Source organism: Methylobacterium sp. 77, from assembly GCF_000372825.1.
Taxonomy (GTDB): Bacteria; Pseudomonadota; Alphaproteobacteria; order Rhizobiales; family Beijerinckiaceae; genus Methylobacterium.
Genome location: NZ_KB910516.1, coordinates 2,711,071 through 2,768,541, shown reverse-complemented (window position 1 = coordinate 2,768,541; position 57,471 = coordinate 2,711,071). Strand labels below are relative to the sequence as shown.

Sequence of the window (57,471 nt, the reverse complement as noted above, 5' to 3'; positions counted from 1 at the left end):
ACATGATCTGGGGATGGACAGGATAAGGTCCCGTCGGTGATCGAGCGGCTCGAATTCATCCTCGCCCTTGCGCGCGAGCGGCATTTCGGCCGCGCGGCGCAATTCTGCAACGTCTCTCAACAAACGCTCTCGGCCGGAGTGAAACAGCTCGAAGAGAGGCTGGGTGTCCTGCTCGTCGAGCGCGGATCCCGCTTCCAGGGGTTCACACCGGAAGGCGAGCGAGTGCTCGACTGGGCACGCCGGATCGTCGGTGATGCGCGCGCCATGCGTGAAGAGGTGGCGAATTTGCGCCGGGGGCTGTCGGGCACCCTGCGCATCGCCGCGGTTCCCACCGCGACACCGATCGTCGCTTCTCTGACCACACCGTTCCGCGCTCGCCATCCCGACGTGCGCTTTTCCGTCCAGTCGGCGACCTCGGGCGAGATCGGCCGTTGGATCGCCGACCACGAGATCGATGCCGGCATCACCTATCTCGAGAACGAACCGCTCGGGAAAGTCATCGCCGTGCCGCTCTATCGTGAGCGCTATCGTCTGTTGACCGCCATCGACGGTGTCTACGGCATGCGGGATTCGGTGAGTTGGGAGGAGGTCGGGCATCTGCCGCTCTGCCTTCTGACCCCCGACATGCAGAACCGTCGCATCATCGATGGGCATCTTCACAATGCGGGTCGGGACGCGGAGCCGTTGCTGCAGTCGAACTCGATGATCGTGCTTCTGACCCATGTCCGCACGGCGAAATGGGCGAGCGTGATGCCGGCGGTCCTCGCCGACAGCTTCCGCCTGAGCGAACGCGTCCGGTCTGTTCCCATCGGAGAACCCGATGTCAGCCACATGATCGGCCTCGTTGTGCCCGAGAGGGATCCGATGACGCCGCTTTGCGCAGCTCTGATCGTCGAGGCGCAAGCCATCGCTCCTACCGTCGCCGACGACATCGCCTCACTCTAAGCTTGGGCGTCACGCTGCGTTTTTGCAGCGCACAATGGAATTATAACAAAAAAGCATTGTCGAGTGACCGAACCGCGCGATTGATTCACGGTCGGAGATATACCACCTTGGAATGACAACAAGGTCATCTGGGTAGGAACAATGCTGCAGCACGAGCCCTGGAGCGCGCAGCGGGCGGCCGGCATCATCGCCGACCATACGCATCTCGAAGGCGCTACGCTCCCCATCCTCCATGCCTTGCAGGAGGCCTTCGGTTACGTCGACGAGGGCGCCGTTCCGTTGATCGCGGATGCGCTCAATCTGTCTCGGGCCGAGGTGCATGGCTGCATCACCTTCTACCATGACTTCCGCCGCGCTCCTTCCGGCAAGCACCAGGTCAAGCTGTGCCGGGCCGAGGCCTGTCAGGCCATGGGGTCGGATGCTCTTCACGCCGACATCCTCGCGCGCCTCGGCATCGATTGGCACGGGACGACCCCGGACGGTCAGATCACGGTGGAGCCGGTCTACTGCCTCGGCCTCTGTGCCAACGGTCCGGGCGCCCTGGTCGATGACGAGCCGCTCGCCCGTCTCACCGCCGATTCTCTGGAATCGGCTCTGACGGAGATGAAGTCGTGAGCATCACCATCTACGTTCCGCGCGACGCCGTCGCGCTCGGTCTTGGCGCCAACCGCGTCGCCCGCGCGATCTTCGCCGGCGCCGAACGCCGCGGCCTCGACGTCACCATCGTCCGCACGGGATCGCGCGGGATGCTGTGGCTCGAGCCGATGGTCGAAGTGGCGACTCCCGAAGGACGCATCGCCTACGGCCCGGTCACGCCCGGCGATGTGGACAGCCTTCTCGACGCCGGCCTGGTCAGCGGCGCCGACCATGCCCTTCGCCTCGGCAAACCCGAGGACATGCCCTATCTCGCCCGCCAGCAGCGTCTGACCTTCCACCGCTGCGGCGTGGTCGATCCGGTCTCGGTGGAGGATTACCGGGCGCACGGCGGCTATAATGGGCTGGACGCGGCGCTGAAGCTCGATGCCGCCGGCATCGTGGAGCAGGTGCGCGATTCGGGCCTTCGCGGTCGGGGCGGTGCCGGCTTCCCGGCCGGTATCAAGTGGAACACGGTGATGCTCGCCAAGAGCGAGCAGAAATACGTGGTCTGCAACGCCGACGAGGGTGATTCCGGCACCTTCGCCGACCGGATGATGATGGAGGGCGACCCCTTCAACCTCATCGAGGGCATGACCATCGCCGGCATCGCGACGGGCGCGACGCGCGGCTACATCTATCTGCGTTCCGAATACCCGCAGGCCTTCGCCACGTTGAAGGAAGCGATCGTCAATGCCGGAAAGGCAGGCTTCCTCGGGGCCGACGTGATGGGCTCGGGCAAGGCGTTCCATCTGGAAGTCCGGCTCGGCGCAGGGGCCTATATCTGCGGCGAGGAGACCTCGCTTCTGGAGAGCCTCGAAGGCCGTCGCGGTATCGTCCGCGCCAAGCCGCCGATCCCGGCGCTGAAGGGTTTTCTCGGCCAGCCGACCTTGGTCAACAACGTGATGACCTTCACGGCCGTGCCCTACATCCTCGAGCATGGCGCCAAGGCCTACGCCGATTACGGCATGGGCCGCTCGCTCGGTACGCTGGCGATCCAGCTTGCCGGAAACATCAAGCATGGCGGCCTCATCGAATTCGCCTTCGGCATCACGTTGCGCGAGATCATCGAGGATTTCGGCGGTGGCACGATGAGCGGCCGTCCGGTCCGCGCGGTGCAGGTCGGCGGCCCGCTCGGCGCTTACTTCCCCGATCACCTGCTCGACACACCGCTCGATTACGAGGCGATGGCGGCCAAGAAGGGCCTCGTCGGCCATGGCGGCATCGTCGTGTTCGACGACACCGTGGACATGGCCAAGCAGGCCCGCTTCGCCTTCGAGTTCTGCGCGGTCGAATCCTGCGGCAAGTGCACCCCCTGCCGCATCGGCGCGACGCGCGGCGTCGAGACGATGGACAAGGTCATTGCCGGCATCCGGCCGACCGAGAATCTCGCCGTCGTGGCCGACCTTTGCGACGTCATGACCGATGGGTCGCTCTGCGCCATGGGCGGGCTCACGCCGATGCCCGTCATGAGCGCGATCACCCATTTCCCCGAGGATTTCCAGAAGCGCGGACCGATGTCCGTCGCGGCTGAATAAGGAGGCGCGACCCATGGCCCTCATCAAAGAGATCGATTACGGCACCCCGATCCGGGTGAACGAGCAGACTGTGACGCTCACCATCGACGGCATGAGCGTGACCGTTCCCGCCGGTACCTCGGTGATGGCGGCGGCGATGCATGCCGGGACGCAGATCCCGAAGCTTTGCGCTACCGATTCGCTGGAGGCCTTCGGCTCCTGCCGGCTGTGTCTCGTGGAGATCGAGGGACGGCGCGGAACGCCGGCCTCCTGCACCACGCCGGCCGAGAACGGCATGGTCGTCTCGACCCAGACGGACAAGCTCGCCAAGCTGCGCAAGGGTGTGATGGAGCTCTACATCTCCGATCACCCGCTCGACTGCCTGACTTGCGCCGCCAACGGCGATTGCGAGTTGCAGGACATGGCCGGCGCGGTCGGCCTGCGCGACGTGCGCTACGGCTATGACGGCGCCAACCACGTGAAGCCGTCCTCGGACCAGTATCTCGCCAAGGATACGTCCAACCCGTACTTCACCTACGACCCGTCGAAATGCATCGTCTGCAACCGCTGCGTCCGCGCTTGTGAAGAGACGCAGGGTACCTTCGCCCTGACGATTTCCGGCCGCGGCTTCGACAGCCGCGTTGCCGCCGGGCCGACCGATTTCTTCAACTCGGAATGCGTGTCCTGCGGCGCCTGCGTTCAGGCCTGCCCGACGGCGACGCTCCAGGAGAAGTCGATCATCGATCACGGCCAGCCCGACCATTCCGAGATCACCACCTGCGCCTATTGCGGCGTCGGCTGCTCGTTCAAGGCCGAGATGCAGGGCACCCGCGTGGTGCGGATGGTCCCGTACAAGGGCGGCAAGGCCAATGAAGGCCATAGCTGCGTCAAGGGCCGCTTCGCCTACGGCTACGCCACCCACAAGGACCGCATTACCAAGCCGATGATCCGCGACAAGATCACGGACCCCTGGCAGGAAGTCTCTTGGGAGGTCGCGATCGATCGCGCAGCCTCCGAGTTCAAGCGCATCCAGGCCAAGTACGGCAAGGATTCGGTCGGCGGCATCACATCGTCCCGCTGCACCAACGAGGAGGCCTACCTCGTCCAGAAGCTGGTGCGCGCCGCTTTCGGCAACAACAACGTCGATACCTGCGCCCGCGTCTGCCACTCGCCCACCGGCTACGGCCTGATGTCGACGCTCGGCACCTCGGCCGGCACCCAGGATTTCGCCTCGGTCGCGCATTCCGACGTGATCCTCGTCATCGGTGCCAACCCGACCGATGGTCACCCCGTCTTCGGCTCGCGCATGAAGAAGCGTCTGCGTGAAGGCGCCAAGCTGATCGTCGCCGATCCGCGCAAGATCGACCTCGTGAAGTCGCCCCACATCCAGGCCGACTTCCACCTGCCCCTGAAGCCCGGATCGAACGTCGCCTTCATCAACGCGATGGCTCACGTCATCGTCACGGAAGGCCTCGTCGACGAGGCCTATGTCCGCGAGCGTTGCGATCTCGGCGATTTCGAACAATGGGCTCGATTCGTCGCCGACGAGCGTCATTCGCCGGAGGCCCAGGAGCGCTATACCGGGATCGATCCCGCTGAACTCCGTGGTGCTGCGCGCCTCTACGCCAAGGGTGGGGCCGCCGGCATCTATTACGGTCTCGGCGTCACCGAGCACAGCCAGGGCTCGACCATGGTCATGGGCATGGCCAACATCGCCATGGCCACCGGCAATATCGGCATGCTGGGTGCCGGCGTGAACCCGCTCCGCGGGCAGAACAACGTCCAGGGCTCGTGCGACATGGGCTCGTTCCCGCACGAGCTGCCGGGCTACCGCCACGTGTCGGACGATGCCACCCGCGAGATCTTCGAGACGCTCTGGGGCGTCTCGCTCGACAAGGATCCGGGCCTGCGCATCACCAACATGCTCGACGAGGCCGTCGATGGCGCCTTCAAGGGCATGTACATCCAGGGCGAGGACATCGCCCAGTCCGATCCCGACACGCACCACGTGACGGCTGGCCTGATGGCGATGGAGTGCATCGTCATCCAGGACATCTTCCTGAACGAGACCGCCAAATACGCCCACGTCTTCCTGCCGGGCGCCTCGTTCCTGGAAAAGGACGGCACCTTCACCAATGCCGAGCGCCGCATCTCCCGCGTGCGCAAGGTGATGCCGCCGCTGTCGGGCGTCGGCGATTGGGAGGGCACGATGCTGCTCTCGAATGCTCTGGGCTATCCCATGAACTACTCGCATCCGAGCGAGATCATGGACGAGATCGCCTCGCTCACTCCGAGCTTCAAGGGCGTGAGCTTCACCAAGATCGACGAACTGGGCTCGATCCAGTGGCCGTGCAACGACGACGCTCCCAACGGAACGCCGATGATGCACGTGGACCGGTTCGTGCGCGGTCTCGGCAAGTTCATGATCACCGAATACGTGGCGACCGAGGAGCGCACGGGTCCGCGCTTCCCGCTCATCCTCACTACCGGCCGTATCCTGTCGCAGTACAATGTCGGCGCTCAGACCCGCCGCACGGAGAATTCGCGCTGGCATGAGGAGGACGTGCTGGAGATCCACCCGTTCGACGCAGAGGTTCGCGGCATCCTCGACGGCGATCTCGTGGCCCTGGAAAGCCGCTCGGGCGATATCGCCTTGAAGGCGATCGTCTCCGAGCGCATGCAGCCGGGCGTGGTCTACACCACGTTCCACCATGCCAAGACCGGCGCCAACGTCATCACCACCGACTACTCCGACTGGGCCACCAACTGCCCCGAATACAAGGTGACGGCGGTGCAGGTGCGGCGGACCAACCGGCCGTCGGATTGGCAGGCGAAGTTCTACGAAGAGGACTTCTCCCTCACGAGAATCGCGACGCAATTGAATGCTGCCGAGTGAACGCGACGCTTTGAACGAGACTGACGCACCGGCTCCGACGAGCCGGCGCGTTCCGACGCTGGTCGTCGCCTACGAGGACCCGGCGCCCCGCGAGGGGCATCGCGATCTCGCCGTCGAGATGCCGGTCAACCTGATCTACGGCAGCGTACCCTACGCCGTCATGATGACGACGCCTTCGGACCTCGTTGATTTCGCCTACGGTTTCAGCCTCACCGAAGGAATCGTCGAGGCGGCCGAGGAGATCCGGTCGGTGCGGGTCGAGGACGGAGACGGCGGCCTGCGCCTCATCGTCGATCTCGCTCCCGGACGGCTGCGTGAACATCTGGCCCGGAAACGCGCCATCAGCGGGCGCACCGGGTGCGGTGTCTGCGGCATCGACGATCTCGCGGCCCTGCCCAAGGCCGAGCCGCGGGCCCATGCCGCTCAGCTCATCGAGATCGCGTCGATCCAGCGCGCTCTGCTCGGGATGGGCGAGGCGCAGGTTCTCAATCACACCACCCGCGCCGTCCACGCCGCGGCATGGGCGGACCGGCAGGGCAATCTTCTGGCGGTGCGCGAGGATGTCGGCCGCCATAATGGACTAGACAAGCTGATCGGAGCGCTGATGCGGGCCGGGACCGATGCGAGCGATGGCTTCGTCGTCATCACCAGCCGGTGTTCGTTCGAGATGGTGGAAAAGACCGCAACCTTCGGAGCGGCCGTCCTGGTCGCGATCTCCGCACCGACCTCGCTCGCCATCGACCGGGCGCGCCTGCACGACATGACGCTCTGCGCCATTGCCCGATCGGACACACTCACGGTCTTCTCGGGCCGCGATCGCCTCCTTCTCGCCGCCGACCGCTGACTGCGCGCGGCCGATCCTCCTCCCGTCGACAGAGCCAGTACCATGAGCGCCCTGACCACCAACGACAAGCTCGTCCGCATGGCGAACCAGATCGCCAGCTTCTTCAGGTCCTATCCGGATGACGAGGCCGTCGCCGGCATCCACAAGCACATCGTGGCGTTCTGGACGCCGAAGATGCGTCGTGCCCTGGAAGCCCATGGCCCCACCGAGGGAAGCGGTCTCGATCCGCTGGCGCTACAGGCGATTACGTCGACCCATCACGAGTGCAACAGCCCGATCCGCGCGTCCACCAGCGATCCGCACCTCCAGGGTGCCGGTGCCAGCGACGCCGGCTGATCACGGAGCAGCGTGTTCAAGCGCCGCTCGATCGAAACAATGAAAAAGGCGCCGGGCATTGTCCGCCCGACGCCTTTCATAGGTCCGATGACCGTCGCAGGGCGGCTATTCCGCCGAACGGTCGCCTGCCTGATCCTTGTCGGTCGCACCCGGTACGATTGTCGCGCCGCCGATGACCCGGACGGCCTTCTTCTCCGTCGGCGGATCGCTCCAGGCCTGCGCCTTGCCGGACGAGCCCTGGCCTGACGTGCCTTGCGGCGCCTGCGCGGTGTCGCTGCGCGGCTGGTTCGCGGCCGGAGTCGAGGGTTCACGCTTCGGCTGTTCGATCGCCGCGACGGGCGGCTCGTTTTTCTCGGGCGTGGAAGGTGCGGCCGCCGCTGCTGGACGCGTGGCTTCCTCGGGGCGAGGGGCTTCGGGGGCGAGCCTGGGCGCGGCGGCTTTTACTGGCGGGGTCAGCTTGGAGACCTTGCGGGCCGGAGGCGGTTCGGTCGGCCTTCTCGCATCGCTCCCGTTTCGGGTCGCCCCATTTTTGGTATCTGGGTTGAGACCTTGCGGATTGCGGTCCAACGCCTCGGAGCGAACGGACGCTTCCGGGCGGGTCGCGACGTCGAAGCGCGGTTGCCGGACGACGCCATCGCCGTTCGGGATCACGCCGGGAGGGACCAATCGTTCCGCCTCGCGGGCCGGCCGGCGAGGCTGTTCGTCCTCTTCCGTCCAGCCGTAGCCGGGTGCCGGACGGGCGACGCGAACCGGCGCAGTTTGGATCGGCGCACCGAGGCGCTGGCGGTCGAGGACGGCTCCGTCGCGGGCATCGACGAAGAGTCGCACCCTGTCGCCGTATGGGCCCGTCGCCTCGACCACATAGGACCGACCGTCGAATCGCGGTCGCGTCACCTCGGTGAATCCGCGATCGTTGAGGCGCCAGACGACGGCCCGAGGAGGAAGGAGCACATCCGGCTCGTAGCCGTACTGGGCTTGAGCGGAGGTCGTGCCGAGTGCCGACAGGGTGATGAACCCGGCCAGCATCGTCAGGCCGATCGTCGATGAGCGCACAGGCGCCCTGCGGCTCGATGTCATGATGCCTCGTCTTAAATGTTCGTTTTCCGTAGCCCACTGTTGGCGCAGGTCTACGGAAGTCTCCGTGCGGTCCATCACCCCGCATGCCGCTTGTGCTTGGCGAAGCCGGTTAGACCGCCTGATTGGGGCGGGATTGCGGGTGAAGCAGGGCAAGTCGCGGGCGACCGATAATGGTCAGGGCTTGCGTGGTCTCTATGATCCGCCGTCGGGATCTGGCTCAACGGTCAGCGTCTTCTCGCTCGCAGAGTCGCAATGCGCCTCAATCCTGTCCATCGCGCCTTCGTGCCTCTTGCTGGACCGTTTAAAATCTGTCAGGTTCCTTAATTAGGACAGTACGGCTGTCCCATTTTCGGCAGGGTGTTCCGGAGGCGAGTCGGCTCCGAGGACAAGGTGTTTTCGAGGAACGTGGAAGGTCTCGAACGGGTGTTGGATCTCACGAAGAAACGAGATTCCAAGCCGGTCGCCATCGCGGCGATCCGGGCCCGTACGGCTTGATCTCAAGCCGGCGACGAGCCCGCGGATAGCGGGCACTTCCTCACCGAAGACCCTGCCCGAATCCGACCGCGTCGAGGGAGGAGCCTGAGTGCCGATTGGCATTCGGGCATGAAACATGCTCGCATGCGGGCACGGGCGAACGAGGCTGAAGGGTTATGAACATGGCCGCATCTGTGGTTGCCGAGACCGTCCGGAACCCGATCCCCGCCACGCGGGACGGCGTCGCTCCGCTCGTCGTCCGTGATCAGGCGCTTCCGCACGCGCAGGGCCTCTACGATCCCGCCCGCGAGCGCGATGCCTGCGGCGTCGGCTTCGTCGCGGACATGCATGACCGGCGCACTCACGCCATCGTCGCGCAGGGCCTGCTCATCCTCGAGAATATCGACCATCGCGGCGCCGTCGGCGCCGATCCGAAGATGGGCGACGGCTGCGGCATCCTCACCCACATTCCGCATTTTCTCCTGAAGGAGGAGTGTGAGGGACTCGGCATCGCCCTTCCGGAGCCGGGCCATTACGGTGTCGGCCAGTTCTTCATGCCCAAGGACGCGGAAGGTCGCCGCATCGTCGAGGAGATCGTCGAGAAGGTCCTGCACGATGAGGGGCTTCCCTTCCTCGGCTGGCGCGACGTTCCCGTCGATCCGAGCGATCTCGGCGTGCGCGTCAAGGAGACGGAGCCGCATCACAAGCAGGTCTTCATCGGCCGCCCTGCCGCGATCCTGGACGAGGACGCGTTCGAGCGCCGTCTGTTCACCGCACGCAAGGTCATCTCGAACAAGGTCTATGGCCTCAACGACCCGCGGGTGAAGGCCTACTATCCCGTCTCGGTCTCGACCCGGACCATCGTCTACAAGGGCATGGTTCTGGTCACGCAGCTCGGCCATTACTTCAAGGACCTGCAGGACGAGCGCTACGTCTCCGGCCTCGCCCTCGTGCACCAGCGCTTCGCCACCAACACCTTCCCGACCTGGCAGCTGTCGCACCCCTACCGGATGGTCGCCCATAACGGGGAGATCAACACGCTGCGCGGCAACGTGAACTGGATGGCCGCGCGTCAGGCCAGCGTCGATTCCGACCTGTTCGGCAACGACATCTCGAAGCTCTGGCCGATCTCCTACGAGGGCCAGTCGGACACCGCCTGTTTTGACAACGCGCTCGAATTCCTCGTGCAGGGCGGGTACTCGCTCGCCCACGCCATGATGATGCTGATCCCCGAGGCCTGGGCCGGCAATCCGCTCATGAACGAGGAGCGCAAGGCGTTCTACGAGTACCATGCCGCGCTGATGGAGCCGTGGGACGGCCCTGCCGCCGTCTGTTTCACCGACGGTCGCCAGATCGGCGCGACCCTCGACCGCAACGGCCTGCGTCCAGCCCGCTACATCGTCACCGATGACGGCCTCGTCGTGCTCGCCTCCGAGATGGGCGTGCTCCCGATTCCCGATGAGAAGATCATCGAATCCTGGCGCCTGCAGCCGGGCCGCATGCTGCTCATCGACCTGGAGAAGGGCCGCATCATCTCCGACGAGGAGATCAAGAGCGAGCTCGCAGCGGCCAATCCCTACGCTCAATGGGTCAAGAACACCCAGATCGTGCTGGAGGACCTGAAGCCCGTCATCCCGCGCGCCTCGCGCTCCGACGTGTCGCTGCTCGATCGGCAGCAGGCATTCGGCTACAGCCAGGAAGACCTCAAGCTGCTGATGGCGCCCATGGCCGTGACCGGCCAGGAGGCGGTCGGCTCGATGGGAACCGACACGCCGCTCTCGGCCCTCTCCGACAAGCCGAAGCCGCTCTACACCTATTTCAAGCAGAACTTCGCGCAGGTCACCAATCCGGCGATCGACCCGATCCGCGAGGAGGCCGTGATGAGCCTCGTCTCGTTCATCGGGCCGCGGCCTAACATCCTCGATATGGAAGGCGCCTCGCGCAAGAAGCGCCTCGAAGTCCGTCAGCCGATCCTGACCAACGGCGACTTGGAGAAGATCCGTTCGATCTCCCATTTCGAGGACCGTTTCGACACCAAGACCCTCGACATGACCTTCCTGGCCGAGGCCGGAGCCGTGGCCATGGAGGGCGCGGTCGACCGGCTCTGCGACCGGGCCGAGGCGGCGGTGCGCGGCGGCTACAACATCATCATCCTGACCGACCGCGGCGTCGGCCCGGACCGCATCGCCATCCCGGCCCTATTGGCCACGGCAGCGGTGCATAACTACCTGATCCGCAAGGGGCTTCGCACCTCGGTCGGTCTCGTGGTCGAATCCGGCGAGCCGCGCGAAGTGCATCACTTCGCCTGCCTCGCAGGCTACGGCGCCGAGGCGATCAATCCCTATCTCGCCTTCGAGACCGTGATCGCGATGAAGGACGAGTTCCCGCCCGACCTCACCGACGACGAGATCGTCTATCGCTACATCAAGTCGATCGATAAAGGCCTGCTCAAGGTCATGTCCAAGATGGGCATCTCGACCTATCAATCCTATTGCGGCGCCCAGATCTTCGACGCGATCGGCCTCAACTCGAGCTTTGTCGCCCGCGATTTCTTCGGCACCAAGACGACCATCGAAGGCATCGGCATGGCCGAGGTGGCGGAAGAGACCGCTCGGCGTCACGCCGATGCATTCGGCGATGCGCCGGTCTATCGCCATGCCCTCGATGTCGGTGGCGAATATGCCTACCGCCTGCGCGGCGAGAGCCATACCTGGACGCCGGATTCGGTGGCCACTCTCCAGCACGCCGTGCGGCTCGGCCTCCCCGATCGCTACCGCGAGTTCGCCAAGCTAGTGAACGAGCAGGAAAACTACCTCAAGACCATCCGTGGCCTGTTCCGCATCAAGCAGGCGGCCGAGCTCGGCCGGGCTCCGGTGGACATTTCCGAGGTCGAGCCGGCGGTCGATATCGTCAAGCGTTTCGCCACGGGTGCGATGTCCTACGGCTCCATCTCGAAGGAGGCGCACGAGACGCTCGCCATCGCGGTGAACTCGTTCGGAGGCCGCTCGAATTCCGGTGAGGGCGGCGAAGAGGTCGAGCGGTTCAAGCCGATGGCCGACGGTCGTTCGCGCCGTTCGGCGATCAAGCAGGTGGCGTCCGGCCGCTTCGGCGTGACGACGGAATATCTCGTCAACGCCGACATGATGCAGATCAAGGTTTCGCAGGGCGCCAAGCCCGGCGAGGGCGGCCAGCTGCCGGGTCACAAGGTCGACGCCAAGATCGCCAAGGTCCGCTACGCCACCCCAGGCGTCGGCCTGATCTCGCCGCCGCCGCACCACGACATCTACTCGATCGAAGATCTCGCCCAGCTGATCTTCGACCTGAAGAACGTGAACCCGGCCGCCGACGTCTCGGTGAAGCTCGTCTCGGAAGTCGGTGTCGGCACGGTCGCCACCGGCGTCGCCAAGGCGCGCGCCGACCACATCACGATTTCAGGGTTCGACGGCGGCACCGGTGCCGCTCCGCTGACCTCGATCAAGCATGCGGGCGGGCCCTGGGAGACCGGTCTCGCCGAGACACAGCAGACCCTGGTGCTGAGCCACCTGCGCGGTCGTGTCGTGCTGCAGGCCGATGGTGGCATCCGCACCGGTCGCGACGTTCTCGTCGCGGCCCTCCTCGGCGCCGATCAGTATGGCTTCTCGACCGCGCCGCTCATCGCGGCCGGCTGTATCATGATGCGCAAGTGCCACCTCAACACCTGTCCGGTGGGCGTGGCGACGCAGGATCCCGTCCTGCGCAAGCGCTTCAAGGGCACGCCGGAACACGTGGTCAACTACTTCTTCTTCGTGGCGGAGGAGCTGCGCGAGCTGATGGCGACGATGGGCTTCACCAAGCTCGAGGACCTGATCGGCCGCTCCGACTTCCTCGACACGCTGGAGGTCATCAACCACTGGAAGGCGCGCGGGCTCGATTTCTCGAAGCTGTTCCACCGGCCCGACGTCGGTCCCGACGTGGCCATCCGTCATACCGAGAAGCAGAAGCATCCGATCGACAAGGTGCTCGACCGCCGCCTGATCGAGGGCGCCAAGTCGGCGATCGAAACCGCCGAACCGGTGGTGCTCAACGATGTCATCCGAAACTCGGACCGCACGGCGGGTGCGATGCTCTCGGGCGTCATCGCCAAGCGCTACGGCCACGAGGGTCTGCCCGACGACACCATCACGGTGAACCTCGCCGGCACGGCCGGACAGAGCTTCGGGGCGTGGTTGGCGGCCGGTGTCACGGTTGTCCTGACCGGCCATGCCAACGATTACGTCGGCAAGGGCCTGTCGGGCGGTAAGCTGATCATCCGCCCGAGCGATGCGTTGAGGTCGCCCGGTGGCCGGACGATCATGGCCGGCAATACGGTCCTGTACGGGGCGATCGCGGGCGAGTGCTATATCCGAGGCTCGGCCGGTGAGCGTTTCGCCGTGCGCAACTCGGGCGCCATCACCGTGGTCGAGGGCATGGGCGACCATGGCTGCGAGTACATGACCGGCGGCGTCGTGGTCTCCATCGGCGAAACCGGGCGCAACTTCGCGGCCGGTATGTCGGGCGGTATCGCCTATGTCCTCGACGCGGACGGATCGTTCGCCGCGCGCTGCAACCTCTCCATGGTCGATCTGGAACCCGTCGAGGAGGAGGACGACGTCATGCGCCGCTTCCACCAGGACGGTGACCTCGAGACCAAGGGGCGCGTCGACATCCTGGCCGACATGTCCGGCCATGACGAGGAGCGCTTGAGCCAGCTCATCACCAACCACCTGAAGTACACGGGTTCCCCGCGTGCCAAGGCGATTCTCGAAGATTGGGCCGGTTACCGGACCAAGTTCGTGAAGGTGATGCCGGTCGAGTACCGCCGTGCCCTGCGCGAGATGGAAATGGCGCGTATGCCGGTCGCTGCGGAGTAGGGGCGGCATGAGGGTCTACGGCGATCTCGTCTCCGGCAATTGCCTCAAGGTGAAGATCGTCGCCGATCATCTCGGCCTCGCCTATGATTGGGTGCCGGTCGATATCCTCAAGGGCGAGAGCCGGACACCGGATTACCTGACCCGCTTTCCGGCGGGGCAGGTGCCGGGGGTCGAGTTCAAGGACGGGCGGTGTCTCGCTCAATCGAACGCGATCATCCGCTATCTCGCCCGTGACAGCGTACTGATCCCCGAGGATGCGTTCCTCGCGGCGAAAATGGACGCGTGGCTGTTCTGGGAACAGTACAGCCACGAGCCGGCCATCGCGGTCTGCAGGTTCGAGATGCGCTATCTCGGCAAGCCGAAGGATGCGCGCGATCCGGCCCGGGTCACGCGCGGCGAGGCGGCCCTCGACCTGATGGAGCGGCACCTCGGCGGGGCGGCGTGGCTGGTAGGCGGGGGGATCAGCGTCGCCGACGTGGCGTTGTTCGCTTATACGCAATGGGCGGACGAGGGCGGATTCGACCTGGCACCGCGGCCGGCGATCCGGGCTTGGCTCACCCGTTGCGCGGAGACTTTCGGTCGAGGCGCTCACGAGACGAAACCGGGTTAGACGGCGACGGCACCGGGCGACACGAAACGGAAAACGGGCTGAGGCGGACCGGGCCGGTCACGCTCCGCTCAACGGATCAGACAGACTCGCGAAAGACGGTCACGATGGGCAAGATCACGGGTTTCCTCGAATTCGATCGGCAGGAGCAGAAGTATCAGCTCGCTGCGGATCGCGTGCGGCACTTCCGCGAATTCACGCTGCCCCTCGACGAGCACGACCTGAAGAAACAGGCCGCGCGCTGCATGGATTGCGGGATTCCGTTCTGCCACGGCCCGACCGGCTGCCCCGTGCACAACCAGATTCCAGACTGGAACGAGCTCGTCTTCCAGTCGGACTGGCAGGAGGCGGCTCGCAACCTGCACTCGACCAACAATTTCCCGGAATTCACCGGCCGCGTCTGCCCGGCGCCGTGCGAGGAGGCCTGCACTCTCAATCTCGAGAACCAGCCCGTCGCGATCAAGACGATCGAGCAGGCCATCGCCGACCGCGCCTGGAACAACGGTTGGGTCAAGCCGGAAATCCCGTCGACCCGCACGGGCAAGAAGGTCGCCGTCATCGGCTCCGGGCCAGCCGGGATGGCGGCGGCTCAGCAGCTCGCCCGCGTCGGCCACGACGTCCACGTCTTCGAGCGCGAGCCGAAGGCCGGCGGACTCCTTCGGTACGGCATCCCCGACTTCAAGATGGAGAAGCGCCATATCGATCGGCGCGTGAAGCAGATGGAAGCGGAAGGCGTGACCTTCCATTACGGCGTGAATGTCGGTGTCACGAAGCCACTCGACGAACTCACCGCCGAGTTCGACGCCGTGTTGTTCGCCGGTGGCGCGGAAGACCCGCGTAACCCGGAGCTTCCCGGCCAGGATCTGTCCGGCGTGCATTACGCGATGCCATTCCTCGTTCAGTCGAACCGCCGGGTCGGTGCCGAGCCGATGCCGGGCAACGGCGAGCTGCCGATCCTCGCCACCGCCAAAAACGTCGTGGTGATCGGTGGCGGCGACACGGCGTCGGATTGCGTCGGCACCTCCTTCCGCCAGGGCGCCCTGTCGGTGACGCAGCTCGACATCCGCCCGCGTCCGCCCGAGCGCGAGGACAAGCTCTCGGTCTGGCCGTACTGGCCGACCAAGATGCGGACCTCGTCGAGTCAGGCGGAGGGCGCGGAGCGCGAGTTCCAGGCTGCCACGCTGCGCCTCGAGGGGAACAAGAAGGGCAAGCTCACCGGTGTGGTCTGCACCCGCGTGGACGAGAAGCGCCAGCCGGTCCCCGGCGGTGAATTCACCCTGCCGGCCGATCTCGTCTTCCTGGCGATCGGTTTCGCTGGCTCGCTCCGCAAGGGCCTGCTGGAGGAATCCGGCGTGACGATGGACAAGCGCGGCAATGTCACTGCCAACGAAGTCGATTACCGCACGTCGAACGAGAAGATCTATGCCGCCGGCGACATGCGCCGTGGCCAATCCCTCGTGGTCTGGGCAATCCGAGAGGGACGCCAGGCCGCGCGGTCCATCGACGAGGCCCTCATGGGCTCGAGCGTCCTTCCCCGCTGAGAGTTATGTCGCAAGGGCGGGCCGGGTGCTTATCCGGTCCGCCAGTCCGGGGATGAGAGATCTCGTGGCCCAAAGGTGCCGCAGCGTGAGGGCGTTCAGCCCGGCGGCCATTTGAAATCGTCGGCCCGTCCCGGCTGCGCCACGGGCGCCGAGCCGCGCTGAAGCACCCGTTCGACATTTCCCGACGCATCGCCATCCCGCGGCCTGCCGCTGATCAGCCCACCGCCGGGGGTTACTTCCGCGCGTCCCAAGGGAATGATGGGCCCCGCCGGCGGTTTCACGGGCAAAGCGGGGATGCCGGGCGGCTCAGGCAGGCTCGGCAGCATCGCGGTGATCTGGCGATCGATCGCGGCGGTATCGTCGAGCTTCGGTGCCTCGCCATCGAGAATCGGCCCCGGAACCGTCGCCACGGGCGCGACGGCCGGTGCCTCCGTGGAGTTCGAGCCCATGAGGCGTTTGAGTTCGACATCGGCGAAATGCGCGACTTTGCGAGCGCCCGCCTTGGTGAAATGCACGCCGTCCGCGGTCCGTAGCTTCGCCTCCTGGCCCTCCAGATCGGGGCCGGACATGGTGAAGCGGTTGCGGTCGTCGACGAAGCCCGGCCAGATATCTACGTAGGTCCCGCCCGCTTTCGCGACACGGTCGCGGATCAGGTCGTTGATCGTGGCGATATCCTTCGTCAGCGACTCGCTGCGCATCGGCGGAGCTCCCACCCAGATGAACGGAATTTTCTGGCTGGCGAAGACCTTCGCCAGAGCATCGACACGGTCGCGATAGAGGTCGCGCCAACGCTCCGTCCCGGGATCCACGCTCTCGGACCCTTCACGGATCGGCTGGCGATCGTTCGCGCCGAGCATCACCAGGGCGTAGGCGACTTTCGGGTTCGTCTTCAGAAAATCTTCCGCGGCCTTTGGCCAGTCGACCACGTCCTTTCGCACGAGACCGCTATCGGCCTTCGAACGGTCGAGGATTGCCACATCGGAATTCTCCTCGAACACGTCGTCGAGGCCACGGCCGAGATAGCTCGCCAGCGAATCCCCGAACACCGCAATGCGGATCGAGGGCTCGGATTTCGGCTGGACCGGCTTCGGTTGGGCGATCACGGGGGCGGGACGAGGCCTCCTCGTGTAGGAACGCTGGCTCTCCCCGATCGTCGGCGCACGCGGCCGCGCCGGTCGCGCAGATGGTGTGGGAGCCGGATTCGGTTGTGCCTGCTGCGGCCGTTCCTCCCAGGGCCAGTAGAACTGCCGTGGTGCTTCCTGGGGGGGAGGGGAGTATCGGCGGTTTGCCTGACGGTTGCTGTAATCGCCCTCGTCGCGGGAGCGGCGGCGCGGAGCGTAATAGGGGTCGCTCCGAGGGGTGTCGTAGGAATCTCCCCATTGCGCGATGGCGGACGGACCTGACGCGAAGAGCAGGGGGGCCGCGAAGATGGCCAGGAAACCGACGCGCAGGATGGCGGCGCCTACGAGTCCCGCAACTTCGCGGACGCGCGAACAATCTTTGACGATCCTTGATGCCACACTGCGACCTGTCGGGTGATCGACGGAAAGGACGAGAACGGTGACCATCCTAGCCGACGATCCCTGCGGCGTCTAAGGGCGTGCGGTCAGGTGCTCGAGAAGGGCCGGCGTGGCATAGCCGTCCGCAGTCAGCCCCTCCTTGATCTGGTACTGGCGGACGGCTTCCCGCAGCTTCGGCCCGGCCCGGCCATCGGCGTCGCCGGCATAGAGGTTTCGCGCGGCGAGTCCGTTCTGCAGGGATTGCAGGCCCGCCTTGTCGAGACGAGCCGCATTGCTCGGCCAGGGAGCCGTCAATGGCGGCCCGCCCGCGAGGCGATCGGCGAGATGCCCCACCGCGAGCGCATAGGAATCGGAGGTGTTGTAAGCCCGGACGACCTCGAAATTATCGGTGATCAGAAACACCGGGCCACCGGCACCGCCGGGCAGGAACAGGCTCGCCTGGCCCGATGCCGGCAGAGCCTCGCCGTCATTCCGGCGGACGCCGCGCTTGGCGAAATCGGACAGGTCCGCCCGGTACCGTGTCAGGTCGAAGCCGGCGGGAAGCGAGACCGCATAGCCCCAGGACAGGCCCGGGTTCCAGCCGAGGGACTGGAGATAGCCGGCGATGGAGGCGAGGGCATCGGCCTCCGAGCGCCAGATGTCGCGATGTCCGTCCCCATCGAAATCGACCGCGTGTTTGAGGAAGGTCGATGGCAGGAATTGCGTCTGGCCCATTGCGCCGGCCCATGAGCCCTTCATTGCCTCCGGCGCGATGTCGCCACGCTGAAGGATGGCCAGCGCATCGAGCAGCTCGTTGCGGAACAGCGTGCCGCGAAAACCCGCCTGGGCCAGGGTCGCCAAGGCTCGGATGGTCGGCACGGTACCGCCGCTCGCGCCGAAATCCGACTCGACCCCCCAGAAGGCGAGAACGATCCATCGAGGCACCCCCGTCCGTGCCTCGATGGCCGCCAGGGTCTCCGAGAGGCGCGCGGCCTGGGATTGGCCTCGGGCGATCCGACCGGTCGATACCGCGCCGACGAGGTAATCCCAGACGGGCCGCCCGAACTCGCCCTGCGCCTTGGTTCTGGCCAGAACGCTGGCATCGGCGGAGGAAATGCCGCGAAAGGCCGCGTCGAAGGTCGCTGAGGTGACCCCTCTCGCCTCCGCATCGGCCCTCAATCCATCGACGAAGCTGCGAAACGAGGCGCTCGCCGCCCCATCCTGTTTTGCGGACGAATTCGATTTCGCTGGCAGAGTTGGGCGCCCCGCCTCCTGCGCCGTCGCTTCGGCAGCAAGGAGGATGGAGACGGCGATGGCGGCGTAGACGCTCGTCTTCACGTGCGGTTGCGCCGAGCCAGTGATTCTTCCCAGGCGAGGGCTTGGCCCACGATCCCGTCGAGATCGTCATAGCGCGGCTGCCACCCCAACTCGTTACGGATACGGTCGGCCTTCGCCACGATCTGTGCCGGGTCGCCGGGCCTGCGGGGTGACAGCCTGACCTCGAAGTCGCGTCCCGAGATCCGCTTGACCACCTCGATCACCTCGAGAACCGAGTACCCTCGGCCGTAGCCACAATTGAGAGTCAGGCTCGCTCCGCCCGAACGCAGATACGCGATCGCCACGCGATGGGCCTCGGCGAGATCGGAGACCTGGATGTAGTCGCGCAGGCAGGACCCATCGCGGGTCGGGTAATCCGTGCCGAACACCTCGAGATGGCTGCGCCGGCCGAGCGCGGCCTGTGTCGCGACCTTGATGAGGTGCGTGGCATTGGCGGCCGATTGACCGCTGCGCCCGCGCGGATCGGCGCCAGCGACGTTGAAGTAGCGCAGGATGACGTAAGTGAAGCCGTGCGCCTTGGCCGCGTCCGCGATCATCCACTCACTCATCAGCTTCGAGCGGCCATAGGGATTGATCGGCGAAGTGAGGAGATCCTCCGGTACCGGGACGATGTCGGGCTCGCCGTAGACGGCGGCGGTGGAGGAGAAGATGACGTGTTTCACCCCGCCCTCGACGGCCGCCTCGATGAGCGCCCGCGTCTTGACCGTGTTCGAGAGGTAGTAGCCGAGCGGGTCGGCGACCGAATCCGGCACGACGATCTTGGCGGCGAAATGCGCCAGCGTGTCGACCCCATGCTCGGCGATGACCCGCTTGACCAGTGCCTGATCCGATACGTCTCCGACGACCAGGGTGATTTCGGGCGGCAGCGCCCAATCGAAACCCGTCGACAGGTCGTCGATGACGACGATGTCGTCGTGGCCGGCATCCAGGAGAGCCAGAACCATGTGGCTGCCGATATATCCGGCGCCGCCCGTGACCAGAACCGCCATCGTTCCCCCTTCGCTCTCCAGACACGCACGCTCGCGACTTCTGCGGACGATACACCGAAAACGATCCCCGTGATCCTGCGGTCAGTCTGTCGCGTCACCCGTGGAGTGTGCCGCGTCGACCGTGGATATGGTTTCGTTCTTGCTCGCTCGATCACGGCAACGTGCTATCGTTCTTGGCCTCCGGGTTGTTCCCACCACTTTCAAGAGACCGGGTCCCGCTTGATGAAACCGATTCGTAAAGCCGTCCTGCCTGTCGCAGGCCTGGGTACCCGCTTCCTGCCCGCGACCAAGGCCGTTCCGAAGGAAATGCTCACCGTGGTCGACAGACCCGTCGTCCAGCATGTGGTGGACGAGGCGCGAGAAGCCGGAATCGAGCATTTCATCTTCGTGACGGGCCGCGGCAAGGCGGTCATCGAAGACCATTTCGATGTCGCTTTCGAACTGGACCGCATGCTGCAGGAGCGCGGCAAGGACGCGATCTATGAGGAACTGAAGCGCGACCTGCCGGCCGCCGGCCAGACCAGCTTTACCCGTCAGCAGGCGCCTCTCGGCCTCGGCCATGCGGTCTGGTGCGCGCGTGAGATCGTCGGCGACGAGCCCTTCGCCGTGCTGCTGCCCGACATGCTGAGCAAGGGCTGCATGCAGCAGATGCTGTCGGCCTACGAGCGTCATGGCGGCAACGTCATCGCCGTGGAGGAAGTGAAGCCGGAGGAGACCCACCAATACGGGATCGTCGGCGTCGGCGAGACCTATGGTCAGACCTTCGAGATCAACGGCATGATCGAGAAGCCCAAACAGGGCACGGCGCCGTCCAACTTCATCATCTCCGGGCGCTACATTCTTCAGCCGGAAATCTTCTCGATCCTCGAAGATGGCGAGAAGGGTGCAGGCGGCGAGATCCAGCTCACCGACGCGATGATCAAGCTCGCCGAGAAGCAGTCGTTCTTCGGTATGCATTACGAGGGCCGAACCTACGATACCGGTTCCAAGCTCGGCTTCCTCACCGCCAACATCGCCTATGCGCTCCAGCGCAAAGATCTGGCGGAGCCATTGAAGGCTGAGATCGCCCGCCTGCTCAAGGATATCCAGGGATGAAACGACCGAGCCCTGCAAGCTGCGCCGTTCGGTGCGCAAGGCGCGGGCGAGGCATGCACACCGCGCAGCCTTTCGGCGACGAAATACCCTTGCGTTTTGTGCGACGCACTTTACTTTGTGCATTGCGAGATCGCGATGGCGTCGCGGTCCCGTAGCCCTTCTTGGGCGTTTCCTCCCTAGACTTCGGGCCGCTCTTCGGAGCGGCCTTTTTTTGTTGGTCGATCGGTTCCGCGTGAGCGACCGGTCTCGGCGATGTGACACGTCGCGAGCAAGCCACCACGTGTCGTTCCTCAGCCCGTACCTACTCGGCTGCCATCCGACGCGGCGTCAGGTCGTCGATCTCTTCGGCCACCGCCTTGACCACCTCGCGCAGCATCCAGACCAGGTCCGAGAAGCCCTGCGTGATCGCGAGGTTCGCCTCGTTCATGTAGAGCCCGCGATTGATCTCGATCTGCAGCGCGTGGCGGCCGATATTCGGCTCACCGTAATGCTCGGTGATGAAGCCGCCCGCATAGGGCTTGTTGCGCAGGGTGCGGAAGCCGCGCGCGCGCAAATGGTGCTCGAACGCCGCGATCAGGACCGGCGAACAGCTCGTGCCGAATCGGTCGCCGAGCACGAATTCCGCCTTGGTATCCTCCTCGCGGAGCAGGCTGGACGACGGCATCGAATGACAGTCGATCAGGATGGCGTGGCCGAAGACACGTGCGGTGCGCTGGACGAGGCCGCGCAAGGTGCGGTGGTAGGGTTTGTAGAGTTCCTCGATCCGCGTCACCGCCTCCTCGACCGGGAGCCGGGTGCGGTAGATCTCCTGGCCGTCGGCGACCACCCTCGGCACGGTCCCGAGACCGCCGGCGACGCGCATCGATCGCGTGTTGGCGAAGGGCGGCAACCGACCGTCGAACATGCGCGGGTCGAGTTCGTAGGGCTCCCGGTTCACGTCGAGATAGGCCCGTGGGAAATTCGCGCGCATCAGCGGCGCGCCGAGATCGACCACCGGTGCGAAAAGCCTGTCGACATAGGCGTCCTCGGAGCGCCTGAGGGCCAGCGCATCGAGTCGCGACGCGGCCAGGAAAGCTTTCGGATAGACCGCTCCGGAATGAGGCGTGTTGAAAACGAACGGAAGCGTATGTTCCGTCGGCTCGTCGATGACGAAGGGCGGCGAAAAATCTCCCGAATGCGTCGCAGGCAGGCGAGGGTGGGGCTGTGTCATCGCAGCGTGGGCGCCTCGGAGCGGCAGGAAAACGCAGGGCGCCACTTTGCGGTGTGGAAAGGGACGTGTCCACTGTGACACGCCCCGTCCCCAATCCATCGATGTGCCACCGGGCACTCCGTCCGAGCACCGATCTCAACACCTTGTTTACCAAGCCTGCGCTTTATGAAAAGAACACAACGACTCAAGGGTGCGGGACGCCGATCGATGAAGATCCTCCTGGCGGAAGACGACAACGACATGCGCCGCTTTCTCGCGAAGGCGCTGCAGAACGCCGGCTATGATGTGCTGTCGTTCGACAACGGCCTGTCGGCCTACAATCGGTTGCGCGAAGAGCCCTTCGAACTGCTCCTCACCGATATCGTGATGCCCGAGATGGACGGGATCGAGCTGGCGCGCCGCGCCACCGAACTCGATCCGGACATCAAGGTGATGTTCATCACGGGCTTTGCGGCTGTGGCCCTCAACCCCGATTCCAAAGCTCCGAAGGATGCGAAGGTGCTCTCCAAGCCCTTCCACCTGCGCGATCTGGTCAACGAGGTCGAAAAGCTGCTGGCTGCCTGAGCGGGCTCAGCCGGTACCGGATAAGACGTTTCGCGGCGGGCGCATGCCTTGACGGTATGAAGATTCCAGCCGGTCCCCTATATGCTGAGGGGAGTGAAGCGGGACATCTGCCAATATGCCTCCGGTGACCATCTACACGACAGCCTGGTGCCCCTATTGCACCGCCGCCAAGACCTTGCTGCGGGAGAAGGGCGTCACCTTCTCCGAGATCGACGTCGAGAAGATCGCGGGTTCTCGTCTCGCCATGACCCAGCGTGCGGGCGGCCGGACCAGCGTGCCCCAGATCTTCATCGGCGAGACGCATGTGGGGGGCTGCGACGACCTCTACGCCCTCGACCGGTCCGGCAAGCTCGGTTCGCTGCTCGCGACGCAGATGGCCCAACCATGAGCGACGGTTCGTTTTCGGGGTCTGACAAGGCCGAGCCTTGCTTCGTGGCGGCCTGTGTTCAAATGCGTTCCGGATGCGATCCGCTCGCCAACCGCGATGCGGCCGTCGCCCTCGTGCGCGAGGCTGCCTCTCAGGGAGCGCATTACGTCCAGACGCCGGAAATGACGTCGCTGGTGGTGCGGGACAAGGCGAGCCTGTTCGCCAATGTGAGCGAACAGGACGAGGACGTGACCCTGTCGGCCCTGCGCGACATCGCGCGCGAGCAGGGCATCGTCGTCCATATCGGTTCCCTTGCCGTCCGGAACGGCGACAAGATCGCGAACCGGGCGTTTCTGATCGATGCACAAGGCGCGATCACCGCCACCTACGACAAGCTTCACCTGTATGATGTCGACCTTCCCAACGGCGAGCGCTGGCGCGAATCCAACACCTACACGGGTGGGGCCTGCGCCATCGTCGCCGAGACCCCCTGGGCTCCTCTCGGAATCGCGATCTGTTACGACCTGCGTTTTCCCGCCCTTTACCGGGCCCTGGCGGAAGCTGGCGCGACGATCCTCAGCGCGCCGGCCTGTTTCACCAAGCAGACGGGTGAGGCGCATTGGCATGTCCTGCACCGCGCCCGCGCCATCGAGACAGGCTCGTTCATGATCTCGGCGGCTCAGGGCGGTCGCCATGAAGACGGCCGTGAGACCTATGGTCATTCGATCATCGTGGATCCGTGGGGCAAGGTGCTGGCGGATGCCGGCGGGGCCGAGCCGGGTGTGATCCTGGCCGAGATCGACCTCGCCCGCGTCACCGAGGCTCGGGGACGGATCCCCGCCCTCAAACATGCGCGCCCCTTCACGGTGGAACGCGTAGGTCAGGCGGGTTGACGATGCGACTGGCTCGTTCCCGCCGATGATCCGCTATACGCTCGTCTGCGAGCACGGGCACGATTTCGAGGGGTGGTTTCGCTCCAGCGGCTCCTACGACGATCAGGCCAGAAGCGGTTTCGTGGAGTGCCCGATCTGCGGTTCCACCAAGGTCGCCAAGGCCATGATGTCACCGGCAGTGGCCAAGCCCGTCTCCCGACCGCCCGTCTCCAAACTTCCTGCACCCGTCGGTTCGGCGCCGGAGGCCTCGTCGAATGCGTCGACCGTTCCCGCGCCGACACCGCCGACGACCATGCCGGTGATGGCTGAACCGGAGCGGCAGTTGCGCGCCCTGGTGCGCGCGGTCCGCGAGCATGTGACCCGGACAGCCGACGATGTCGGTCGCCAGTTCCCCGAAGAGGCCCGCCGGATGCATTACGGAGAGGTGACCTCGCGGCCGATCTACGGCGAGGCCAGTCCTTCCGAAGCGCGAGCGCTGATCGAGGAAGGAATCGACGTCGCCCCGCTTCCTTCCCTGCCGGACGACCTCAACTGAGGTCTGATCCTCTCAGCGCTTGAGCGCCGCCGTTCCGGCAATGGATGCGAGGACGAAGGCGACGACCGCGTTCCAGCCGGCGAGCGAGATTCCGAGGAAACGCCAGGCGGCGGTAGAGCAATCCGCCACCCGCGTCGCCTTCAGCGTGTCGAGGAAATCGCCGACATCGCTCGGATTGGCGCCGCTGCCGCCGCCGCAATCGGAGGGGCCGGCCCACCACGCCCATTCGGCGCCCGCATGGTAGACACTCAGCCCCGCTCCGTAGATCAGGCCGAGCGCAGCGATTCCGAGAATGAAGCGGGTCAGACGTTCGGGCGCGAACAACGCCAGGATCGCCAGCGGCATCGCGGCATAATAGGGCAGGCGCTCCGTGAGGCAGAGCTTGCACGGCACATAGCCGAGCACGAACTGGAAATAGAGCGCACCCGCGATTGCCAGCGCAGAGCCGAGCAGGACGGCGAGCGCGGCGCGGCGAAGGCGGAGAAGGGACGAATAATCGATCACAGCAGCACCTTGAACAGGACGAAGCCGAGGATGATGACGGCCACCGAGATGGCCGCGACGACATTGAGATGCCGGTCGAGGACGGCGCGGATGGAAACGCCGTAGCGCTTGAGAAGCCCGGCGAGCAGGAAGAAACGCGCGCCTCGGGTGATCAGCGACAGCACGACGAACCAGAGCAGGTCGTAATGGGCGAAGCCCGAGGTGATCGTCACCAGCTTGAACGGGATCGGCGTGAGGCCCTTCAGCAGGATCACCCAATGCCCGTAATGCGCATAGGAGGCCTGGAAGCTCTCGGCCTTGTCGGTCAGCCCGTAGACGGAGAACAGCCAGACCCCGATGGAATCGTAGAGCAGCGCTCCGATCGCATAGCCGAGCAGGCCGCCGACCACCGACGACAGGGTGGTGATCGTCGCGTAGAACCAGACTTTGTCGGGCCGGCTCACCGCCATCGGCACCAGCATCACGTCGGGCGGGACCGGGAAAAACGAACTCTCCGCGAAGGCCACCGCACCGAGCGCGTAAGGGGCCGACGGTTTGCCCGCGAGCGCGAGTATCCACTCGTAGAGGCGGCGGATCATGAATCAGCTTCTATCCGATAGGGGAAGGCGCGAGGCCCTTTGAGCACAACCCGGTCCAGGTTGCGAGCCGGAACCACCGCGGCACGGTCTCCCTGCAAAACCCTCCCGCAAGACACTGGCCGTCCGCGCGATCCTGTGCCATGACGCGAATGTTGCGGGCGTGGTGGAACTGGTAGACGCGCCGGACTCAAAATCCGGTTCTGGTGACAGAGTGTCGGTTCGATTCCGACCGCCCGCACCATTCGCCGCCGCAATCCTAACCATCTGCGTTTTTCGGCTTCCCGTCACGGCGATCGCAGGAAGCGGCGTATCCAGCCGCCGACGCGGGGTGCGTCGCTGGGCTCTCGCAGAGACGTGAGAGCGGCCGTCCGAAATATCTCGTCGTGAGGCACTGACGGATGGTGTCCGGCGATGAGAGCGGTAGCGTAATCGGACTCGAACTCGGGATGGACCTGGAACGAGATCGCCCGTCGTTCGGGGTAGGACAGGATCCCGTAGGGCGTGAAGGCGTTGCCGCCGAGAATGCGGGCGTCGTCCGGCGGAACGATCACCTGATCCTGATGGATGGCCGGGACCGAGACGCGCCGCGCATCGTTCATCCATTCTGCGGATTCGAAGATATCGTAGCTGTGGAGCCCGATGCCCCAGCCCTTCTCGGATTTCTCGACCGTGCCGCCGAAGGCCGCCGCCATCACCTGGTGCCCGAAGCAGAGGCCGACGAGTTTGGCGCGGCCATCGACGCTGCCGAGGAAGTCCTTGAGCGGACCGATCCACGGCAGGTCGTCGTAGACGCCCGCCGCGGATCCGGTGACGACGAATCCAGCGAACCCCGCCGTGGATGTGGGCAGCTGCCCCTCCGCCACCGAGAATGTCACGACGTCCGCCTCGCCGCCGATGAGCCGTTGCACCATACGGCCGTAGGATGGGTAGGCTCCGGCCAGACGGGCGGGCGGCGCGCCCGCCTCGATGATTCCGATCTTCATCTCCGCCTTATGGGCAATGCCGGGCCTCGATGCGAGCGCTCGCGTTTCAGATGGCCGGATCGAACGTCGTGGTGGGGGCGGCAAGTGTCGGCTTCGCCAGAAAATGCGAGGCGAGGACGGCGACCGCCATCACAGCGAGGAAAATCACGAAGATCACGGGATTGAACACGACCAGGGCCACGAAGCAGATCGCGGCCATGGCCAGGGCGAAGGCCGGTGCGGCAGGGAAGAACGGCGCCCGGTAGGGACGCAGCAGATCGGGCTCGCTCCGACGCAGCTTGAACAGGGCGGCCATGCTCATGCCGTACATCACGAGCGCGCCGAACACTGCCATCGTGACGATGCTCGCCGTCAGGGATTGCCCCGCGATCTCGATGAGGTTGTCGCTGTAGATCGCTGCGATGCCGACGAGGCCGCCGGCCACCGTCGCCACATGCGGGGTCTGGAAGCGTGGATGCACCTTGGCGAGGAAGCCGGGCAGGTAGCCGGCGCGGCCGAGAGCGAAGATCTGGCGCGAATAGCCCATGATGATGCCGTGGAACGAGGCCACGAGGCCGAACAGGCCGAGCCAGACCAGCATGTGAAGCCAACCGCTTGACTCGCCCACCACCGTCTTCATCGCCTGGGGCAGGGGATCGTTGAGGTTGCTCAGGGTCCGCCAGTCGCCCGAACCCCCGGCGAAGATCATCACCCCGAAGGCGAGGACGGTGAGCGTCAGGACGCCGGTGATGTAGGCGATCGGAATGGTGCGCTTGGGATCTTTCGCCTCTTCCGCGGCCATGGCGACGCCTTCGATGGCGAGGAAGAACCAGATCGCGAAGGGGATGGCCGCGAACATTCCGCCGATGGACGCCAGCGTGAAGGTCGACTCGCCGGCCCATCCGTGGGCGGCGAAATTGCTGAAGCTGAAGGCCGGGGCGACGACGCCCATGAAGACGAGGAGTTCGGCGACCGCCAGGATGGTGACGAACAATTCGAACGTGGCGGCGATCTGCACGCCGATGATGTTGAGGGTCATGAAGATCAGGTAGGCGCCGAGCGCCGCGTGTTTCGGGTCGAGGCCCGGAAACTGGACGTTGAGATAGGCGCCGATGGCGAGGGCGATGGCGGGAGGCGCGAAGACGAATTCGATCAGCGTGGCGTAGCCGGCGATGCAGCCGCCGATCGGTCCGAAGGCGCGCTTGCTATAGGCGAAGGGACCGCCGGCCTGGGGGATTGCCGTGGTGAGTTCGGTGAAACTGAAGATGAAAGCGACGTACATCGCCGCAATGAAAACCGTCGTGACCAGGAAGCCGAGCGTGCCGGCGCTGGCCCAGCCATAGCTCCAGCCGAAATACTCACCCGAGATCACGAGGCCGACGGCGATGCCCCAGAGGTGGAACGCGTTCAGGCCTTTATGGAGGCCGGTGGATTCGGTTTGCATGATGGGTTCCCGCCGTCGGCACGAGAGGCCGTTGTGCAACGGCCAAGCAAGAGTGCTGCCGAACGCGCGGATCGCCAAATGCGAAATGGGGATCTCGTCCTCTATGCTGCCTCGGCGCGGGCACGTAGGCGCGTCGTTTCTTTCGGGCGGATGTCCATGGCGTTCCCGCGCCAGACGATGGCGCTCTGCATCCAGGCGCTGAGCCACATGACGGGCAGGACCGTGTCGCGGAGCAGGAAGGCGAGGAGGAGGCGGGGTGAGCGGTGCCAGCCGGCGCGAGCGGCCAGCGCGTATTCCGCCCCGTACCAGAGCGTGGCCATCGCGACGACGCCGACGACAACCGGCAGGGTCGGGACGGCGAGAGCGGCGATGGTGAAGGGCAGCAGCGCGCCCGAGCCGATCTCGGGTGCGAAGAAGTGCGGGAAGGTGACCCGGCGTAACCGTGCCCAGCGCACCTGCCGCGACCAGACTTCGCGAAACGCCCGCTGTCCGAGAGGCTGCTCGAAAGGCGACGACACGAGGTGGACGCGTTTGCCGGCGGCGCGCACGAGCTTGGTGGCCGCCGCATCCTCGGCGATCTCGGCGGCGAGCGCCCGAATGCCGCCATTCGCGTCGAGGAAGGGCTTGTGCCAGAGCATGCTCTTGCCCTGCGCGAAGCCGAGGCCGAGGCTCTCACCGGTATATTGCCAGCGGGCCTGGAGGGTATTCAGGAAGGCGCATTCGAGTTCTGCGAAGAACCCGCTCGGCCGTGCGCCGATCGGCGTCGAGCAGACGAGCCCGGTATCGGGGCGCCATGAAGCCTGAAGCTGCTGGAGGTAGTCGGGCGGCATCAGCACGTTGGAATCGGCAAGCACCACCCATTCGTGCCGGGCCGCCTCCCAGCCGCGCACGCAATTGTTGAGCTTCGGATTGTCGCTGATGCGCTCGTCGCCGATGATGAGCCGCGCCGGTATCGCCGGATGGCCCGCCATCAGGCGATGCAGCAGCGGGATGATCGGGTCGCGGCCGTCGGCGACGCAGAAGATCAGCTCGTAATCCGGATGGGCGAGAGTGAAGCCGCGCTCGAGCATCTCCTCGCTGAAGGCTTCGAGGCCGCAGACCGGGCGCACCAGGGACATCGGCGCGGCGGTGGGAAAGCTCGGGGCGCCGCGGTGACGACCGATCCGCCATGCGGCGATGGCGACGCTGAGAAGGTTGACCAGGGTCAGCACGGCACAGAGCGAGAGCGCGACGATCGCGCCGGTCTCGATGCTGCCGATCATGCCGCAATTCCTCCGGGCATCCGCCACCCGACGGAACCTGTCCACGTCCAAGGCCCTAACAGGTGGGCTGTTTCAGTCGTATGACAGAGGTGCGGAGCCGGTCGGCTCCCCTGGCGAGGAAGGGAACGGCGTGGGCCAGACGAAGCGCGTGGCCGTTCTGGGGGCGGGGATATCGGGAGCGGTGGCCGCCCGGCGGTTGATCGAGGCGGGTCTCGGCGTCACCGTCTTCGACAAGGGCCGCGGCATCGGCGGCCGCATGGCCACGCGTCGCGTCGCCGATTCCGGTCTCGCCTTCGACCACGGCGCCCAGTTCATGCGTGCGCAAGGCGCGAATTTCAGCGAGCGTCTGGCCGACTGGACCCGGCGAGGTGTCGCCGGCGCCTGGGATGCGCTGGGCGGATCTGTCGGCATCCCGGGAATGACCGCCCCGGTGCGTGATCTCCTCGAAGGGATCGATACGCGCTCGGACCGGACCGTCACGCGAATCGAGAGGACGGACGGCGTCTGGCGCCTCGCGATCGCGGAAGGCGCCGAAGACGATGATTTCGATGCGGTCGCCGTGAGCTTCCCGTCTCCCCAGGTCGCAAAACTCATGAAAGCGAGCGGCCTGGCACTGCCGGGCCTGGATGTGCCGGTCTACGCGCCTTGCTGGTCGCTGATGCTCGCCTGTGAGCGGGATTGCCCGTTGCAGGCTGGTCCCTTGAGCGACGGGAGCGGGGCGATCGCTCAGATGTTCCGCGAGGACAGCAAGCCGGGCCGTTCGGCCGAAACCGTCCAGGTCGTCGTCCACGCCACGCCGGAATGGTCGCGTGCGCATCTCGAAGAGACGCGGGAGCAGGTCACCCGGATCCTCGTCGGGGCCATCGAGACCAGCCTCGGAACCGCGGTGAGGCCGATTCATGCCAGTGCCCATCGCTGGCGCTATGCCCTCGTCGAGACGGCCCTGAACGAGGATTGCATCTACGAATCCTCGCTCAAGCTCGGCGCCTGCGGCGACTGGTGCCTCGGCCCGAGGGTGGAGGCCGCCTATGACAGCGGCGCCGCGCTGGCCGCGCGGATGATCGCCGATCTGGCATGATCCCGCCCATCGTCGTCCATCCGGCCTATCAAGCCGTCCTGCCTGACGGGCATCGCTTCCCGATGCGGAAATACGGGCGCCTCGCCGAGACGCTGGTGCAGCTCGGTCTGGCGCCCGCCGGCTTCGTCAGGCCGGAGCCGGCCGACGCGGCTCTGCTGAGGCGCGCGCACCGATCGGATTACGTCGAGGCGATCCTGTCCTGCTCGGTGTCGCGGGAGATCGAGCGCAACATCGGCCTGCCGGTGGATGAGAGCGTCGTCGCCCGTTCGCGCGCGTCCGCCGGCGGCACACTCGCCGCGGCGCGCCTGGCTCTGGAATACGGTCTCGCCGGAAGTGCAGCTGGCGGCAGCCATCATGCGCGGCGTGAGACCGGTGCCGGCTTCTGCCTGTTCAACGACGTCGCCATCGCGGCCCTGGCGCTCCAGGCGGAGGGCACGATCCGGCGGGCCCTCGTCGTCGATTGCGACGTGCATCAGGGGGACGGTACCGCCGATTGCCTCGCCGGGTCGCCGGACCTGTTCACGCTCTCGATTCATGCCGAGAAGAATTATCCGACGCGCAAGATCGCCGGCGATCTCGATATCGGCTTGCGAGACGGCGTGGACGATGCCGGCTATGCCGCGATCCTCGCGGCGCATCTGCCGAGCCTCCTCGACGGCCTCGCCCCGGACCTCGTGTTCTACAATGCCGGGGTCGACCCCCATGCGGACGACCGATTGGGACGTCTGTCGCTGACCGATGCCGGCCTGCATGCGCGCGATCGCTACGTCGTCGGCGAGGCGCGCCGCCGCCGCATCCCCCTCGTCGCGGTCATCGGTGGCGGCTATGCCAGCGACATCGACGCGCTCGCCGCCCGCCACGCCATCGTCTTCCAGGCCATGGCGGCCCTGGTCTGACGATCGTCAATCCGAGCCGCAGGTGTCCGTCGTCGGCGTCTCACCCTCCGTGACCGAGCGTGCCACCTTCTCGAGGCCGTCGAACAGCCGCTCGAGTTGCGGCCCCTCCATGGAATGGAAGCCCAAGGTCCGGGTGATCAGCAGGCCCAGGGTCGAGAAGACCAGCGCGGCGCCGATCCCCGGGCATCGTTCGATCTTCTCCAATCCGGCGAGCCGCTCGCTGAGAAAGGCGTTGAAGCCGGCGAAAGCCTCCGGGTTCTCCGCCGAGGCGAGAAGAAGCGCTCGCGGAAATCCCTCCTCGTCGGCATAGACCTCGCGAGCATGGGCGATCAGGGCCAGGGGCAGGGCCGAGGGGCCAGCCCCCTGTGCGACCTCGTGCCGGGCGATGCCCTCCTTGATCTCCTTGAGCTTGCGTTCGGCGAGCGCCGAAATCAGTGCGTCCTTGGATGCGAAATGGTGCAGCACTCCACCCTTGCTCAAGCTCGCCTCGGTCGCGACCGCATCGATCGTCAGGGTGCGCGTGCCCGAACGCCGAATCAGGCTCTCTGCCGCATCGAGGATGATGCTCGCCCGGTCCTCGCGCCGTGTGCGCGGCTTCACCATCTGATTCACTCTCGCTAAAAACCGTCTGGACGGTCGGTAAGATAGCCGATAGGGATAGGGTTCGATAGAGCTTTAACGGAACGGGATTGCAGTGTCTGGTCTGACCAAGTCCGTTCGCCGGGTCCGCACCGCCCGGGCCGTCGTCATGATCGGTGTCGTCGCCATGCTCGGCATTCCCGCGCATGCGACGGAAGCGGCGAGCCCGACCGCTGCGGGCGCGGCGAAGCAGAGCGTCGCGGTGGTCAGGACGGCGAAGGCCGAGCGTAGCACCATCTCCGCCGATCTCGTCTTCACCGGCGATATCCAGGCTCAGTCGCAGGTGAACGTGGCCTTCCGCAACAACGGCAAGATCGCCACCCGTCTGGTCGAGGTCGGAGACCATGTCACCGCCGATCAGGTTCTCGCCAAGCTCGATCCGCAGGAGCAGCGTTCGAATCTCAACAACGCTCAGGCCGCGCTCACCTCGGCCGAGGCGCTGCTGACCCAGGCCAAGGTCAACTTCAAGCGCCAGGAGATGCTGCTCTCCAGCGGCTACACCACGCGGCCGAGCTACGACGATGCCGAGCAGCAATTGCGCACGACCCAGGCGTCGGTGGATTCCGCCAAGGCGGCTCTCGGCACGGCCCAGGAGCAATTCTCCTACACCGATCTGAAAGCGGGCGTCGACGGCATCGTCCTGAGCCGCAGCTTCGAGGTCGGGCAGGTGGTCCAGGCCGGCCAGACCGTCCTCACGATGGCCGAGGATGGCCCGCGCGATGCGGTGTTCAACGTCTTCGAGGCCGTGCTGGCGACCCCTCCCGAGAGCAAGGAGGTCGGTATCACCCTGCAGGCGGACCCGAAGGTGCAGACCGTGGGCACCGTGCGCGAGATTTCGCCGAGCGTCGATTCCGCCTCCGGGACGGTTCGGGTGAAGGTCGGGCTCAAGGATACCCCCTCCGCCATGACCCTCGGTTCCATCGTCATCGGCACCGGCAAGTTCCGGCCGCAATCCGCGATCGTCCTGCCCTGGTCCTCGCTCTATCGCTGGGAGAACGGCCCGGCGGTCTGGGTCCGCGATCCGGCCAGCGGCAAGGTCGCCCCGCGCATCGTCACCATCGACCGCTACTCGCCCAACACGATCGCCCTGTCCGGTGGCGTCGAGCCGGGCGAGGAGGTCGTGATCGCCGGGATCCAGTTCCTCAGGCCGGGCCAGACGGTCTCCGTTGCCGAGGAGATCGTTCGATGATCCGCGCCGGTGCCCGCTTCGTCGTGATCGCGGCCACTCTTGCCGCCCTCGCTGCCTGCCACGCCGCTGAGGAGGATGCCGGCCCGGCGCCGGTACGGCCCGTTCTCTACACGGTGGCGAAGCCCGTCGAGACGATCCTGTTCGGGCCCTTCGCCGGATTCGTCGCGCCCCGCTACCAGTCGGAGATCGGCTTCCAGATCGCCGGCCGCATGATCGCCCGTGACGTGACGATGGGTGACGTGGTGAAGAAGGGGCAGCGTATCGCCGCGCTCGACCCGGTGGTGACGCGCTTCGCGCTCACACGCGCGGAAGCCGACCTCGCCGATGCGATGGGGCAGGCGGAGAACGCCAATGCCACCGAGGCCCGGCAGCGCCGGCTCATGACCAACGGCAACGTCACGCAGGCGCGGCTCGACAGCGCGGTCGCGAGCCGAGACACGGCCCAGGCCCGTCTCGCCCAGGCGCAGGCGAACCTGCAGAAGGCCCGCGACCAGATGGGCTATACCGAGCTGCATGCCGATTTCGACGGCGTCGTCACCGTCCGCAGCGCGGAGGTGGGACAGGTCCTGTCGGCCGGACAGGCGGTCGCGACCCTGGCGCGTCCCGAGGAGCGCGAGGCCGTGGTCGATATCCCCGAGGACCTCGTGGGAGCCATGCCGAAGGATGCGATCTTCGCCGTGGCGCTTCAGAGCGCTCCCGACGTGACGGCGACCGGAAAGGTCCGCGAGATCTCGCCCTTCGCCGATCAGCAGACCCGCACGCGGCGCATCCGGATGACCCTGCTCAACCCGTCGGACGCCTTCCGACTCGGCTCCACCATCACCGTCGGGCTGTCGCGCCACACGAAACCGCGGTTTCCGCTGCCGGCCACCGCATTGTTCGAATCCGATGGACGGAGCGCGGTTTGGATCGTGAACGAGGCAGGGGATTCCGTGTCCCGGCGCGACGTCACGGTGGCCGAGCGGAACGACGATCGCGTCGCCATCACCGAAGGTCTGAAGCCGGGCGAGCGCGTGGTGCTCGCCGGTGCTCGCAGCCTCGGCGAGGGTCAGCGCGTCCGCCTGGCCGACAAACCACAATAGTGGTGCCGCAAGAGCCCTTTTCCGAGCTGCGCCGATCCGAACAGCGTCACGCGAGAGCTGCCCGTGAAGAACTTCAACCTGTCCGAATGGGCGCTCGAGCATCGCTCCTTCGTCTGGTTCCTGATGCTGATCTCGATGGTGGCGGGCTTCCTCGCCTACGAGAAGCTCGGGCGCGAGGAAGACCCGCCCTTCGCCATCAAGACCATGATCGTGCAGGCGCGCTGGCCCGGCGCCACGATCAGCGACACCCTCGATCAGGTCACCGAACGGATCGAGAAGGAGTTGCAGCAGATCGATGCCGTCGATTTCAGCCGGAGCTACACCGTGCCGGGGCAGACGACGGTGTTCGTGCAATTGCGCGAGACGACGCCGCCCAAGACCATCCCGGGCATCTTCTATCAGGTCCGCAAGCGCATCGGCGATATCGCCAATACGTTCCCTCAGGGAATACAGGGACCGTTCTTCAACGATGAGTTCGGCGACGTGTTCGGTAACGTCTACGCCTTCACCGCCGATGGCGTCTCCATGCGCCAGCTTCGCGACTACGTGGAGCGGGTGCGGGCTGACCTGAAGAAGGTCAATAACGCCGGCAAGATGCAGCTGCTCGGCGCCCAGGACGAGGCGATCTACCTCGACTTCTCGACCCGCAAGCTCGCCGGTCTCGGCGTCGATCAGGCCGCCGTCATCAAGACCCTGCAGGCCCAGAACGCCATTGCCCCCTCCGGCGTGATCCAGGCCGGGCCGGAGCGCGTCTCCGTGCGGGTCGGCGGCCAGTTCGTTTCCGAGGACAGCCTGCGGACCGTCAACCTGCGGGTGAACGACCGCTTCTTCCGCCTGTCGGACGTCGCCGAGATCTCGCGCGGCTTCACCGATCCGCCGACCAACCTGTTCCGCTTCAACGGCCAGCCGGCGATCGGCCTCGCCATCGCCATGCAGCCCTCCGGCAACCTCCTCACCTTCGGACACGACCTCAAGGCGCGGATGAAGAAGCTCGAGGGTGAACTACCCTACGGTGTCGGAATCCATCTGGTCTCGGACCAGCCGAAGATCGTCGAGGAGGCGGTGGGCGGCTTCACCAAGGCCTTGATCGAGGCCGTGGTGATCGTGCTCGCCGTGAGCTTCATCAGCCTCGGCTGGCGCGCGGGGCTCGTGGTCTCGTTCTCGATTCCCCTCGTCCTCGCCGTGGTCTTCGTGGTGATGCAGGTGATGGGCGTCACGCTTCAGCGCATCTCGCTCGGCGCCCTCATCATCTCGCTCGGCCTCCTCGTCGACGACGCGATGATCACCGTGGAAATGATGGTCGCGCGGCTCGAGGTCGGCGACACGCTGAAGAAGGCGGCGACCTTCGCCTACACCTCCACCGCCTTCCCGATGCTGACCGGCACCCTCGTCACCGTCGCCGGCTTCCTGCCCATCGGCTTCAACGGTTCGGCGGCGGGCGAGTACACCTACAGCCTGTTCGTGGTCATCGCCGCCTCGCTGCTGGTCTCCTGGGTCGTCGCGGTGCTGTTCGCGCCGCTCATCGGCATCAAGCTCTTGCCGAAGACGATCAAGAAACATCACGACCGCCCGAGCTTCCTCCTCCGCACCTTCCGCGCGATGCTGCTTCCGGCGATGCGCTTTCGCTGGGTCACGGTGGCTTTCTGCATCGGCCTCCTCGGCCTGTCGCTCTACGGCATCCAGTTCGTGCAGCAGCAATTCTTTCCGGCCTCGGACCGTCCCGAGATCCTCGTGGACATGACGCTGCCGCAGAATGCCAGCATCGCCGAGACCAAGGCGCAGATGGACCGGTTCGAGGCGACGCTGAAGGGCGATCCCGACATCCTGCGCTGGAGCTCCTATGTTGGGCAGGGCGCGGTGCGCTTCTATCTTCCCCTCGACCAGCAACTCGGCAACGCCTTCTTCGGCCAGATCATCGTCGTGACCTCGTCGCTGGAGGCGCGCGACAAGATGATGGCGAAGTTCGAGGCGCTGGCGGCCAAGGACTTCGTCGGCACCGACGTGTTCGTCCACTCCCTCGATCTCGGGCCCCCGGTGGGCCGCCCGATCCAGTACCGGCTCAGCGGGTCCGACCTGCAGAAGGTGCGCGGCCTCGCGCTCCAGCTCAGCAACATCGTCGCTTCGAACCCGAATGTTGGCCTTCCGAACCTCGATTGGAACGAGCCGGGCAAGGTGCTCAAGGTCGACATCATCCAGGACAAGGCGCGCCAGCTCGGCGTCACCTCGGAGGACATCGCCGGCCTGCTCAACGGCATCGTCGGCGGCCGCTCGATCACCCAGGTCCGCGACTCGATCTATCTCGTGGACGTCATCGGCCGCGCCCAGGCGGCCGAGCGCAACTCCATCGAGACGCTGCAGAGCCTGCAGGTGCCGTTGTCGAACGGCAGCGTCGTCCCGCTCCTCGCCTTCGCCACCGTGAGCTACGAGCTCGAACAGCCCATCGTCTGGCGCCGCGACCGGCTCCCGACGATCACGGTGCGGGCCGCGATCATCGACGACACCCAGGCGCCGACCATCGTCAATGCGCTCGATCCGGCCATCAAGGCCTTCGAGAAGACGCTGCCCGACGGCTATACCCTCGCTGTCGGCGGTGCTGTCGAGGAGAGCGCCAAGGGCAGCGGGCCGATCGCGGCGGTGGCGCCGGTGATGCTGCTCGCCATGGCGATGTTCCTGATGATTCAGCTCCAGAGCTTCCAGAAGCTGTTTCTGGTGGCGAGCGTGGCCCCGCTCGGGCTCATCGGCGTGGTGGCGATCCTGCTTCCCTTCGGCAAGCCGCTCGGCTTCGTCGCCATCCTCGGCGTGCTGGCACTCATCGGCATCATCATCCGCAACTCGGTGATTCTGGTGATGCAGATCGACGAGTACGACCGCGAGGGCATGGCGCCCTGGGACGCGGTTGTGGAGGCGACTTGCCACCGGATGCGGCCGATCCTGCTCACGGCCGGAGCGGCGAGCCTCGCCCTCATCCCGATCGCGCGGGAAGTCTTCTGGGGGCCGATGGCCTATTCCATGATCGGCGGCATCATCGCGGCGACGTTCCTGACGCTGTTCTTCCTGCCGGCCCTGTATGTCGGCTGGTACCGGATCAAGGCCCCGAAGGGGGATCGGCCGAAAGGCGACGCCCAGAGCGCGACCGCCGCGCATGGTCACGCGTGATCAGGGCGCCGATGCCGGGCAGAGCGCCGGCTCGAGCGCGCGCATGACGCGGCGATAGCCGGCAATATGCAGGTCGTCGCGTAAAGCACCGGCGACGGCGTACCCGCTGTCGCCATCGCGCAGGTCGGCGAACGGATCGGCATAGGCGCAGCCGCTCCGCTCGCAGAAGGCGCGGATGCGTGCGGAATAGACGCCGACCGCCTCGGCATCGAGCTTGGTGGCCGCCTTGCGGTTGAACGGCGGGACGGCCGTGACCACTACGCGATCGGTCACGCCCCGCAGCTTGCCGACGATCCGTGCGAGGGATTGCTCGAACCGTGCGATGCCCTCGGCCGAGCGCGGGTCGCTCTTCGTGAAGAGGTCGTTGGTGCCGATTGTCAGGACCGCCGCGCGAGGCCGCGTCGGCACGGTCACGCGATCGAGCAGGTCGGCGTAGATCGCGGCGCTCGCCCCGTTGACGCCGGCATTGACGAGTTCGAGGCCACAGATGCGCTGGCTGGTACTCTGCAACTCGGCCTGGGAATCGCCCGCGACCAGGATGTAGTCCGGCGGCGCCTCGTCGAGATGGACCTGGACCACGATGAGGCGGTTCGTTGCGTAGAGCAGGGCGTTCAGCTTCGGAACGTGAATCTGCCATCCGATCACCCCGCCGACGGCGAGGGCCGTGAGCGCGATGGCGGCGACTATTGGTAGACGCATCAGGAACCTTTGATCTTGCCGACCGTCCCGGCCCTGTCGACGGTGGCACCCGGCCGTGAATCCGTCGTGGCGTAATACGGCTTGATGTCGAGAAGCGGCGTCTTGTCGAGGCAATCGAGACCCCTGACACTCAAGGTCGTGCCGTCGATGCCGAGGAGTTCCACCACCGAGAGCGCGATGGGATTGGGGCGTGCCGGCGATCGGAGGGAGAAGGTGCCGCGGCTCCCTTCCGTGTGGCGCGGCCTCTGGCGAACGATGTCGCGCGCGGCCTGATCCATCCAGTAGAGCACGATCAGGTGGCTCGCCCCATCGGCGTTCTGCAATCCGGGAGCGTAGGCGGCATCCACCTGCAGGGTACAGACGGCGTCGGTCTGGAGCCCGTTCTTGGGGCACTCGGCGCGGGTCGCCCATGGCGTACGGATACGGCCGATGAAGTAGAGCCCGGCATCATAAGAGGCGGGCAGCGCCACGGTTTCCTCGCCGGGCCGCCGGTCGATTTCGTCGATCATCATGCGCATCGGATTTGGAGAGACGTCGCCCGGCACGAATGTCCGAGCCGTTCCGACGGAGCATGTCGACCAACTCGGCCCGGTTCGCAAGTCGAAGGACGATGCGTCGTCAAGCCGTGGAGCAACGCGTTCAGGAGATGAGGGACGGTCGTCGGTTCGCCAAAACGGGGATCTTGGTAAAGCCGGCCACGGGATCGATGCCGGTGCCTACCAGCGTGGCGAAGCTCATCTTCGCGTTTACGATCATGGCACCATCGCGGACCATCCGTACGTCCCCGGTAAAAGCGGTGTTTGCGAACCAGGACACCTGCACGGTACCGGCAAACCCACTGGCGGTTTCGCGGAAGGGCGATCGACGCGGCGGAGGCCGACATGCAGGCTGCCACAGCCAGCCCTGCGCGATGCCAATCAGGAACAGCGAAAACTCAGCCCGTGATGTCGAACAGGCTCTCGCAATTCCGATGACGCGATCCTGTTTGTACTCCATGATTTGGTTAGAAAATGTATGGAATGTTATTAACAAAATATCATATGAATATACATACTCATCATGCCCATAATACAACGAATAGGTGATATTTGACCGCAATCTATCGCATTTTTAAATGCATTGTCAAAAATTGATTTGACCAGCGTAAAGTTCTCCGCCGTCAAAGTAAAAGTCGGCTATGAAATTTCTCTCGGTTATGGATGCAAAGCGTGGACCTTTCAGGAATGAGGTCGCACCGGCCGGTCTGTCGGTGTAAGTCTCGGAGGTGAAATGGTCGGCGGGCATGCGCGGCCTGTCGCCCTTGAGGACGTAGCCTTTCGAGGAGAGACCGTGACAACCAGCGAATGGCGACCGATGGAATCCGTGGGCGATGCCGAGACGGCCGTCGACCGTCTCGCCGCCTTGTATGCGAGTGCAATTCATTCACTTCAGGCGGCTCTGACCCGCTACCTCGCCGGTGGCCCCGCTCCGGACCACGCCGAACGGCTTCAGTTCCGCTATCCCGAATTGCGGATCACCTATCACCCGGCCGGGCCGATCCCCCGCTTCGCCCGTGCGACGGCGAAGTTCCAGTCGCCGGGGACCTACGCGACGACCGTGACGCAGCCTGCGCATTTCAGAGCGTATCTGCTCGAACAACTGACGCCGCTGGTGCAGGATTACGGCGCAGCCCTCGAAGTCGGCTTGAGTGCGCAGGAAATCCCTTACCCCTACGTGCTGGAGCCGGGAGCCAACCTTTCCGGCAACGGCATCACACCACGCGATCTGGCGACCTACTTCCCCGTGCCGCTGCTTTCCGTGGTCGGAGACGAGATCGCCGATGGTCTTTGGGTGGCCCCCCCCGAGGAGCCGAAACCGTTGGCGCTGTTCGACGCGATCCGGGTCGATTACTCCCTGCGCCGTTTGGTTCACTATACCGGCTGCGACTGGCGCGACGTTCAGCCTTGGATCCTGCTGACCAACTACCATCGCTACGTCGACGGCTTCATCCGGCATGGGTTGGAGCAACTCGCTCATGGCAAGGACGGCTATGAGCGCATGATCCTGCCGGGCGGCATCTCCGTCTCGCGGGAGGAGGCGGCGAGCATCGATCCGGCGAGCCTCATCGCCGCCTCGCCCTGGCACAAGTTCCAGATGCCGGCCTATCACCTCGTGGCGCGTGGCCCCGACGGGTCGATGCAGGGCACGACGCTGGTGAATATCGGCGTCGGGCCGTCGAACGCGAAGACGATTACCGACCATTTGGCGGTGTTGCGCCCGCATTGCTGGCTCATGGTCGGTCATTGCGGCGGCCTACGTCAGTCGCAGACCATCGGCGATTACGTCCTCGCACATGGCTACCTGCGCCGTGACCGCATCCTCGACGAGCTCGTGCCGCCGGACGTGCCGGTGCCGGCCCTGGCGGAGGTTCAACTCGCGCTCCAGGCTGCGGCCGCCAACGTCACCGGCGAGACCCCCGAGGATCTGAAGCGTCGCCTGCGCACCGGCACGGTGGTCACCTATGACGACCGCAATTGGGAACTTCGATTCAGCCAGGAAAGGCGACGGATCAACCTGTCCCGAGCCATCGGCGTCGACATGGAGAGCGGCACCATCGCGGCGCAGGGATATCGGCTGCGGGTTCCCTACGGCACGCTCCTCTGCGTCTCCGACAAGCCGCTGCATGGTGAGATCAAGCTGCCGGGTGCGGCCAACGCCTTCTATGAGCGGGCGGTTGCCGAGCACCTGCTCATCGGACTGTCGGCCCTCGATATCCTGCGCGCCGACCGTCATGGCTTGCATTCGCGCAAGCTACGGAGCTTCGACGAGCCGCCGTTCCGTTGAAAATGGCGACGCGATAAGCTGCCGCCAAGGCTCATCCGACTCAATTACTGTCGAATGAGCCTTGTAGCACTTCAGGGTCGTCGTATATTTTCCTGTCCGGAGCGATGTTATAGATTCCTGCCGGGGACCAATATCTTATGGATCCCCGTTTTTATCGTTCGAGACGATGTTCTATGCTTCGTTATGCGAGAACGGTTCATTCGTCGACGTATGAACGATGTCTCCACTGATGCTCGACGCTGTACGAGGCCAGCGTGAATCGATCAGTCTGCTTTTTGCGATACGCGCAACGCTGACGGAGTTGTTCGTATTCCCGCCGAGGACGTGAAACGCATCGTCGTCCTCGCTTTTATAGAATCCAACATGGCCGAAGACGCCGTTCGGTTGTCCTCGCCAAAACACGAGGATCGCTCCTTTTCGCGGAGTACAGCTATCGCCGAATTTTGCCCAGTTTCGCGCGAGCAGTGGATGCTTCGGCAGAACTTCATCGGGAAGTGTTGACCCAATACAATGGGCCGTAAATAGACCGCACCATGGTATATCGTCATTCTGGAAGTCGATATTCAGATTGACGGCCCATTTGATGATGTCTTCGTTCGAGGCTCGACCAGGGATCTCTCGAATGCCGATGAGATCCACGGCTTCCTGATACCAGACCAGGGGTCCGGCATTCGTCTCGTGCTGGCCGGTCGACGTGTTCGGAACGATGCCGAATAGCGCTTGTGCCGTTACAGGACCGACAATGCCGTCGACTTGCAAGCCTCGCACTTTTTGAAATAACTTAACTGCAGCGACCGTCTTTCTACCCCATATGCCGTCGATATCGCCGGGGTTTATGCCCTGATACTGTAAAGTTTTTTGAACGGTCAGGACATCCATTGCAAATTCACCCTTCGATGCTGAATATCTCAGATACCTCTGAGAATCACATGCGTGAAAAACAGCAACTAAAGATAGCATGCGTGGAGTAGTTTACAATCCAGGGATGGACAAACCGGCGCAATCGGGCGGCCTGAGCAGCCTCGACCGTGTATGGCTTCTCTGGAGCCGGACCGCCTGGAGGATTGTTATCAGCGCTCGCGCCGCCACAACCCGGCGCGTTCGGAGCGGGCCTGTTCCTCCGCCGCCAGGAGGTCGGACGGCGCATTGTCGGCCGCGCGTGCGCCGCCGGCGGTGAGGATGAGTGATGCGAGGTCGTCGCCGTCGATCTGGCAGCGCAGGCCTTGGGGCGCGGGCTCGTCGGCCGCGCCAGTCGCCGCCTGCGAACAGACGACTTCCCGTCTGCGCAGGTAGCGCGCGAGCTGGCGTGCCAAGGCACCGCGCTCGCCATCGACACCCAGGAGGCGCACCGTCCGGCCTCGGAACGACAGGGTTCCGGTATCGATCACCTCCGGCACGCCGCGCAGGGCGCCGGCCGCGACGGTCTCCTTGGCCGGAGCCGGCTCGGCGCGGGCGGCGGAGGGGCGCTTGCGCCGGCTCGCCATCTGCGCGTTGGCGCGCTGCATGAAATCCTTGAAGATCGCGGCGGGCAGGTCGCCGCCGCCGACCTTGTTCATCGAAGCATTGTCGTCATTGCCGATCCACACGCCGACGGTGAGGTCCGGCGTGACCCCGACGAACCAGGCATCGCGGTAATCCTGGGTCGTGCCGGTCTTGCCGCCCACCGCGATATTGGCGATCCGTGCGGCCCGCCCTGTCCCGCTATCGACCACCGCCTGGAGCGAGTCGAGCATCATCGCGCGGCTTTCACCGGGCAGCGGCACCGTCGGCTTGGCGTCCGGGCGCAGGTAGAGTGGATCCGGTCCGGTCCCGCGAATGGCGTGGACGCCGTAGCTGTCGAGGGGCTGGGCGCTCGCCAGAACGCCGGCATAGGCCCGCGTCATCTCGAGCAGGCTCACTTCGGCCGAACCGAGCGCGAGGCTCGGCACGTTGGGTAGATCGGAGGTGACGCCGAGCTTGCGGGCCGTGTCGATGACGGAGGCCATGCCGACCTCGTCGGCGAGCTGCGCGGCGATGGTGTTGATCGATTGCGCGAAGGCGGTGCGGAGGGGAACCGCGCCGCGGAAGCGGCCGCTCGCGTTCTGGGGTTCCCAATCGCCGATCTGGATCGGCCGATCCACGAGCACGGTGTCGGGCGTCAGGCCCTTCTCGTAGGCGGTAAGGTAGACGAAGAGTTTGAACAACGAGCCGGCCTGGCGCTTGGCCTGGGTCGCACGGTTGAACTGGCTGTCCTCGTAATCCCGCCCTCCGACCATGGCGAGGATCGCGCCCTCCTTGCTGAGGACGACCATGGCGCCCTGGCTCGCCTTCTTCTTCGCCCCTTCCGCGTCGAGGCGCCGGGCGATGACGCCTTCCGCCAGACTCTGCAGATCGAGGTTCAGGGTGGTGCGCAGGGTGACGTCGCCGGGCGTGTCCGACAGGCGCTTGGCATCGGCCGCCACCATGTCGAGGAAGTAATTGGTGCCGGGCGGTGTCTCGGGCGGCGTGCGTAGGGTGATCGTCTGGGCTCTCGCTTTGTCCGCGTCCACGGCGCTGATCGCGCCGGTCTCGACCATGGTCTGCAGCACGATGTCGGCGCGCTCCTTGGCGCCGCCGAAATTGCGCGTCGGGGCGAGCTGCGACGGCGCCCGGACGAGGCCGGCGAGCATCGCGGCCTCGGGAAGCGTCAGCGCCTTCGCGCCCTTGCCGAAATAGCGCCGCGACGCAGCGTCGATCCCATAGGCGCCGGCACCGAAATAGGCCGTGTTCAGATAGCCGAGGAGGATGTCCTCCTTCGACATCGTGCTCTCGACGCGCAGGGCGAGGAACGCTTCCTGAATTTTGCGGCGAAGCGTCTTCTCCTGGGTCAGGGAGGTCAGGCGGACATATTGCTGTGTGATCGTCGAGGCTCCCTCGCGCACACCGCCGCTCACCGTGTTGCGCCAGAGCGCCCGCAGCAATCCACGCGGATCGATGCCCCAATGCGAGTAGAATCGCCGGTCCTCGATGGCGACCACGGCCTGGGCGAGATGGGCTGGCATGTCGGCGGCCGTCAGCTTCTGGCCCTGGAACGCGCCGCGCGTGGCGAAGACCCGGCCGTCATCCGCTTCCACTGTGAGGGCGCGCTGTCCCCCTTCCGGCACGACTCCGCCCAGCGGCGGCAATGTCGCGAAACTGTAGAGGACGAGGCCGGCGAGAAGGGCCAGGGGCAGCAGCACGAGGGCGAGCAGCGCCGCCACCAGGGGGCGACGGCGCAGGCGTCCGACGAGGGATTTTTCGGGCGATGCGTCCGCGAGGGGCGCGCCCGGCCGCGCGACGGCGGGGTCCGAAGTGCGGGACCGGAACCGGCCGGCGAAACCCTGCCAGGCGGGTCCGGCGGCCCGCGCCGCGCCGGCCGCCCGGCGTCCGGCCCTGCGCGCGGCACCGGCCGCCAGCACGCCGAGCTGGCGGCCGAGCACCTTGGCGGCCGCGGCGGCCTCGCGGGCGGCGGCCCGCGTCTCTTCGGTCTCGCAATGTTGCGGATCGGATTTGGTCGGGTCCGGCCTCTCGTGGCTCGGGCGGTCCGGGTCGAGAGGATTCATCGGAGGCCCGAGCGGGGTTGTGGTGAAGTCCGGTCCCGGGAGAGCGTCGATGCAGGAACGCCTCGGGGCGGTCAGGCCGGTTCTAAACCATCTCCCGCCGCCAAAGCTACGCCGTTCCCGTCCGCCCTCGGGACGCATCGGACGCCCACGGTTGTCGGACGCGCGGGAACAATGGGTTCCGTCTTCCCGCGTTGAGTCCGAGGCGGTCGTTTCGAGTTTCGCGGGATGAGCCTGCGCAGTTCTTTGCGCAGGCGGATCCGTGGCGTCTCCCCATCCGCCAAAGCCTCGGCCGAGCTGATTTCACCCTGGAACGGGGCGGCTTAGGCCAGCCCGAATTGGGCGTGCAGCACCTTGTCGAAGAGCGACCGCGGAAGAAACCGACGGGCAAACGAACCTTGTCGCACGGCTTTGCCGGAGGCGTATCGCAGGCGCGGTGTGGTGTCGCCCGCCGCGCGCACAATGGTCTCGGCCACGCTTTGCGGCGTGTCGGCCGTCTTCATGGCCTTCGTATAGGCCACATCGTATCTCGCGCGGAGCGTGGCATAATCGGTCAGCGGCGCATCGGCGGCAACGGTGCTGGCCTCGAACGCGGTGCTGGTCGCTCCCGGCTCGATCACCAGGACCCGCACGCCAAACCCCCGAACCTCATGGTCCAGGGACTCGGAATAGCCTTCCAGCGCATGTTTCGTCGCTGAATAATGGGTGTTGAACGGCGCCGGGATCACGCCGAGTCCCGAGCCGACGTTGAGAATGCGGCCGCTGCCCTGGCGGCGCATGATCGGGAGAACCGCATTGGTCACCCGGACGACGCCTAGGACGTTGGTGTCGAAGAGGGCCCGGACCTGATCGATCGAGCTTTCCTCGGCCGCGCCCGAGATACCGAACCCGGCATTGTTGACCAGGAGATCGATGCGGCCGAGCTCGGCATGCGCTTGCGCGACGGCCGCGGCGACGGAGGCGTCGGACGTGACATCGCAGGCGATCAGTCGGATGCCGTCGCGAATCTCACCGGGCGCCGCCTTGCGGCTCGTGCCGATCACCCGGAAGCCTGCCTGCGCCAGCGCTAAGGCTGCCGCCTTGCCGATGCCGCTGGAGGCTCCCGTGAGAAACGCGGTCTTCTGCTGCGTACTTGCTTTGGCCATGTCTTCGCCTTGCCTTCTACCCTGCCATCGTCTTCGCCAGGGTCAGATCGCGGGATCCGCGTTTTTGATGACACCCATCATCATCGCGCATGAATTATGATCGCCATCATCAATGTCAAGGCGAATTTTTTGGCTCAGCGCAGGGTGACGTCAGAATGAACGACACGTGGGCGCCAAAACTCCAATCTCAACGGAGCCGCAGGATGAGTCACCCGCGAAAATGACGAATTCTGGCCGAACGACAATGACCCTGTCGGCCGAACATAGGATTATTAGAGAAAGACTTGCTGCTTTACGGCTTATGCTCAGCCAAATCGGTAGCGATAGCTGAAGATATTCTCGCTAAAAACCGAAGCTTTGGCCCGGATGACTTTGTACTAGCCTGCAGCCGGTGCTTGACAACAGAAGCCAAAGCCAAAAAACGCGTCCGATGCGTGGAGTGTCTCTTCCATCGAGCGACGATCGTCGAATCAACGGTCAGTCTGCATCGTGCCCGCTCAAGTCGGCGAAGCGGCGCGGCAATCTAACGTCCGGGCCGGTTTCGCCGCCACGATCGATGAAACGTCGAATCGGAAGATGCATCCGACACCAGGCTCGCGGGAGCTGAGGTCCCGCCGAGAGTCCATTGCCGGGCGCTCACTCGGCCGGTGCGAGCGCCTCGGTCACGTGGACGCGCTTGGCCGCGATTTCCATCGGGCGCGGCTCCGAGGCGGGGCCGATCTCCGACGTCGACACCTCGGTCTTCGGCTCGGGTGAGACCAGGGCGGTCACGCCTTCGTACTGATCGAGCCGGCGGTCGATCATGTCGCCGAGACGCTCGCGGACTTCCGCCACGGTTAGGCTGCGGCGATGCTTGCCGGCCTTCTCGGTGAACAGGCTGCGGTTGGCGCGGGCGGCGGCACGGAATGCCTGCTTGGCGACCTTGTCCGGGTTGTCGCTGTTCAGCGCCAGGAACTTTCCGGCGCTCGACGTGCCGAGGAAATGGGCGAGATAGAGTTCCGAGGTCTTCAGTTCGCGGCCGATGCGCTGCTCGATGCGGGCACGGTCGCGCTTGATCAGTTCGCCGGCCATGAGGGCCGCGACATAGGGGTCCTGCCGGAGGCGCAGCACGCGGCTGCGCGTGGCGTCATCCTGAATCGTGATGGCGCTGCCGCGCCCGGTGATCGCATTGGCTTCGGTCTCGAGCCCATAGCGGGCGCCGTAGGTCCTGATCAGTTCAAGCCACGTGGCGGACAGGAACTGGAACAGGCCTTCCGCCGACGATGTCGCGGCCTTCACAGTCGTCGAGAAGCTCGATTCCTTGTCGGCGAGCGCCATCATGTAGACCGGATCGACGCCGGTTTCGGTGGAGGCCTTCAGGATCGTCTCGACGATGTCACGCGGCACGGTCATATCGCCGAAGCGGAGGATGTCGCGGCCGGTGCCGTCGCGACCCTGCGGAAGTGACGCGAGGTCGTTTTCGATCAGGCTCGCCGTCGCAGGTTCTTGATCGAGGAGGGGAACTCCTTCCCAATCGGAGGGTTTATCGACAGTCGCGGAGGTCAGATCGTTGGCGACGAACGCCCGTTCGTCGATACGGTCATGGGCGGTCGCGGCCGGTGCCAAGGCATTCTGCGGAAGCCCGGACCCGAGAAGCAGGCCGATCGCGATCTTCGCAAGTATATTCTTTATCGATGTCTTTCCGCGAGCGCGTCCTGTGCGGCGCACGGTGCCGGGCTGAAGCCAGGCGACCATCTCCGCATCGTCGAGGGTCTCGTTGGGCACGAGACGGCGCACGTCGTCGGCGCAGAGCGCCGGCTCCGGGAAAAGCCCCATCATTGTTCCTTGTTCGTGCCGCGGCGTTCTAGGACGCGGCTTCGATCAGTTCAGCGAGAGGACATCTCGCCGGGAGCTGTGACCACATTGGGACAGCTCCGTGATTCAAGCGTGGCACGCTTAAGGAACGGTTAAGGCTATGATTTAACGATATTTTAACGAAACGTTCGGTCCCGGTTCAGCCCAACCGCGTCAAAAAGGCGTCCTGGCCGGGGTTGGAACGGATCGTCCGGAGACCAGTTAGGATGGGCCTGAAAGGTCGGCTCTCGCGGGCCGGAGACAACGCCTGAACAGGCCCACTGAAGGAAGCCTTATCCCAATGAGCATGCAGACCGGTCGCCGTGTCGGCGTTGCCTTCGTCGGTATGGGTGGCGCCGTCGCCACCACCGCCATCGCCGGCATCGAGATGATCAAATCCGGATCGAACCGCCTCGACGGATTGCCTCTTGCCGGCCTCTCGGTCGCAGGATTGGCCGATTACAAGGACCTCGTCTTCGGTGGGTGGGACTTGAACGACGATGACCTCGCCTCCGCCGCGACCGGCCACGGCGTGCTGACCAAGCAGGATATCGAAAATGGCGCCCAGGTGCTGAAGGGCATCAAGCCTTGGCCGGCGGTGGGTAGCGCCAAGTTCTGCAAGAACATCGAAGGTGCGAACCGCATCGTCGCCGCCGATCACCGCGAGGCGGTGTCGGTCATCGCCAACGACCTCCGTCGCTTCCGTCTTGAGAGCAATCTCGACGACGTCGTCGTGATCAATCTCGCCTCCACCGAGCGCTGGCCCGACCTCGATGCGCCGGCCCTGAACTCCCGGGACGCTTTCGAGAAGGGTCTCGATGCGAGCGATGAATCGATCAGCCCCGCGATGCTCTACGCCTATGCGGCGATCCAGAGCGGCGTGCCCTATGCCAACTTCACGCCGAGTGTCGCTGCCGACGTGCCGGCCCTGCTCGAACTCGCCCGCGAGATGGGCGTGCCGCTCGCCGGCAAGGACGGCAAGACCGGCCAGACCATGATGAAGACGGTGCTAGCACCGGCGCTCAAGGCCCGCGCCCTGCATGTGGACGGTTGGTTCTCGACCAACATCCTCGGCAACCGTGACGGTCTCGCCCTCAACGACAAGGATTCGCTGCAGTCGAAGCTCAACACCAAGGGTACGGTGCTGGATTCGATCCTCGGTTATCCGGTCGAGGACCATCTGGTCCACATCCACTACTACCGGCCCCGCGGCGACGACAAGGAAGCCTGGGACAACATCGACGTCACCGGCTTCCTCGGCCAGCGCATGCAGATCAAGGTCAACTTTCTCTGCAAGGATTCCATCCTGGCCGCCCCGCTGGTGATCGAGATCGCCCGCGTGCTCGACCTCGCCAAGAAGCGCGGCGAGAGCGGCCCGCAAGAGCAGTTGTCCTCGTTCTTCAAGGCGCCGATGGTCGCGAACGGCCACGGCCCAGAGCACGATTTCGGCAAGCAGCAGCACATGCTGCTCGATTGGCTCGGCGTGCGGCAATGACCACGTCCGATACGGGGGGCGGCATGGCCGCCCCCTTCGCGTTGCGCGATTTGTTCGTCGAACTCAACGACCTCAAACGCGTGCATTCGGCCGGCCGCATCGGCTCCATCGCTGAGCGGCTGTTTGCGCAGGGTTGGTCGGCGCTGACCGGGGGCGCGGATCCGGAAACGGTGGCGTTCGACATCACCGCCAAGGCCCTCGCGGCATCCCGGCTGTGCGATCTCGACGCGGCCTTCCTCGCATCGACCGGCCTTGGCGAAGCCGAGATCGGCGACGTTCTCACCGCCGGGCTCGATGCCGTTGCCTCTGCGGTCGATCCGGAGCTGAAGGCGCGCCTCGCCGAGGCGCTTCGCCATGGCGAGGCCGTGCTTCCCGGTCACCTGCCCGCTTTTGTCGCAGCGCTGAACCACCAGCCTCGGGCGGGCGTGACCTGTCCCGGCAAGGCGCGCATCCTCCTTGAGCCGCCCGAGAACCATTCCGAACATTGCCTGATGGTGGCGGTATACGGCGTCGTCCTCAGTCCGTTCTACCGAGCTGATCCGGCTCTCGTCTTCCTCGCAGCGATGAGCCACCACTTCCATAATGCGGCGATGCCGGATGCCGGCTTTACCGGTGAAATGCTGCTTGGCGGCCATCTCGGTCCGATCATGGCGCGTACGACGCAATGGGCGCTCGATGAGTTGGACGCGCCGTTGCGTGACAGCGTCGAGCGTGCGCGAGCGGTGCTACCCGACGATGCCACGGCAGAGGGTCGCACCTTCCATGCCGCCGATTGCATCGACCGTGTCCTGCAGATCGCCCAGCACCTTCGGGCAGCCTCGCTGACTATGGAGACGGTGCTCGACGAGATGGAGCTGGTCCATGCGGGCCCGGTAAAGGGGTTTCACGACCGAGTCCTCAGGGATATGCGAATCCCGTGACGGTCCCCTGCGGCAGGATGGGAGGCATCTCATGATCCCATTCGAACTCCTCTCCCCGGAATCTGGACATCCGCTCAAATCCGACACGCCGCACTCCTTGCGCGATGTCGTGACCCATGCGCGCTGGCCCGTGATCGATGGGATTCCCTATCTCCGAACTGGCCGAGACGAATTGGTGGCGGCGACGCTCGCCCTGCTCGACGACGGTCGGACCGATCTCGCGTTGGAGGGATTGCTTGGCGACCAGGACGAATGGTGGACCGGCCCGCCGGCCGACCCGCTCGATCTCCATGGCCTCGTGCGGGACCGCGACAAGGCGAGTCTCAGGGACGCCGTGCGATTGCTCGGTTGGGGCCGGGTCGGAGATTATTTCCTGCATCGATGGACCGATCCCACCTTCCTCGCCGGCCTGACGCTTCTCGAGGCGCATTGGAACGATCCGGTCTGCGTCTTCGAATTCGCCTGCGGCATCGGACACTATTTGCGTGAGATGCAGGCGCGGGGCGTCAAGGTGGCCGGGGCCGATGTTGTCTTTGCCAAGCTCTGGGTCGCGCGGCACTGGGTCGTCGGCGACAAGGCTCAGCTCGTCTGTTTCGATGCCGGATCGCCGCATTGGCCGATCCCCGGCGCCCCTGTGGATCTCGTGGTGTGCAACGACGCGTTCTACTTCCTCGACGACAAGCCGGGCGTGCTCGAATGCCTGCGCCACAATGCCGGCGACGATGGCTGGCTCGTTCTCAGCCACATCCACAACGCCGAACGGCCGGGCTTCTCGGCCGGTCGCGCCGTCTCGGCGGATGAGATCGAGGAGCTGTTTCCGGATGGCCTCGTCTATGACGACGACGAACTCACCCGCGCCCTCGTGGAGAGACGCGCTCCCTCGCCGCAGCGCCCGACGGATCTGCGCCATGTCGAGGCTTTCTCGGTGGTGGCCGGCGCTGGGATGCGGCCGGCGCCGCGTGCCATCCTCGATGGGCTGACATGGCCGAATGAGGGGACGGCCCTTCGGCTCAACCCTCTCTATGAGCCCGATCCGGCGGGCGGCTATGCCGTCACCTGGCCGTCGGAACGCTACGAGGCCGAATACGCGCCCCGAGTGACCTATCCGTTGCATTCGGAAGGCCCCGAGACCCTGGACTGGGTTGGCGGCGATCAATCCCCGCACGAGGATCGCGTCCGTCGCCGCGAGTTCGTCGACCTGCCGGAGCGCTGGTGATGAGCGACTCCATCGGTTGGGGCATCGTCGGCTACGGCTGGGTCGCACGCGATTACATGGCACCGGGCATCCGCGCGGCGGGACATCGGCTGGTCGCCGTGTCCGACCCCGGTGAAGCCTCCCGCGCGGCCGCCGAGGCGGAAGGCGCGCGGGCCTTTCCGGATCTCGCCGGATTGCTCGCTGAGCCCGAGGTCGAAGCGGTCTACGTGGCGACTCCCAATCACCTTCATCGCGAGGCGGTCGAGGCCCTGGCTACGTCGGGCAAGGCCGTTCTCTGCGAGAAGCCGATGGCGGCATCGCTCCTCGACGCCGAAGCCATGGTCGCGGCGGTCCGGCATGGCGGCATCTTCTACGGCACCGCTTTCGACCAGCGCCATCACCCGGCTCACCGGGCCATGCGCGAGGCGATCCGGCAGGGCCGCATCGGCGCGGTGACCACCATCCGCATCGTCTATGCCTGCTGGCTCGACCGGGCCTGGGCTTCGTTTGTCGGCCAGGACAATTGGCGCATCGATCCGGTGAAGGCCGGCGGCGGCGCTCTCATGGATCTCGCGCCCCACGGCATCGACCTCGTGGATTTCCTGCTCGATGAATCCATCGCGGACATCGCTGCGCTGACCCAGGCGAGGGCTCAGAATTACGCGGTCGATGACGGCGCGCTCCTCATCGGCCGCACCGCCTCCGGCATCCTCGCCAACCTCCATGTCGCCTATAATTGCCCGGATGCGCTGCCGCGCCGCCGCCTCGAAGTGATCGGGACCAAGGGCGCGCTCACCGCCATTGACACGATGGGACAGGTGGCCGGCGGCACCCTCACTGTCACCGATGGTGCCAGCGGGCAGGTCGAGGCGATTCCCTTCGACGCGGAGGCCTCGCCCTTCCTCGAGCAGGTCCGCGCCTTCGGCTCGGCCTTGCGTCGCCCTGGTGAGCGCGACGCGTACAGTGCCGAGCGCGACCTGCATACGATGCGCCTTCTGGCGCGGGCTTATGAATGCGGATCGGGCGGTGGCGAGCCGCCGCCGATTTCGAGAACAGGACTTCGTCCATAGGGGACGTCCTTCCCGCTGTCCGACTCCGTGATGTCGCCATTCGTGGCGGCGTCGAAGGAGACGTCCAGTGCGCGGGCGGGGTCTTGAGGCCTTCCTCGAAGCCGCTGACGCGGTACCTCAGGGTAGGGACGTTCGGCGGGAGCAACCGGGAAGTTGACGGACATGAACGAACACGACCAGGACGCCAGGGCTCGCGATCCGCGCATCAAGGCGCCGCGCGCCTACAGCCACGGTGGCGCACGGATCGTCGAGGGCCTGCCCTCTTCGCTGCCCGAGCCGGTCCGCGCCTATCTCGACATCCTACCGAAGGGCCGCATCGTCGGCTTTCCGCTCGCGCCCCTCGACCGAACAGGCATCCCGGTCTGGTTCGTCTCGCTGTTCCTCGACGACCCGTTCTTCGTCGGAGCCATGCCGAGCGGCATCGGCTACGGCGCCACCGACGATGAGGCGCTGATCGGCGCAGTGGCGGAGATCGCCGAGAACCTGATGCCCTCGCTCGCGGTGATGCCGCGCAAGAAGGAGCGGGGCACGTATCATGATCTCGCGAAGGTCTTCGGTGCCGGTTCGGTCGCGGATCCTCTGACCCTGTGCCTGCCCGCCGGCTCCCCGGTCGACCGCGATACGGTGCTCGAATGGACACCGAGCATCCGCGCGCGCACCGGCGAGACCGTGCTGATGCCCCTCGACATCGCGGCCACCGATTACTTCGAGCTGTCGGAGGGCTACAAGCCTTTCACCAACCTCATCACCAACGGCCTCGGTGCCGGGCCGGACGTGGATTTCGCCCTCGGCCACGGCCTGCTCGAACTGCTCCAGCGCGATGGCAACGGCCTGCTGTTCCGGGCCCTCGACCAGGGCGTGATGCTCGATCTCGACGGGATCGGCCCCGAGAACCGGGCGATGCTGGATCGCCTCGACGGACTCGGCATCAGAGCGCTGCCGAAATTCGCCACCGACCAGTTCGGCCTGACCAACATCTACGTGGTCGGCTACGACCGGAACCCCGCCGACGCACCGGTCCCCGTGGCCCTTTCCGCCTGCGGAGAGGCCTGCGACCCGGACCGCGAGCGGGCCATGCGAAAGGCGCTCCTCGAATTCCAGGCCGCACGTGTCCGCAAGGCCTTCGGCCACGGTCCGCTGAGCTTCGCCGAGCGGGTGACCCCGCCGGGCTACGTCAACGCCTTCATCCAAAAGGCCCTGCCGAGCCTCGATCTGGAAGAGAGCCGCGCTCTCAAGGCGATGCTCGAATGGATCGTCCTGCCCCCGGAAGGCCTACGTGACGTCCTTCAGGAGACGGTCTATTCTGAGCGCAGCACCAAGGCCTTCTCGGATTTGCCGACCACCGCGGCTCCCGATGGCCATGCCCGCGGACGTATCGCCCGCGAGCGCCTCGAAGGGGCCGGTTTCGACGTTCTCTACATCGAGTGCTCGCCGCCGGGTGGAAGCGTCGGCGTGGTCAAGGCTATCGTGCCGGGGCTGGAAGTCGAGACGATGAGCTATCACCGCATTGGTGAGCGCAACGCCGCCAAACTGATCGAACGTGATCACCCGCTGATCTCGTTCGGTGAGGCGAGCGAGACGAAGCTGCCGGTGCGCCTCACGCCCGAGGCCCTGGACCGTCTCGGCGGCCAGCCGCTTTTCGACGTGGCGCTGGCGGACGACATCGTCGGACGGCATTACCCGCTCTACCGCGAGCCGGAATCGCATCATGCGCCGTTCCGTCTCGAGCAGCAGGGGAGGGCGGCATGAGTCTTCGCTTCGCCTACAACACCAACGGCACCGCCAACCACCGCCTGGACGACGCGATCGATCTCATCGCGGATGCCGGCTACCAGGGCGTGGCCCTGACCCTCGACATCCACCATCTCGATCCCTTCGCGGAGAATTGGGTCCAGGAGACTCAGCGCGTGTCGAGCCGGTTGCAGCGGCTCGGTCTCGGCAGCGTCATCGAGACGGGCGCCCGCTTCCTCCTCGATCCGAAGGCCAAGCACGAGCCGACGCTCGTGAGCGGCGACGCCTCGGGGCGTGCCCGGCGCATCGGCTTCCTGAAACGGGCGGTGGACATCGCCGTCATCCTGCATTCCGAGGCGGTCTCGTTCTGGGCGGGCGTGCCGAAACCCGGGATCGATCGCGACGAGGCTCGGCTCTGGCTCGCCGACGGCGTCGCCGAGATCGTCGCCTATGCCCGCGAGCACGGTGTCGTCGCGTGTCTGGAGCCGGAACCCGGCATGCTGATCGAGACCCTCGACGACTTCGCCGCCTTGAAGATCGAAGGGCTGCGGCTTGCTCTCGATACCGGCCATTGCCTCGTCACCGGCGAGCGTGAACCGGCGCAGGCGGTGACGGAATTCGCCGACAGCATCGGCACCGTGGCGATCGAGGACATGGCGCGGGGCGAGCACATCCATCTGCCCTTCGGCGAAGGCGACATGGATGTCGCCGGCGTGCTCGACGCCCTCGACGCCATAGGCTTCCAGCGTCTCGTCTGCGTCGAGCTCTCCCGCGAGAGCCACCGGGCCGACGTGATGGTGCCGACATCGCTCGACTATCTTCGGACCTGCCGCAACCACAAGGCCGGGGTGAGCGCGTGAGGATCTGCTTCGTCAGCCGCCGCTACTTCCCGGCGATTTCCGGCATGAGCGTCTACGCGCAGAACCTGCTGCGCGAACTCGTCGATGCCGGCCACGACGTGACGATGATCAGCCAGTACCGGGGCGATGAATTCGGCACCCGCGTCTATGGCGGCGGCCCTCCTCCCGCGGTCCCGGGCGTGCGCGTCGTCGGCCTCGAGCAGCTGGGCGAGCAGGCGAGCGGAGATTTCGAGCGCGATATCGAAACGATGGTCGACACCATCGTCGCCGAGCACGACAGGCGCCCTTTCGATCTGCTGCATGCGCAATACGGCTACCCGACTGGTTGGGCGACGCTCCTCGCCTCGAAGCGGCTCGGCATTCCGAACGTCGTCTCGATCCAGGGCGGCGATGGCCATTGGGTCGGTTCCTGCTGTGAGACCCATCGCGTGGCGATGTGCGAGGTCCTGGCCCATGCCAATGCGCTTCTCATCGGCGGGCGCTCCTTCGTGGGCGAGGTCTGCGACCGGCTGGGCTCGGACCCCGATCGCTTCACCATCGTGCCGGGCGCGGTGGACACGACGCGATTTACTCCCGGTCCTGCCGGGCACGAAGGGCCGGTCAGGCTGTTCTATCACGGCCGCGTCGATCGCCGGAAAGGCGTGCTCGACTTCATCGACGCCCTCGGCCTGCTGCGCGCGCGCGGCACGCCCTTCGAGGCGGTGATTTCCGGCATCGGGCCTGACGTGGATTCCTCGAAGGCTCGCGCGGCCGAGCTGAATTTCTCAGAGGCCTCGATCCGCTTCACCGGCTACGCCGAGTATCACACCGTGCCCGACCTCTACCGGCAGGCGGACGTTTTCGTGTCGCCGACCTATGCGGAGGGGTTCTCCAACACCATCCTGGAGGCCATGGCGGCGGGTTTGGCCGTGGTCTCGACCCATGCGGTCGGCGTGTCCGACTGCCTGCGCGACGGCGAGAACGGTCTCCTGGTCCATCCCGGCGATGTTCCCGCTCTGGCGGATGCGCTTCAGCGCGTCATCGAGGACGAGCGGCTGCGCCGACAGCTCGCACACGATGGCCTGGAGGAATGCCGCCGCGTCTATTCCTGGAATGCCGTCGGTCGCCAGATCATGGAGATCTATGCGGAGGTGGTCGGCGAGCGGCCAAGGACGGATTTCGCCGACACCCTGCCACATGATCCGAACTGCCGGTTCCGCGCAGAGCCGCACCTTCTCTGACCATGCCCGTCGCCCTCGCGCTTTCGCCTCATCTCGACGATGCCGCCTTTTCCTGCGGCGGCACCCTCGCGACCCTGGCCGATTCCGGCTGGCGGGTGGTGATGGCGACGATCTTCACCGCCTCCGTCCCCGATCCGAAGGGCTTCGCCCTGGCCTGCCAGACCGACAAGGGATTGGGACCCGAGATCGACTACATGGCCCTTCGGCGAGAGGAGGATCGCCGGGCGGCGGACGCTCTCGGCATCGCGCCGCCCCTGCATCTGCCGTTCCGGGAAGCGCCGCATCGCGGCTACAGCTCGCCCAAGGAATTGTTCGCCGGTCCGCGCGATGACGATGCCATCGTCGCCGCCCTCTCGGATGCGATCTCGCAGCTCGTCCGCGACGTCGCGCCGGATCTCGTCCTCGCCCCTCAGGCTGTGGGAGGCCATGTCGACCACGTCCAGTTGGTCCGGGCCCTCGGCAGCGTGCGGATGGACGCTCCCATCCTGTGGTGGCGGGATTTCCCGTACACGGTCCGGCACGCTGAGCCAAAGGAGCCTTTCGGGTCCGATTTCGCAGCTCTGCCCGAGCGTGCGATTCACTATTCCGTGAGCGCCGAGGCACGGAAGGGGCGAGCTTGCGCCGCCTATGGGACCCAACTCGGATACCAGTTCGGCGGCGTCGATGGCTTGATGCGCCGTCTCGCCGACGAGGCACGGTCTGAGCGATTCCGCCTCTCCGGCGTGCTTCCTGGCGAAGCGGCAGCCGTGTTCGAGGATCATGCTTCCCGACCCTGATCCGGACCGGCCGAAGAGCCTCGCCGATCCGGAGCAGGTCGCACGTCGCCGCTCCCTTCTCGAGGCGGAGCGCCTTCATCCTCTGCGCAGGCTGGCGCGGAGGATCGCGAAAGAGCGATCGTCGGATGTACCGGAGCCCGATCCGCTCGATGGCGGGACCGAGGCACGGCTGCTCCTGTTGCTGGAGACGCCGGGCCCCAGCATCGGCCGCACCGGTTTCGTCTCGCGCGACAACCCCACCGGGACCGCCGCCAACCTGTTCCGGTTCTTGGCGGAGTCAGGGATTGCCCGGCGCCACAGCCTCATCTGGAACGCGGTCCCCTGGGTCATCCACGCGCCCGGTGCCCTCAACCGAGCCCCGCGGAAGGCCGAGATCGCGACGGCCGCCGCCTATCTCGCCCCGTTGATCGAGCTGCTTCCGTCGCTCGACGTCGTCGTCCTCGCCGGTCGTGTCGCCGGCCTGTCGCGCGAACCGCTCCGGCACCTGCGGCCGGAGATGCCGGTCATCGCCGTTCCGCATCCGAGCCCGACCTATGTCTGTACGTCCCCGGCGGTCGCCGAACGGATCCGCGCGGGCCTGTACGAGGCGTCCGCGATCCTGCTCCGGCCACGGCCGTCACCAACTCAAGAGGGCGGATGACTGGCCTTCCGGACACAAAGACCCTAAATGCCGGGGCACGGGCCGAGGTCCGGCAAAAGCTCGGTCCCATTCCACGCCGCCGTCGAGGTCGAGCGGGAAGACCGGCGGAGGCGGACGCCGACGACATGAACTTTGTGGGAGAGCATCAGCGGCCGGCCGAATCGAAGGCGGCCGACGCCGTGACGACGGCTGAAGTCGAGGATGGCGCGCCGCCCGCGCCCAAGCGTTCCTACAAGAACCGCTACACTTGGCTCGGCACCGCCGCCAGCATCGTCATTTTCGCCGTGTCGCTCGGCGTGCTGTGGAAGCTCTCGCAGCAGGTGACGTGGGCCGAACTGCACGCGGCGCTGACGGCGGCCACGGGCGAACAGCTCGGTCTCGCCTTCCTGTTCGTCGGCGTGAGCTACCTCTTCCTCACCTGTTACGACGCGCTCGCCCTGCGCCAGCTCAAGATCAAAGTCCCCTACA

At 65.7% G+C, this 57,471-nt stretch carries 48 protein-coding genes and 1 tRNA gene (1 of these 49 only partly in view); 31 read left to right on the top strand and 18 right to left on the bottom strand.

Features of this window, described 5'->3' with window-relative positions:
- Positions 1–36 precede the first annotated feature (36 nt).
- From A3OK_RS0113055 to A3OK_RS0113030, 6 genes are all read left to right on the top strand, one after another.
- A complete protein-coding gene (locus A3OK_RS0113055; RefSeq protein ID WP_019905324.1) occupies positions 37–945 on the top strand; it encodes a LysR family transcriptional regulator in 909 nt (302 codons plus the stop codon).
- Between the two features lie 141 nt (positions 946–1,086).
- Positions 1,087–1,560, top strand: a complete 474-nt coding sequence (locus A3OK_RS0113050) for a formate dehydrogenase subunit gamma (protein WP_019905323.1) — start codon at positions 1,087–1,089, stop codon at positions 1,558–1,560.
- Positions 1,557–3,116, top strand: a complete 1,560-nt coding sequence (locus tag A3OK_RS0113045; protein WP_019905322.1) for a formate dehydrogenase beta subunit — start codon at positions 1,557–1,559, stop codon at positions 3,114–3,116. The genes A3OK_RS0113050 and A3OK_RS0113045 overlap by 4 nt, the downstream gene beginning before the upstream one ends.
- Before the next feature lie 13 nt (positions 3,117–3,129).
- Positions 3,130–5,991: a formate dehydrogenase subunit alpha gene (gene fdhF / locus A3OK_RS0113040; protein WP_019905321.1), complete on the top strand. Its 2,862-nt coding sequence runs from the start codon at positions 3,130–3,132 to the stop codon at positions 5,989–5,991.
- Positions 5,978–6,835 carry a formate dehydrogenase accessory sulfurtransferase FdhD gene (fdhD, locus tag A3OK_RS0113035; protein WP_019905320.1) on the top strand — a complete coding sequence of 286 codons (858 nt, stop codon included), beginning with the start codon at positions 5,978–5,980 and terminating at the stop codon, positions 6,833–6,835. Before fdhF ends, fdhD begins: the two co-directional genes overlap by 14 nt.
- A 42-nt stretch (positions 6,836–6,877) precedes the next feature.
- On the top strand, positions 6,878–7,171 hold the full coding sequence (locus A3OK_RS0113030) for a formate dehydrogenase subunit delta (protein ID WP_019905319.1): 294 nt from the start codon (positions 6,878–6,880) through the stop codon (positions 7,169–7,171).
- 105 nt (positions 7,172–7,276) lie between these two features.
- Here the strand turns inward: A3OK_RS0113030 and A3OK_RS0113025 are convergent, their stop codons facing one another.
- Entirely contained in the window at positions 7,277–8,248 is a 972-nt protein-coding gene (locus A3OK_RS0113025) for a hypothetical protein (RefSeq protein ID WP_026597229.1), read from the bottom strand.
- Positions 8,249–8,898: 650 nt separating this feature from the next.
- On the opposite strand from A3OK_RS0113025, the gene gltB reads away from it, so the two are divergent.
- The 3 genes from gltB to A3OK_RS0113005 all read left to right on the top strand — a co-directional run bounded on the left by gltB (position 8,899) and on the right by A3OK_RS0113005 (position 15,759).
- On the top strand, positions 8,899–13,611 hold the full coding sequence (gltB, locus tag A3OK_RS0113015) for a glutamate synthase large subunit (protein WP_019905316.1): 4,713 nt from the start codon (positions 8,899–8,901) through the stop codon (positions 13,609–13,611).
- A gap of 7 nt (positions 13,612–13,618) precedes the next feature.
- Positions 13,619–14,221 (top strand): glutathione S-transferase family protein, encoded by a 603-nt coding sequence (locus A3OK_RS0113010; protein ID WP_019905315.1) that lies wholly within the window; start codon positions 13,619–13,621, stop codon positions 14,219–14,221.
- A gap of 104 nt (positions 14,222–14,325) precedes the next feature.
- The gene (locus A3OK_RS0113005) at positions 14,326–15,759 is read left to right on the top strand and encodes a glutamate synthase subunit beta (protein ID WP_019905314.1); all 1,434 of its coding nucleotides are present in this window, start codon (positions 14,326–14,328) and stop codon (positions 15,757–15,759) included.
- Positions 15,760–15,854: 95 nt separating this feature from the next.
- On the opposite strand, the gene A3OK_RS0113000 is transcribed toward A3OK_RS0113005, so the two are convergent.
- From A3OK_RS0113000 to galE, 3 genes are all read right to left on the bottom strand, one after another.
- Positions 15,855–17,174: an SGNH family hydrolase gene (locus tag A3OK_RS0113000; protein WP_245259431.1), complete on the bottom strand. Its 1,320-nt coding sequence runs from the start codon at positions 17,172–17,174 to the stop codon at positions 15,855–15,857.
- Between the two features lie 177 nt (positions 17,175–17,351).
- On the bottom strand, positions 17,352–18,596 hold the full coding sequence (locus A3OK_RS0112995) for a lytic murein transglycosylase (RefSeq protein ID WP_019905312.1): 1,245 nt from the start codon (positions 18,594–18,596) through the stop codon (positions 17,352–17,354).
- A complete protein-coding gene (gene galE, locus A3OK_RS0112990; RefSeq protein ID WP_019905311.1) occupies positions 18,593–19,585 on the bottom strand; it encodes a UDP-glucose 4-epimerase GalE in 993 nt (330 codons plus the stop codon). Before galE ends, A3OK_RS0112995 begins: the two co-directional genes overlap by 4 nt.
- A gap of 222 nt (positions 19,586–19,807) precedes the next feature.
- Here galE and galU point away from each other — a divergent pair, with 222 nt between their 5' ends.
- A complete protein-coding gene (gene galU, locus A3OK_RS0112985) occupies positions 19,808–20,680 on the top strand; it encodes a UTP--glucose-1-phosphate uridylyltransferase GalU (protein ID WP_019905310.1) in 873 nt (290 codons plus the stop codon).
- A 301-nt stretch (positions 20,681–20,981) separates the two neighbouring features.
- Here galU and A3OK_RS0112980 read toward each other — a convergent pair whose 3' ends face one another.
- Positions 20,982–21,890, bottom strand: a complete 909-nt coding sequence (locus tag A3OK_RS0112980) for an N-formylglutamate amidohydrolase (protein WP_019905309.1) — start codon at positions 21,888–21,890, stop codon at positions 20,982–20,984.
- A 207-nt stretch (positions 21,891–22,097) separates the two neighbouring features.
- On the opposite strand from A3OK_RS0112980, the gene A3OK_RS0112975 reads away from it, so the two are divergent.
- The 4 genes from A3OK_RS0112975 to A3OK_RS0112960 all read left to right on the top strand — a co-directional run bounded on the left by A3OK_RS0112975 (position 22,098) and on the right by A3OK_RS0112960 (position 24,249).
- Positions 22,098–22,454 (top strand): response regulator, encoded by a 357-nt coding sequence (locus tag A3OK_RS0112975; protein ID WP_003603128.1) that lies wholly within the window; start codon positions 22,098–22,100, stop codon positions 22,452–22,454.
- Positions 22,455–22,569: 115 nt separating this feature from the next.
- A complete protein-coding gene (grxC, locus tag A3OK_RS0112970; protein WP_019905308.1) occupies positions 22,570–22,842 on the top strand; it encodes a glutaredoxin 3 in 273 nt (90 codons plus the stop codon).
- Positions 22,839–23,714, top strand: coding sequence for a carbon-nitrogen hydrolase family protein (locus tag A3OK_RS0112965; RefSeq protein ID WP_051092925.1), 876 nt, complete (start codon positions 22,839–22,841; stop codon positions 23,712–23,714). Before grxC ends, A3OK_RS0112965 begins: the two co-directional genes overlap by 4 nt.
- A gap of 25 nt (positions 23,715–23,739) precedes the next feature.
- Positions 23,740–24,249, top strand: a complete 510-nt coding sequence (locus tag A3OK_RS0112960) for a DUF1178 family protein (protein ID WP_019905306.1) — start codon at positions 23,740–23,742, stop codon at positions 24,247–24,249.
- A gap of 12 nt (positions 24,250–24,261) precedes the next feature.
- Here the strand turns inward: A3OK_RS0112960 and A3OK_RS0112955 are convergent, their stop codons facing one another.
- On the bottom strand, positions 24,262–24,753 hold the full coding sequence (locus tag A3OK_RS0112955; protein ID WP_019905305.1) for a disulfide bond formation protein B: 492 nt from the start codon (positions 24,751–24,753) through the stop codon (positions 24,262–24,264).
- Positions 24,750–25,331 (bottom strand): YqaA family protein, encoded by a 582-nt coding sequence (locus A3OK_RS0112950; protein WP_019905304.1) that lies wholly within the window; start codon positions 25,329–25,331, stop codon positions 24,750–24,752. Before A3OK_RS0112950 ends, A3OK_RS0112955 begins: the two co-directional genes overlap by 4 nt.
- 154 nt (positions 25,332–25,485) lie before the next feature.
- On the opposite strand from A3OK_RS0112950, the gene A3OK_RS0112945 reads away from it, so the two are divergent.
- A tRNA-Leu gene (locus A3OK_RS0112945) sits at positions 25,486–25,572 on the top strand.
- A gap of 43 nt (positions 25,573–25,615) precedes the next feature.
- On the opposite strand, the gene A3OK_RS0112940 is transcribed toward A3OK_RS0112945, so the two are convergent.
- The 3 genes from A3OK_RS0112940 to A3OK_RS0112930 all read right to left on the bottom strand — a co-directional run bounded on the left by A3OK_RS0112940 (position 25,616) and on the right by A3OK_RS0112930 (position 28,999).
- Positions 25,616–26,314 carry a GMP synthase gene (locus A3OK_RS0112940; RefSeq protein WP_019905303.1) on the bottom strand — a complete coding sequence of 233 codons (699 nt, stop codon included), beginning with the start codon at positions 26,312–26,314 and terminating at the stop codon, positions 25,616–25,618.
- Positions 26,315–26,360: 46 nt separating this feature from the next.
- On the bottom strand, positions 26,361–27,737 hold the full coding sequence (eat, locus tag A3OK_RS0112935) for an ethanolamine permease (RefSeq protein WP_019905302.1): 1,377 nt from the start codon (positions 27,735–27,737) through the stop codon (positions 26,361–26,363).
- A gap of 101 nt (positions 27,738–27,838) precedes the next feature.
- On the bottom strand, positions 27,839–28,999 hold the full coding sequence (locus A3OK_RS0112930; RefSeq protein WP_019905301.1) for a ceramide glucosyltransferase: 1,161 nt from the start codon (positions 28,997–28,999) through the stop codon (positions 27,839–27,841).
- A gap of 130 nt (positions 29,000–29,129) precedes the next feature.
- On the opposite strand from A3OK_RS0112930, the gene A3OK_RS0112925 reads away from it, so the two are divergent.
- Positions 29,130–30,077: an NAD(P)-binding protein gene (locus tag A3OK_RS0112925; protein WP_019905300.1), complete on the top strand. Its 948-nt coding sequence runs from the start codon at positions 29,130–29,132 to the stop codon at positions 30,075–30,077.
- A complete protein-coding gene (locus tag A3OK_RS0112920) occupies positions 30,074–30,973 on the top strand; it encodes a histone deacetylase (protein ID WP_019905299.1) in 900 nt (299 codons plus the stop codon). The genes A3OK_RS0112925 and A3OK_RS0112920 overlap by 4 nt, the downstream gene beginning before the upstream one ends.
- Positions 30,974–30,979: 6 nt before the next feature.
- On the opposite strand, the gene A3OK_RS0112915 is transcribed toward A3OK_RS0112920, so the two are convergent.
- On the bottom strand, positions 30,980–31,576 hold the full coding sequence (locus tag A3OK_RS0112915; RefSeq protein ID WP_019905298.1) for a TetR/AcrR family transcriptional regulator: 597 nt from the start codon (positions 31,574–31,576) through the stop codon (positions 30,980–30,982).
- Positions 31,577–31,739: 163 nt separating this feature from the next.
- Here A3OK_RS0112915 and A3OK_RS0112910 point away from each other — a divergent pair, with 163 nt between their 5' ends.
- The 3 genes from A3OK_RS0112910 (at position 31,740) to A3OK_RS0112900 (ending at position 37,039) form a co-directional block, all read left to right on the top strand.
- Positions 31,740–32,801, top strand: a complete 1,062-nt coding sequence (locus tag A3OK_RS0112910) for an efflux RND transporter periplasmic adaptor subunit (protein ID WP_245259430.1) — start codon at positions 31,740–31,742, stop codon at positions 32,799–32,801.
- A complete protein-coding gene (locus A3OK_RS0112905; RefSeq protein WP_019905296.1) occupies positions 32,798–33,883 on the top strand; it encodes an efflux RND transporter periplasmic adaptor subunit in 1,086 nt (361 codons plus the stop codon). The genes A3OK_RS0112910 and A3OK_RS0112905 overlap by 4 nt, the downstream gene beginning before the upstream one ends.
- A 63-nt stretch (positions 33,884–33,946) precedes the next feature.
- Entirely contained in the window at positions 33,947–37,039 is a 3,093-nt protein-coding gene (locus tag A3OK_RS0112900; protein ID WP_019905295.1) for an efflux RND transporter permease subunit, read from the top strand.
- Here A3OK_RS0112900 and A3OK_RS0112895 read toward each other — a convergent pair whose 3' ends face one another.
- The 3 genes from A3OK_RS0112895 to A3OK_RS24035 all read right to left on the bottom strand — a co-directional run bounded on the left by A3OK_RS0112895 (position 37,040) and on the right by A3OK_RS24035 (position 38,734).
- On the bottom strand, positions 37,040–37,738 hold the full coding sequence (locus tag A3OK_RS0112895; protein ID WP_019905294.1) for an SGNH/GDSL hydrolase family protein: 699 nt from the start codon (positions 37,736–37,738) through the stop codon (positions 37,040–37,042).
- Positions 37,738–38,247, bottom strand: a complete 510-nt coding sequence (tsaA, locus tag A3OK_RS0112890) for a tRNA (N6-threonylcarbamoyladenosine(37)-N6)-methyltransferase TrmO (protein WP_026597222.1) — start codon at positions 38,245–38,247, stop codon at positions 37,738–37,740. Before tsaA ends, A3OK_RS0112895 begins: the two co-directional genes overlap by 1 nt.
- A 130-nt stretch (positions 38,248–38,377) precedes the next feature.
- On the bottom strand, positions 38,378–38,734 hold the full coding sequence (locus A3OK_RS24035; protein WP_155912018.1) for a hypothetical protein: 357 nt from the start codon (positions 38,732–38,734) through the stop codon (positions 38,378–38,380).
- Positions 38,735–39,091: 357 nt separating this feature from the next.
- Here A3OK_RS24035 and A3OK_RS0112880 point away from each other — a divergent pair, with 357 nt between their 5' ends.
- Positions 39,092–40,561, top strand: a complete 1,470-nt coding sequence (locus A3OK_RS0112880; protein ID WP_019905291.1) for an AMP nucleosidase — start codon at positions 39,092–39,094, stop codon at positions 40,559–40,561.
- A gap of 171 nt (positions 40,562–40,732) precedes the next feature.
- On the opposite strand, the gene A3OK_RS23610 is transcribed toward A3OK_RS0112880, so the two are convergent.
- The 4 genes from A3OK_RS23610 to A3OK_RS0112865 form a co-directional block, all read right to left on the bottom strand.
- Entirely contained in the window at positions 40,733–41,440 is a 708-nt protein-coding gene (locus tag A3OK_RS23610) for a TIGR02594 family protein (protein WP_081631194.1), read from the bottom strand.
- 191 nt (positions 41,441–41,631) lie between these two features.
- Positions 41,632–44,121 carry a PBP1A family penicillin-binding protein gene (locus A3OK_RS0112875; protein WP_019905290.1) on the bottom strand — a complete coding sequence of 830 codons (2,490 nt, stop codon included), beginning with the start codon at positions 44,119–44,121 and terminating at the stop codon, positions 41,632–41,634.
- 320 nt (positions 44,122–44,441) lie between these two features.
- Complete coding sequence (locus tag A3OK_RS0112870) at positions 44,442–45,263, bottom strand: oxidoreductase (protein ID WP_019905289.1); 822 nt, start codon at positions 45,261–45,263, stop codon at positions 44,442–44,444.
- 636 nt (positions 45,264–45,899) lie between these two features.
- Positions 45,900–47,081: a transglycosylase SLT domain-containing protein gene (locus A3OK_RS0112865; protein ID WP_019905288.1), complete on the bottom strand. Its 1,182-nt coding sequence runs from the start codon at positions 47,079–47,081 to the stop codon at positions 45,900–45,902.
- A 316-nt stretch (positions 47,082–47,397) separates the two neighbouring features.
- Between A3OK_RS0112865 and A3OK_RS0112860 the strand changes: the two genes are divergently transcribed.
- The 10 genes from A3OK_RS0112860 to A3OK_RS0112815 form a co-directional block, all read left to right on the top strand.
- Positions 47,398–48,591, top strand: coding sequence for an inositol-3-phosphate synthase (locus A3OK_RS0112860; RefSeq protein WP_019905287.1), 1,194 nt, complete (start codon positions 47,398–47,400; stop codon positions 48,589–48,591).
- A 23-nt stretch (positions 48,592–48,614) separates the two neighbouring features.
- Positions 48,615–49,511 (top strand): hypothetical protein, encoded by an 897-nt coding sequence (locus tag A3OK_RS0112855; RefSeq protein ID WP_019905286.1) that lies wholly within the window; start codon positions 48,615–48,617, stop codon positions 49,509–49,511.
- A gap of 31 nt (positions 49,512–49,542) precedes the next feature.
- A complete protein-coding gene (locus A3OK_RS0112850; protein WP_019905285.1) occupies positions 49,543–50,727 on the top strand; it encodes a methyltransferase domain-containing protein in 1,185 nt (394 codons plus the stop codon).
- Positions 50,727–51,776, top strand: coding sequence for a Gfo/Idh/MocA family oxidoreductase (locus A3OK_RS0112845; protein WP_019905284.1), 1,050 nt, complete (start codon positions 50,727–50,729; stop codon positions 51,774–51,776). Before A3OK_RS0112850 ends, A3OK_RS0112845 begins: the two co-directional genes overlap by 1 nt.
- A 162-nt stretch (positions 51,777–51,938) precedes the next feature.
- The gene (locus A3OK_RS0112840; RefSeq protein ID WP_019905283.1) at positions 51,939–53,525 is read left to right on the top strand and encodes a YcaO-like family protein; all 1,587 of its coding nucleotides are present in this window, start codon (positions 51,939–51,941) and stop codon (positions 53,523–53,525) included.
- Positions 53,522–54,367, top strand: a complete 846-nt coding sequence (locus A3OK_RS0112835) for a sugar phosphate isomerase/epimerase family protein (protein ID WP_019905282.1) — start codon at positions 53,522–53,524, stop codon at positions 54,365–54,367. Before A3OK_RS0112840 ends, A3OK_RS0112835 begins: the two co-directional genes overlap by 4 nt.
- On the top strand, positions 54,364–55,587 hold the full coding sequence (locus A3OK_RS0112830; protein WP_019905281.1) for a glycosyltransferase family 4 protein: 1,224 nt from the start codon (positions 54,364–54,366) through the stop codon (positions 55,585–55,587). The genes A3OK_RS0112835 and A3OK_RS0112830 overlap by 4 nt, the downstream gene beginning before the upstream one ends.
- A 2-nt stretch (positions 55,588–55,589) precedes the next feature.
- The gene (locus A3OK_RS0112825) at positions 55,590–56,363 is read left to right on the top strand and encodes a PIG-L family deacetylase (protein WP_019905280.1); all 774 of its coding nucleotides are present in this window, start codon (positions 55,590–55,592) and stop codon (positions 56,361–56,363) included.
- Positions 56,347–57,003 (top strand): uracil-DNA glycosylase, encoded by a 657-nt coding sequence (locus A3OK_RS0112820; RefSeq protein WP_019905279.1) that lies wholly within the window; start codon positions 56,347–56,349, stop codon positions 57,001–57,003. The genes A3OK_RS0112825 and A3OK_RS0112820 overlap by 17 nt, the downstream gene beginning before the upstream one ends.
- A 125-nt stretch (positions 57,004–57,128) precedes the next feature.
- Positions 57,129–57,471, top strand: the 5' end (the start) of a protein-coding gene (locus A3OK_RS0112815; protein ID WP_026597220.1) for a lysylphosphatidylglycerol synthase domain-containing protein. Its footprint extends 716 nt past the window's final position; only the first 343 of its 1,059 coding nucleotides appear in the window; the start codon lies at positions 57,129–57,131; the stop codon falls past the right edge of the window.

Excerpts from the sequence above, each read along its gene's own strand:
- A3OK_RS0112820 (WP_019905279.1), top strand. The coding sequence starts at position 56,347 with ATGCTTCCCGACCCTGATCCGGACCGGCCGAAGAGCCTCGCCGATCCG.
- A3OK_RS0112940 (WP_019905303.1), bottom strand. The coding sequence starts at position 26,314 with ATGAAGATCGGAATCATCGAGGCGGGCGCGCCGCCCGCCCGTCTGGCC.
- eat (WP_019905302.1), bottom strand. The coding sequence starts at position 27,737 with ATGCAAACCGAATCCACCGGCCTCCATAAAGGCCTGAACGCGTTCCAC.
- A3OK_RS0112895 (WP_019905294.1), bottom strand. The coding sequence starts at position 37,738 with ATGCGTCTACCAATAGTCGCCGCCATCGCGCTCACGGCCCTCGCCGTC.
- A3OK_RS0112825 (WP_019905280.1), top strand. The coding sequence starts at position 55,590 with ATGCCCGTCGCCCTCGCGCTTTCGCCTCATCTCGACGATGCCGCCTTT.
- A3OK_RS0112855 (WP_019905286.1), top strand. The coding sequence starts at position 48,615 with ATGGCCGCCCCCTTCGCGTTGCGCGATTTGTTCGTCGAACTCAACGAC.
- A3OK_RS0112910 (WP_245259430.1), top strand. The coding sequence starts at position 31,740 with ATGCTCGGCATTCCCGCGCATGCGACGGAAGCGGCGAGCCCGACCGCT.
- galU (WP_019905310.1), top strand. The coding sequence starts at position 19,808 with ATGAAACCGATTCGTAAAGCCGTCCTGCCTGTCGCAGGCCTGGGTACC.
- A3OK_RS0112845 (WP_019905284.1), top strand. The coding sequence starts at position 50,727 with ATGAGCGACTCCATCGGTTGGGGCATCGTCGGCTACGGCTGGGTCGCA.
- tsaA (WP_026597222.1), bottom strand. The coding sequence starts at position 38,247 with ATGATCGACGAAATCGACCGGCGGCCCGGCGAGGAAACCGTGGCGCTG.
- A3OK_RS0112920 (WP_019905299.1), top strand. The coding sequence starts at position 30,074 with ATGATCCCGCCCATCGTCGTCCATCCGGCCTATCAAGCCGTCCTGCCT.
- A3OK_RS0112975 (WP_003603128.1), top strand. The coding sequence starts at position 22,098 with ATGAAGATCCTCCTGGCGGAAGACGACAACGACATGCGCCGCTTTCTC.
- gltB (WP_019905316.1), top strand. The coding sequence starts at position 8,899 with ATGAACATGGCCGCATCTGTGGTTGCCGAGACCGTCCGGAACCCGATC.
- A3OK_RS0112850 (WP_019905285.1), top strand. The coding sequence starts at position 49,543 with ATGATCCCATTCGAACTCCTCTCCCCGGAATCTGGACATCCGCTCAAA.
- A3OK_RS0112870 (WP_019905289.1), bottom strand. The coding sequence starts at position 45,263 with ATGGCCAAAGCAAGTACGCAGCAGAAGACCGCGTTTCTCACGGGAGCC.
- A3OK_RS0113025 (WP_026597229.1), bottom strand. The coding sequence starts at position 8,248 with ATGACATCGAGCCGCAGGGCGCCTGTGCGCTCATCGACGATCGGCCTG.
- grxC (WP_019905308.1), top strand. The coding sequence starts at position 22,570 with ATGCCTCCGGTGACCATCTACACGACAGCCTGGTGCCCCTATTGCACC.
- A3OK_RS0113010 (WP_019905315.1), top strand. The coding sequence starts at position 13,619 with ATGAGGGTCTACGGCGATCTCGTCTCCGGCAATTGCCTCAAGGTGAAG.
- A3OK_RS0112860 (WP_019905287.1), top strand. The coding sequence starts at position 47,398 with ATGAGCATGCAGACCGGTCGCCGTGTCGGCGTTGCCTTCGTCGGTATG.
- galE (WP_019905311.1), bottom strand. The coding sequence starts at position 19,585 with ATGGCGGTTCTGGTCACGGGCGGCGCCGGATATATCGGCAGCCACATG.
- A3OK_RS0112965 (WP_051092925.1), top strand. The coding sequence starts at position 22,839 with ATGAGCGACGGTTCGTTTTCGGGGTCTGACAAGGCCGAGCCTTGCTTC.
- fdhD (WP_019905320.1), top strand. The coding sequence starts at position 5,978 with ATGCTGCCGAGTGAACGCGACGCTTTGAACGAGACTGACGCACCGGCT.
- A3OK_RS0113030 (WP_019905319.1), top strand. The coding sequence starts at position 6,878 with ATGAGCGCCCTGACCACCAACGACAAGCTCGTCCGCATGGCGAACCAG.
- A3OK_RS0113005 (WP_019905314.1), top strand. The coding sequence starts at position 14,326 with ATGGGCAAGATCACGGGTTTCCTCGAATTCGATCGGCAGGAGCAGAAG.
- A3OK_RS0113050 (WP_019905323.1), top strand. The coding sequence starts at position 1,087 with ATGCTGCAGCACGAGCCCTGGAGCGCGCAGCGGGCGGCCGGCATCATC.
- A3OK_RS0112930 (WP_019905301.1), bottom strand. The coding sequence starts at position 28,999 with ATGATCGGCAGCATCGAGACCGGCGCGATCGTCGCGCTCTCGCTCTGT.
- A3OK_RS0112915 (WP_019905298.1), bottom strand. The coding sequence starts at position 31,576 with ATGGTGAAGCCGCGCACACGGCGCGAGGACCGGGCGAGCATCATCCTC.
- A3OK_RS23610 (WP_081631194.1), bottom strand. The coding sequence starts at position 41,440 with ATGGATGTCCTGACCGTTCAAAAAACTTTACAGTATCAGGGCATAAAC.
- A3OK_RS0112980 (WP_019905309.1), bottom strand. The coding sequence starts at position 21,890 with ATGACACAGCCCCACCCTCGCCTGCCTGCGACGCATTCGGGAGATTTT.
- A3OK_RS24035 (WP_155912018.1), bottom strand. The coding sequence starts at position 38,734 with ATGGAGTACAAACAGGATCGCGTCATCGGAATTGCGAGAGCCTGTTCG.
- A3OK_RS0112840 (WP_019905283.1), top strand. The coding sequence starts at position 51,939 with ATGAACGAACACGACCAGGACGCCAGGGCTCGCGATCCGCGCATCAAG.
- A3OK_RS0112880 (WP_019905291.1), top strand. The coding sequence starts at position 39,092 with ATGGAATCCGTGGGCGATGCCGAGACGGCCGTCGACCGTCTCGCCGCC.
- A3OK_RS0112905 (WP_019905296.1), top strand. The coding sequence starts at position 32,798 with ATGATCCGCGCCGGTGCCCGCTTCGTCGTGATCGCGGCCACTCTTGCC.
- A3OK_RS0112960 (WP_019905306.1), top strand. The coding sequence starts at position 23,740 with ATGATCCGCTATACGCTCGTCTGCGAGCACGGGCACGATTTCGAGGGG.
- A3OK_RS0112875 (WP_019905290.1), bottom strand. The coding sequence starts at position 44,121 with ATGAATCCTCTCGACCCGGACCGCCCGAGCCACGAGAGGCCGGACCCG.
- A3OK_RS0112835 (WP_019905282.1), top strand. The coding sequence starts at position 53,522 with ATGAGTCTTCGCTTCGCCTACAACACCAACGGCACCGCCAACCACCGC.
- A3OK_RS0112865 (WP_019905288.1), bottom strand. The coding sequence starts at position 47,081 with ATGATGGGGCTTTTCCCGGAGCCGGCGCTCTGCGCCGACGACGTGCGC.
- A3OK_RS0112950 (WP_019905304.1), bottom strand. The coding sequence starts at position 25,331 with ATGATCCGCCGCCTCTACGAGTGGATACTCGCGCTCGCGGGCAAACCG.
- fdhF (WP_019905321.1), top strand. The coding sequence starts at position 3,130 with ATGGCCCTCATCAAAGAGATCGATTACGGCACCCCGATCCGGGTGAAC.